At 68.1% G+C, this 54,254-nt stretch carries 61 protein-coding genes (2 of these 61 running past the window's edge); 36 read left to right on the top strand and 25 right to left on the bottom strand.

The features are described from left to right. Together GGR16_RS17465 and GGR16_RS17460 are read left to right on the top strand one after the other, a co-directional pair. Positions 1-466: the 3' portion of a hypothetical protein gene (locus GGR16_RS17465; RefSeq protein WP_183317432.1), read on the top strand. 152 nt of this gene lie to the left of the window's left edge; the window shows 466 of its 618 coding nt (coding positions 153-618); its start codon lies off the left edge, out of view; its stop codon occupies positions 464-466. Continuing rightward, positions 463-1,095, top strand: a complete 633-nt coding sequence (locus tag GGR16_RS17460) for a hypothetical protein (protein WP_183317431.1) — start codon at positions 463-465, stop codon at positions 1,093-1,095. The genes GGR16_RS17465 and GGR16_RS17460 overlap by 4 nt, the downstream gene beginning before the upstream one ends. Positions 1,096-1,103: 8 nt before the next feature. On the opposite strand, the gene GGR16_RS17455 is transcribed toward GGR16_RS17460, so the two are convergent. Both GGR16_RS17455 and pobA read right to left on the bottom strand, forming a co-directional pair. Next, positions 1,104-1,874, bottom strand: coding sequence for a pseudouridine synthase (locus GGR16_RS17455; protein WP_183317430.1), 771 nt, complete (start codon positions 1,872-1,874; stop codon positions 1,104-1,106). 191 nt (positions 1,875-2,065) lie between these two features. Next, on the bottom strand, positions 2,066-3,235 hold the full coding sequence (pobA, locus tag GGR16_RS17450) for a 4-hydroxybenzoate 3-monooxygenase (protein WP_183317429.1): 1,170 nt from the start codon (positions 3,233-3,235) through the stop codon (positions 2,066-2,068). Between the two features lie 108 nt (positions 3,236-3,343). Here pobA and GGR16_RS17445 point away from each other — a divergent pair, with 108 nt between their 5' ends. Continuing rightward, positions 3,344-4,234 (top strand): helix-turn-helix domain-containing protein, encoded by an 891-nt coding sequence (locus tag GGR16_RS17445; RefSeq protein ID WP_183317428.1) that lies wholly within the window; start codon positions 3,344-3,346, stop codon positions 4,232-4,234. On the opposite strand, the gene pcaQ is transcribed toward GGR16_RS17445, so the two are convergent. Continuing rightward, positions 4,224-5,141, bottom strand: a complete 918-nt coding sequence (gene pcaQ, locus GGR16_RS17440; RefSeq protein ID WP_019402048.1) for a pca operon transcription factor PcaQ — start codon at positions 5,139-5,141, stop codon at positions 4,224-4,226. The two genes, GGR16_RS17445 and pcaQ, sit on opposite strands and share 11 nt — an antisense overlap. Positions 5,142-5,298: 157 nt before the next feature. Between pcaQ and pcaC the strand changes: the two genes are divergently transcribed. The 13 genes from pcaC to cobF all read left to right on the top strand — a co-directional run bounded on the left by pcaC (position 5,299) and on the right by cobF (position 18,086). Continuing rightward, positions 5,299-5,733, top strand: coding sequence for a 4-carboxymuconolactone decarboxylase (pcaC, locus tag GGR16_RS17435; protein ID WP_183317427.1), 435 nt, complete (start codon positions 5,299-5,301; stop codon positions 5,731-5,733). After that, the gene (pcaH, locus tag GGR16_RS17430; RefSeq protein ID WP_019402046.1) at positions 5,714-6,466 is read left to right on the top strand and encodes a protocatechuate 3,4-dioxygenase subunit beta; all 753 of its coding nucleotides are present in this window, start codon (positions 5,714-5,716) and stop codon (positions 6,464-6,466) included. Before pcaC ends, pcaH begins: the two co-directional genes overlap by 20 nt. Further along, a complete protein-coding gene (pcaG, locus tag GGR16_RS17425; protein WP_019402045.1) occupies positions 6,466-7,074 on the top strand; it encodes a protocatechuate 3,4-dioxygenase subunit alpha in 609 nt (202 codons plus the stop codon). Before pcaH ends, pcaG begins: the two co-directional genes overlap by 1 nt. A gap of 12 nt (positions 7,075-7,086) precedes the next feature. Next, positions 7,087-7,944 (top strand): CoA transferase subunit A, encoded by an 858-nt coding sequence (locus GGR16_RS17420; RefSeq protein ID WP_019402044.1) that lies wholly within the window; start codon positions 7,087-7,089, stop codon positions 7,942-7,944. Further along, positions 7,941-8,720 (top strand): CoA-transferase subunit beta, encoded by a 780-nt coding sequence (locus GGR16_RS17415; protein WP_183317426.1) that lies wholly within the window; start codon positions 7,941-7,943, stop codon positions 8,718-8,720. The genes GGR16_RS17420 and GGR16_RS17415 overlap by 4 nt, the downstream gene beginning before the upstream one ends. Further along, complete coding sequence (pcaF, locus tag GGR16_RS17410) at positions 8,720-9,922, top strand: 3-oxoadipyl-CoA thiolase (protein WP_019402042.1); 1,203 nt, start codon at positions 8,720-8,722, stop codon at positions 9,920-9,922. Before GGR16_RS17415 ends, pcaF begins: the two co-directional genes overlap by 1 nt. Positions 9,923-9,926: 4 nt before the next feature. Continuing rightward, entirely contained in the window at positions 9,927-10,997 is a 1,071-nt protein-coding gene (locus GGR16_RS17405) for a 3-carboxy-cis,cis-muconate cycloisomerase (protein ID WP_183317425.1), read from the top strand. Positions 10,998-11,045: 48 nt separating this feature from the next. Continuing rightward, positions 11,046-12,491 (top strand): aldehyde dehydrogenase, encoded by a 1,446-nt coding sequence (locus tag GGR16_RS17400; protein WP_183317424.1) that lies wholly within the window; start codon positions 11,046-11,048, stop codon positions 12,489-12,491. Positions 12,492-12,594: 103 nt separating this feature from the next. Further along, positions 12,595-13,638: a TRAP transporter substrate-binding protein gene (locus tag GGR16_RS17395; RefSeq protein WP_019400282.1), complete on the top strand. Its 1,044-nt coding sequence runs from the start codon at positions 12,595-12,597 to the stop codon at positions 13,636-13,638. Further along, on the top strand, positions 13,638-14,144 hold the full coding sequence (locus tag GGR16_RS17390) for a TRAP transporter small permease (protein WP_019400281.1): 507 nt from the start codon (positions 13,638-13,640) through the stop codon (positions 14,142-14,144). Before GGR16_RS17395 ends, GGR16_RS17390 begins: the two co-directional genes overlap by 1 nt. A 4-nt stretch (positions 14,145-14,148) precedes the next feature. After that, on the top strand, positions 14,149-15,507 hold the full coding sequence (locus GGR16_RS17385; protein WP_183317423.1) for a TRAP transporter large permease: 1,359 nt from the start codon (positions 14,149-14,151) through the stop codon (positions 15,505-15,507). A gap of 3 nt (positions 15,508-15,510) precedes the next feature. After that, entirely contained in the window at positions 15,511-17,205 is a 1,695-nt protein-coding gene (locus tag GGR16_RS17380; protein ID WP_183317422.1) for a thiamine pyrophosphate-requiring protein, read from the top strand. Positions 17,206-17,330: 125 nt separating this feature from the next. Further along, positions 17,331-18,086 (top strand): precorrin-6A synthase (deacetylating), encoded by a 756-nt coding sequence (cobF, locus tag GGR16_RS17375; protein WP_183317421.1) that lies wholly within the window; start codon positions 17,331-17,333, stop codon positions 18,084-18,086. 24 nt (positions 18,087-18,110) lie between these two features. On the opposite strand, the gene GGR16_RS17370 is transcribed toward cobF, so the two are convergent. Beyond that, the gene (locus GGR16_RS17370; protein WP_183317420.1) at positions 18,111-18,542 is read right to left on the bottom strand and encodes an OsmC family protein; all 432 of its coding nucleotides are present in this window, start codon (positions 18,540-18,542) and stop codon (positions 18,111-18,113) included. A gap of 244 nt (positions 18,543-18,786) precedes the next feature. Here GGR16_RS17370 and GGR16_RS17365 point away from each other — a divergent pair, with 244 nt between their 5' ends. From GGR16_RS17365 to GGR16_RS17350, 4 genes are read left to right on the top strand one after another with little or no spacing between them, the layout of a single operon-like run. Next, positions 18,787-19,206, top strand: coding sequence for a VOC family protein (locus GGR16_RS17365; RefSeq protein ID WP_246373150.1), 420 nt, complete (start codon positions 18,787-18,789; stop codon positions 19,204-19,206). 40 nt (positions 19,207-19,246) lie between these two features. Next, positions 19,247-19,651: a VOC family protein gene (locus GGR16_RS17360; protein WP_019400275.1), complete on the top strand. Its 405-nt coding sequence runs from the start codon at positions 19,247-19,249 to the stop codon at positions 19,649-19,651. A gap of 10 nt (positions 19,652-19,661) precedes the next feature. After that, complete coding sequence (locus GGR16_RS17355) at positions 19,662-20,588, top strand: VOC family protein (RefSeq protein WP_019400274.1); 927 nt, start codon at positions 19,662-19,664, stop codon at positions 20,586-20,588. Between the two features lie 19 nt (positions 20,589-20,607). Next, positions 20,608-21,051, top strand: a complete 444-nt coding sequence (locus GGR16_RS17350; RefSeq protein WP_183317419.1) for a hypothetical protein — start codon at positions 20,608-20,610, stop codon at positions 21,049-21,051. An 81-nt stretch (positions 21,052-21,132) separates the two neighbouring features. Here GGR16_RS17350 and GGR16_RS17345 read toward each other — a convergent pair whose 3' ends face one another. Genes GGR16_RS17345 through GGR16_RS17320 form a run of 6 tightly spaced genes read right to left on the bottom strand, consistent with a single transcriptional unit; the run spans position 21,133 to position 26,397 of the window. Continuing rightward, on the bottom strand, positions 21,133-22,137 hold the full coding sequence (locus GGR16_RS17345) for a succinylglutamate desuccinylase/aspartoacylase family protein (protein ID WP_183317418.1): 1,005 nt from the start codon (positions 22,135-22,137) through the stop codon (positions 21,133-21,135). Positions 22,138-22,160: 23 nt separating this feature from the next. After that, positions 22,161-22,931 carry an amino acid ABC transporter ATP-binding protein gene (locus GGR16_RS17340; protein ID WP_281380637.1) on the bottom strand — a complete coding sequence of 257 codons (771 nt, stop codon included), beginning with the start codon at positions 22,929-22,931 and terminating at the stop codon, positions 22,161-22,163. Between the two features lie 9 nt (positions 22,932-22,940). Further along, on the bottom strand, positions 22,941-23,600 hold the full coding sequence (ehuD, locus tag GGR16_RS17335; protein WP_183317416.1) for an ectoine/hydroxyectoine ABC transporter permease subunit EhuD: 660 nt from the start codon (positions 23,598-23,600) through the stop codon (positions 22,941-22,943). Next, a complete protein-coding gene (locus GGR16_RS17330; protein ID WP_019400269.1) occupies positions 23,590-24,249 on the bottom strand; it encodes an amino acid ABC transporter permease in 660 nt (219 codons plus the stop codon). The genes ehuD and GGR16_RS17330 overlap by 11 nt, the downstream gene beginning before the upstream one ends. Positions 24,250-24,280: 31 nt before the next feature. Then, positions 24,281-25,162: an ectoine/hydroxyectoine ABC transporter substrate-binding protein EhuB gene (gene ehuB, locus GGR16_RS17325; RefSeq protein WP_183317415.1), complete on the bottom strand. Its 882-nt coding sequence runs from the start codon at positions 25,160-25,162 to the stop codon at positions 24,281-24,283. Positions 25,163-25,197: 35 nt separating this feature from the next. Beyond that, a complete protein-coding gene (locus tag GGR16_RS17320; RefSeq protein WP_183317414.1) occupies positions 25,198-26,397 on the bottom strand; it encodes a trans-sulfuration enzyme family protein in 1,200 nt (399 codons plus the stop codon). Between the two features lie 106 nt (positions 26,398-26,503). Here GGR16_RS17320 and GGR16_RS17315 point away from each other — a divergent pair, with 106 nt between their 5' ends. Genes GGR16_RS17315 through fghA form a run of 3 tightly spaced genes read left to right on the top strand, consistent with a single transcriptional unit; the run spans position 26,504 to position 29,488 of the window. Then, positions 26,504-27,460, top strand: coding sequence for a LysR substrate-binding domain-containing protein (locus GGR16_RS17315; protein WP_183317413.1), 957 nt, complete (start codon positions 26,504-26,506; stop codon positions 27,458-27,460). Between the two features lie 59 nt (positions 27,461-27,519). Beyond that, positions 27,520-28,632: an S-(hydroxymethyl)glutathione dehydrogenase/class III alcohol dehydrogenase gene (locus tag GGR16_RS17310; protein WP_183317532.1), complete on the top strand. Its 1,113-nt coding sequence runs from the start codon at positions 27,520-27,522 to the stop codon at positions 28,630-28,632. 10 nt (positions 28,633-28,642) lie between these two features. Further along, positions 28,643-29,488, top strand: coding sequence for an S-formylglutathione hydrolase (gene fghA, locus GGR16_RS17305; RefSeq protein ID WP_183317412.1), 846 nt, complete (start codon positions 28,643-28,645; stop codon positions 29,486-29,488). A 149-nt stretch (positions 29,489-29,637) separates the two neighbouring features. Here the strand turns inward: fghA and GGR16_RS17300 are convergent, their stop codons facing one another. The 7 genes from GGR16_RS17300 to GGR16_RS17270 all read right to left on the bottom strand — a co-directional run bounded on the left by GGR16_RS17300 (position 29,638) and on the right by GGR16_RS17270 (position 34,273). After that, positions 29,638-30,012, bottom strand: coding sequence for a hypothetical protein (locus GGR16_RS17300; RefSeq protein ID WP_183317411.1), 375 nt, complete (start codon positions 30,010-30,012; stop codon positions 29,638-29,640). Then, complete coding sequence (locus GGR16_RS17295; protein WP_019400870.1) at positions 30,009-30,821, bottom strand: IclR family transcriptional regulator; 813 nt, start codon at positions 30,819-30,821, stop codon at positions 30,009-30,011. The genes GGR16_RS17300 and GGR16_RS17295 overlap by 4 nt, the downstream gene beginning before the upstream one ends. A 35-nt stretch (positions 30,822-30,856) precedes the next feature. After that, positions 30,857-31,243 (bottom strand): RidA family protein, encoded by a 387-nt coding sequence (locus tag GGR16_RS17290; protein WP_019400871.1) that lies wholly within the window; start codon positions 31,241-31,243, stop codon positions 30,857-30,859. Between the two features lie 14 nt (positions 31,244-31,257). Continuing rightward, a complete protein-coding gene (locus GGR16_RS17285; RefSeq protein WP_183317410.1) occupies positions 31,258-32,025 on the bottom strand; it encodes an amino acid ABC transporter ATP-binding protein in 768 nt (255 codons plus the stop codon). An 11-nt stretch (positions 32,026-32,036) separates the two neighbouring features. Further along, a complete protein-coding gene (locus tag GGR16_RS17280; protein ID WP_019400873.1) occupies positions 32,037-32,699 on the bottom strand; it encodes an amino acid ABC transporter permease in 663 nt (220 codons plus the stop codon). 4 nt (positions 32,700-32,703) lie between these two features. Continuing rightward, positions 32,704-33,366, bottom strand: a complete 663-nt coding sequence (locus tag GGR16_RS17275) for an amino acid ABC transporter permease (RefSeq protein WP_183317409.1) — start codon at positions 33,364-33,366, stop codon at positions 32,704-32,706. A 61-nt stretch (positions 33,367-33,427) separates the two neighbouring features. After that, positions 33,428-34,273 (bottom strand): transporter substrate-binding protein, encoded by an 846-nt coding sequence (locus GGR16_RS17270; RefSeq protein ID WP_183317408.1) that lies wholly within the window; start codon positions 34,271-34,273, stop codon positions 33,428-33,430. A gap of 131 nt (positions 34,274-34,404) precedes the next feature. On the opposite strand from GGR16_RS17270, the gene GGR16_RS17265 reads away from it, so the two are divergent. Further along, entirely contained in the window at positions 34,405-35,463 is a 1,059-nt protein-coding gene (locus GGR16_RS17265; protein WP_019400876.1) for a D-TA family PLP-dependent enzyme, read from the top strand. Positions 35,464-35,893: 430 nt separating this feature from the next. Here the strand turns inward: GGR16_RS17265 and GGR16_RS17260 are convergent, their stop codons facing one another. Then, positions 35,894-36,805, bottom strand: a complete 912-nt coding sequence (locus GGR16_RS17260; protein ID WP_019400877.1) for a LysR family transcriptional regulator — start codon at positions 36,803-36,805, stop codon at positions 35,894-35,896. 155 nt (positions 36,806-36,960) lie between these two features. On the opposite strand from GGR16_RS17260, the gene GGR16_RS17255 reads away from it, so the two are divergent. From GGR16_RS17255 to GGR16_RS17210, 10 genes are all read left to right on the top strand, one after another. Next, complete coding sequence (locus GGR16_RS17255; protein ID WP_026014902.1) at positions 36,961-37,926, top strand: agmatinase; 966 nt, start codon at positions 36,961-36,963, stop codon at positions 37,924-37,926. A 54-nt stretch (positions 37,927-37,980) separates the two neighbouring features. Continuing rightward, positions 37,981-38,853, top strand: a complete 873-nt coding sequence (locus tag GGR16_RS17250) for a transporter substrate-binding domain-containing protein (protein WP_246373148.1) — start codon at positions 37,981-37,983, stop codon at positions 38,851-38,853. A 138-nt stretch (positions 38,854-38,991) separates the two neighbouring features. Continuing rightward, entirely contained in the window at positions 38,992-39,651 is a 660-nt protein-coding gene (locus GGR16_RS17245) for an amino acid ABC transporter permease (protein WP_019400880.1), read from the top strand. A 4-nt stretch (positions 39,652-39,655) separates the two neighbouring features. Next, positions 39,656-40,378, top strand: coding sequence for an amino acid ABC transporter permease (locus tag GGR16_RS17240; protein WP_183317407.1), 723 nt, complete (start codon positions 39,656-39,658; stop codon positions 40,376-40,378). Then, positions 40,375-41,196, top strand: coding sequence for an amino acid ABC transporter ATP-binding protein (locus GGR16_RS17235; protein ID WP_183317406.1), 822 nt, complete (start codon positions 40,375-40,377; stop codon positions 41,194-41,196). Before GGR16_RS17240 ends, GGR16_RS17235 begins: the two co-directional genes overlap by 4 nt. A gap of 3 nt (positions 41,197-41,199) precedes the next feature. After that, positions 41,200-42,162, top strand: coding sequence for an arginase family protein (locus GGR16_RS17230; protein ID WP_183317405.1), 963 nt, complete (start codon positions 41,200-41,202; stop codon positions 42,160-42,162). A 15-nt stretch (positions 42,163-42,177) separates the two neighbouring features. Then, positions 42,178-42,780, top strand: a complete 603-nt coding sequence (locus tag GGR16_RS17225) for a DUF1989 domain-containing protein (RefSeq protein WP_019400884.1) — start codon at positions 42,178-42,180, stop codon at positions 42,778-42,780. Between the two features lie 477 nt (positions 42,781-43,257). Then, positions 43,258-43,986 carry a DUF899 domain-containing protein gene (locus tag GGR16_RS17220; protein WP_183317404.1) on the top strand — a complete coding sequence of 243 codons (729 nt, stop codon included), beginning with the start codon at positions 43,258-43,260 and terminating at the stop codon, positions 43,984-43,986. Between the two features lie 36 nt (positions 43,987-44,022). Continuing rightward, complete coding sequence (locus GGR16_RS17215) at positions 44,023-44,508, top strand: DUF1579 domain-containing protein (protein WP_183317403.1); 486 nt, start codon at positions 44,023-44,025, stop codon at positions 44,506-44,508. A gap of 357 nt (positions 44,509-44,865) precedes the next feature. After that, positions 44,866-45,465, top strand: coding sequence for a biliverdin-producing heme oxygenase (locus tag GGR16_RS17210; protein WP_183317530.1), 600 nt, complete (start codon positions 44,866-44,868; stop codon positions 45,463-45,465). Positions 45,466-45,487: 22 nt separating this feature from the next. Here GGR16_RS17210 and GGR16_RS17205 read toward each other — a convergent pair whose 3' ends face one another. Then, positions 45,488-46,630 carry a D-alanine--D-alanine ligase family protein gene (locus GGR16_RS17205; RefSeq protein WP_183317402.1) on the bottom strand — a complete coding sequence of 381 codons (1,143 nt, stop codon included), beginning with the start codon at positions 46,628-46,630 and terminating at the stop codon, positions 45,488-45,490. A gap of 136 nt (positions 46,631-46,766) precedes the next feature. Here GGR16_RS17205 and GGR16_RS17200 point away from each other — a divergent pair, with 136 nt between their 5' ends. Both GGR16_RS17200 and fhuF read left to right on the top strand, forming a co-directional pair. Further along, a complete protein-coding gene (locus GGR16_RS17200; protein ID WP_183317401.1) occupies positions 46,767-46,991 on the top strand; it encodes a WGR domain-containing protein in 225 nt (74 codons plus the stop codon). A gap of 135 nt (positions 46,992-47,126) precedes the next feature. After that, on the top strand, positions 47,127-47,894 hold the full coding sequence (gene fhuF / locus GGR16_RS17195; RefSeq protein WP_183317400.1) for a siderophore-iron reductase FhuF: 768 nt from the start codon (positions 47,127-47,129) through the stop codon (positions 47,892-47,894). A 9-nt stretch (positions 47,895-47,903) separates the two neighbouring features. On the opposite strand, the gene GGR16_RS17190 is transcribed toward fhuF, so the two are convergent. The 6 genes from GGR16_RS17190 to GGR16_RS17165 form a co-directional block, all read right to left on the bottom strand. Next, on the bottom strand, positions 47,904-50,393 hold the full coding sequence (locus GGR16_RS17190) for a cation:proton antiporter (RefSeq protein WP_183317399.1): 2,490 nt from the start codon (positions 50,391-50,393) through the stop codon (positions 47,904-47,906). Between the two features lie 123 nt (positions 50,394-50,516). Continuing rightward, positions 50,517-51,194, bottom strand: a complete 678-nt coding sequence (locus GGR16_RS17185; protein ID WP_183317398.1) for a GntR family transcriptional regulator — start codon at positions 51,192-51,194, stop codon at positions 50,517-50,519. A 107-nt stretch (positions 51,195-51,301) separates the two neighbouring features. Next, positions 51,302-52,321, bottom strand: a complete 1,020-nt coding sequence (locus tag GGR16_RS17180; protein ID WP_183317397.1) for a TRAP transporter substrate-binding protein — start codon at positions 52,319-52,321, stop codon at positions 51,302-51,304. 21 nt (positions 52,322-52,342) lie between these two features. Continuing rightward, complete coding sequence (locus GGR16_RS17175; protein WP_183317396.1) at positions 52,343-53,620, bottom strand: TRAP transporter large permease; 1,278 nt, start codon at positions 53,618-53,620, stop codon at positions 52,343-52,345. After that, the gene (locus GGR16_RS17170) at positions 53,617-54,138 is read right to left on the bottom strand and encodes a TRAP transporter small permease (protein WP_183317395.1); all 522 of its coding nucleotides are present in this window, start codon (positions 54,136-54,138) and stop codon (positions 53,617-53,619) included. The genes GGR16_RS17175 and GGR16_RS17170 overlap by 4 nt, the downstream gene beginning before the upstream one ends. Beyond that, positions 54,138-54,254, bottom strand: the 3' portion of a protein-coding gene (locus GGR16_RS17165) for an FAD-binding oxidoreductase (protein ID WP_019402653.1). Its footprint extends 1,296 nt past the window's final position; 117 of the gene's 1,413 nt are visible here — the last part of the coding sequence; the start codon falls outside the window, past its right edge; its stop codon occupies positions 54,138-54,140. The genes GGR16_RS17170 and GGR16_RS17165 overlap by 1 nt, the downstream gene beginning before the upstream one ends.

Genomic DNA, 54,254 nt, shown 5'->3' with positions numbered 1-54,254 from the left:
CCTCCACGCCGATCAGCGCTACCTGCTCGCCCGTAAGGCGCAGCTCGAGGCCTTCCTGAAGGGGGGCGGCACCATCGTCTTCTGCGGGCATGTCGCCTATCCGTTCCTTGACGAGCTGGCGCCCTACCGGGCCATTCCCGACTATACGGTCGCGGATCTCGAAGTGGTGCGGATCGCCGACCACCCCGTCTGGGAGGGGGTCGATCCGGCGCATCTCACCTTCCGGCGGGGCGTCGCCGGCTTCTATGGACGCGGCGCCAATCCGCCGCCGCCCGGCGCGCGTGTCATCCACGCGCTCGGCCCGGGCCGCCATCCGGTCGATTTCGAGGCTAGGCCCGCCGCCGGCGGGCGCCTGCTGGTCCACGCCGGGGCGGACCTGTGGGGCTATGTGGATTCGGATACGAGCGCCGCACGCATGGCCCCGCAGCTTCTCGACTGGATCGCCGCTGAGGAGGGCATGCGATGAGCCTTGCGGTTGTCGAAGGCGGTTCCTACTACCATCACGAGACGATCAACGCGCCGCGGTTCCGCGACCGTTTCGACCATGCCTTCTATGCGCCGGATCTCGCGGAGGGCGATCTTGACGGCTTTTCCGCCGTGATGGTGGCGGACCGAGTCAGCCCCACGGTCCTGCGCGCCAAGCGGCGCCTCTTCCTGCGCTACCTCAGTGAGGGCGGCACGCTGATCGTCCTCGGCGAGAACCAGGCGCACACCTGGGCGCCGGGCGTCGAGTGGACGTTCAGGCCGACGAATTTCTGGTGGTGGCTCGACAAGGGGACGGATCCCGGACACCGGATCGCCAATCCCGACCACGAGATCTTCCGCCACGTGTCGCAGCGCTCGGTGGTGTGGCATTTCCACGGGCTGCTGCATCCGCCGCCGGGCGCCATCCCGCTCGTCACCATCGCGCCCGAGATGGGCGGCGGGCCCGACGGCACCCTGCTCTACGACCATCCCGGCATCGCCGGCGGCAAGGGGCGGCTGGTGGTGACGACGCTCGACCCCTTCTACCACAATGGCAGCCACTTCATGCCCATGGCGACCGCCTTCCTCGGCGGGCTGCTCGACTGGACTGACGCGGCCTTCCGGCGCTGACGACGCCGTCAGCGCGGCGCCTGGTCGAGCCGGGCCTTTTCCGCCGGCGTCAGGTGCCGTACGGCGCCCTTGGGCAGGTCGCCCAGCGCGAGGCCGCCGATCGCGACGCGCACGAGGCGCAGGACCTCGATGCCGAGGGCTTCGAGCATCCGCCGGATGTGGCGGTTCCGACCGTCGTTGAGCACGATCGCGAGCCAGGCGTTGCGCTGTCCGGCCCGCAGCACGGCGGCCGATCTGGCGCACAGGTGCTCGCCGTCGACCGTCAGGCCGGCGGTGAGGCGGGCGAGCACCGCCTCGTCCGGCACGCGGTCGATCTGCACGTGATAGGTCTTCTCGACATCGGAGGCCGGGTCGAGGAGGCGCTGGGCCCAGCGCGTGTCGTTGGTCATGAGGAGAAGGCCCTCGCTCGCCTTGTCGAGGCGGCCGACCGGCGCGACGAAGGGCAGTGTGAGCCCGTCAAGGCAATCGTAGACCGTTGCCCGCTCCGCGGGGTCGTCGCGGGTGGTGACGAGCCCCCGCGGCTTGTTGAGCATCAGGTAGACCTTGCGCTCGGCGACGACCGGCTTGTCGTCGACCGTGATGCGCGCCCGGCCTGGATCGACCCGGATCGTCGCATCACGGACCGTGCGTCCGTCGAGCTTGACGCGACCCTCGGCGATCAGGGCCTCGGCCTGCGTGCGCGAGCAGAAGCCGAGCTTCGACAAGGCGCGCGGCAGGCTGACGACGGCGCCTGCGGTGTGCCGGGGCCCGCCTCGGCCCCTCGGAAGAGGTCGGTTCACGGCCGGCCACCGGGGGCGCGGGCCGCTGCGTCACGGGACGCGCGGGGCGGGCAGGAGATGGGACCTGCGTGCAATTGATCCTGCTCCTGCCGGATGGGTTGCCGGCAGGCGCTTTAGGGTCTTCCATGCCGCAATGCAATATCGCCGGTGCAATGCAGCGCTGCCTTCGCCGCCGGCCGCGGCCCGGCCGGTCAGTCCGGCAATCCGGTGTAGTTCTCGGCGAGGCTCGTCGCGGCGGCGCGCGAGGACGTCAGATAGTCGAACTCCGCCCGCTGGATGCGGCGGCCGAAGGCGCCGGTCGTCGGGAAGACGTGGAGCAGCGACGTCATCCACCAGGAGAAGCGTTCCGTCTTCCAGGTGCGGGCGAGGACCTTGGCCGAATAGCCCTCGATGCCGGCGCCGGACTTGTCGCCATAGTGCTCGATGAAGGCATCCGCGAGCAGCCGCACGTCGTGCATCGCCATGTTGAGACCCTTGGCGCCGGTCGGCGGCACGATGTGGGCGGCATCGCCCGCAAGGAACAGGCGGCCGAAGCGCACCGGCTCGGCGACGAAGCTGCGCAGCGGGGCGATGGATTTCTCGATGCTCGGTCCAGTCGCGAGCCGCTCGGCCACCTCCGGGTTGAGGCGGCGCCGCAACTCGTCCCAGAAGCGCTCGTCCGACCAGGCCTCGACCTTCTCGTCGGCGTCCACCTGCACGTAATAGCGGCTGCGGCTCGGCGAGCGCATGGAGCAGAGCGCGAAGCCGCGCTCGTGGTGGGCGTAGATCAGCTCCTCCGCCACGGGCGGCTTGTCGACGAGCACGCCGAGCCAGCCGAAGTGGTAGACACGCTCGAAGATCTGGATCGCCTTCTTCGGCACGCTGGCGCGCGTGACGCCGTGGAAGCCGTCGCAGCCGGCGATGAAGTCGCAGGCGATCTCGTGCGTGACGCCGTCCTTGCGGTAGCGCACGCGGGGGCGCGTGCCGTCGAAATCGTGGATCGAGACGTCCTCGGCCTCGTAGATGGACAGGGCGCCGGACCCTGCCCGCGCCTCCATCAGGTCGCGCGTCACCTCGGTTTGGCCGTAGACGGTGACGTGGCGGCCGATGAGACCCGAGAAGTCGATGCGGTGCATGTCGCCGTCGAAGGAGATCTCGACGCCGTCGTGCACGAGGCCTTCCGCCTTCAGGCGCTCGTCGACGCCGGCACGGGCGAGGAGTTCGACCGTGCTCTGCTCGAGGACGCCGGCCCGGATGCGGCCGAGGACGTAGTCGGCGCTGCGCCGCTCGATGATGACGGCCTCGATGCCGGCCCGCTCCAGCAGCCGGCCGAGCATGAGCCCGGCGGGTCCTGCTCCGATGATCGCAACCTGGGTACGCATATCGTCCTCCCCGCGGCCTTCGCGGCCGCTCGTCATTGGCGACAAGTCTGTGGAGCGCAGGTGCGATTGCCAATGGACGGAGCGGACAAAGAGTTGGACGATACGAACATGACCGACATCCCCGTCTACGCCCTCTACGGCGAGAACACCTACTCCGAGGAGCAGAACTGGCTGCACTGGGAGACGATCACGTCGCGCAGCCGGCTCTACGGCTTCCACATCGCCCCGCACCGGCACGAGCAGTTCTTCCAGGTGCTGTTCCTCGCCCGCGGCGCGGCGCGGGTGACGCTCGACGGCCTGGAGACGGCGCTTGCGGCGCCGGCGCTCGTCACGGTGCCGGCGCTCACCGTGCACGGCTATGCCTTCTCGCCCGACGTGGAAGGCTTCGTGCTGACGCTCTTCGAGCGCGACCTTGCCGGGCTCCTCGCCGAGGTGCCGGACATCCTGGCCGGCTTCGCGCGGCCGTGCATCCTCAGGCCCGAGACGGAGGGGCTGTCGCCGCTCGCGGCCGACATCGCCCGCCTCGCGCAGGAGGCGGACCGGGCGGCACCCGGCCAGGCGCTCGCCGTCAGGGCGCGGCTGGTGCTGCTGTTCCTCGCCATTCATCGCATCGGCCTTGCCGGCCCGGCCGCGGCGGACGGTGCGGCCGCCGTCACGGCCCGGCACCTGCGCGCCTTCCAGGCGCTGGTCGACCGGCATTACCGGGACAACCGCGCGCTGTCCTTCTATGCCGGGGCGCTCGGCATGAGCACGACGCATCTCAACCGCATCTGCCGGCGCGAGCTCGGCATCACGGCGCTCTCCGCCATCGAGGGCCGCGTCCTTGTCGAGGCCAAGCGCTACCTCAAATTCAGCGCCCTCAGCGTCAAGGAGATCGGCATCGTCCTCGGCTATGCGGACCCGGCCTATTTCACCCGCTTCTTCACGCGGGCGGCGGGCGTGACGCCGAGCCGCTTCCGTGCCCTCTCGCGGAGTGAGGAGGCGGCGCTCACAGCCTGAGCACCTCCACCGTGTCGCGGATGGCGCGCGAGAGGATGTCCATCGCGGCATTTCCGGTCTCGCCCTGCCGCGTCGTCAGGCCCACGGCGCCGCGCGTCTCGGAGGTGTCGATCGGCAGGAGCCGCAGCAGGCCGTCGGCCACGTCGGCGGCGACGACGCCCTCGGAGATGATCCACACGGCATCCGAGCTGCGCACGAAGGCGCGGCCGAACGCGTCCGACACCGTCTCGATCTCGCCGGGCAGCTCGGCGATCCCGTGGGCGAGCAGGAAGCGCTCAACGAAGGGGCGGATGACGGAGCCGCGCGTCGGCATGAGGATCGGGAATTCCCGGATGCGCGCGAAGTCGAGCCGGCCCGACAGGAGGGGGTGGCCGGCGCGCACCACGAAGCGGACCTGCTCGGCATAGAGATGCTCGAAGGCGAGGCCCGCCATCTGCTCCGGCGCGGCGAGGCGGCCGACGACGATGTCGAGCTGGCCGAGGCGCAACTGGTCGAGCAGCACGATGTTCTCGCCGGTGACGATCTTGGTCTGGCTGCCGGTCTCAGCCGCCAGGAACTGCGCCATGGCGCGCGGCATGATGCGCGTCGAGACCGTCGGCAGAGCGCCAATGCGGATGGGCGGGCCGCCGCCCGCCCGGGCGCGGGCGACGCTGTCGATGCCCTGCTGCACGGCGGCGAGGCTCGCCCCCGCATGGCGCAGGAACAGTTCGCCGTAATGCGACAGGCGGATGCCGCGGCCCTCGCGGTCGAACAGAGGGGCGCCGAGGATAGCCTCGAGCTCGCGGATCGTCTTCGTCACCGCCGGCTGGCTGACGTTGAGCACCTCCGCGGCCTTGCCGATGGAGCGCTGGCGGGAGACTTCGAGAAAGGTCCTCAAGTGGCGCAGGCGCACGCGACCGTCAGCCATCCAAGCCTCCACAACAGATAACGTACAGGTTATCATAAGCGGCGCTTTTATCATTTTACAGAAAGATTTTCGCGCAGCACTATGACGCCAACGAATGACGGCACCGTCCACCGCAACGAGCGCGGGGCGACAAGCCGGACGTGGGAGGAAGGGCTCAATGCCGACCGAGGACGAACCGTCCGAGCGCTATCTCCAGGGCCTCGCCACGCGGCGCACGGTTCTCGGCGAGGCGCATGTCGAACGGGCGCTCGCCAACCAGAGCGGTTTCGACGGCCCGTTCCAGTCCCTCATCACCGAAGCCGCCTGGGGCCACGTGTGGTCGCGCGAGACGTGGACGAAGCGCGAGCGCTCCATGGTCACCATCGCCCTCCTGGCCGCCCTCGGCCATTACGAGGAGATGGCCATGCACGTGCGCGCCACGGCCCGCACCGGTGCGACAATGGACGACATTCGCGAAGCCCTGCTGCATGTTGCCATCTATGCCGGCGTGCCGGCCGCCAACCAGGCGATCAAGGTGGCGCGCGAGGCGCTCGCCGGCATGAAGGAGGGCGAGGGGCATGGAGACGAGGGGCATGGACAAGCGGCTCTCTAATCTCGCGTCCGAGGCGGCGCCCTTCATGGCGCGCGACCGCGGCCGGCATCCGCCGGCCTATGCGCCCGGCTACAAGTCCAGCATCCTGCGTGCGCCGGGCGAGGCGCTCGTCTCCTTCGAGAGCACCTTGTCGGAGAAGACCGGGCCGGCCTTCGGCCACAACGTCATCGGCGCGCTCGACAACGACCTCATCCACAATTTCGCCAAGCCGGGCGAATCCGCCATCGGCGAGCGCATCATCGTGCACGGCCGCGTGCTCGACGAGAACGGCCGGCCGGTGCCGGACGTATTGGTGGAATACTGGCAGGCCAATGCCGGCGGTCGCTATCGCCACAAGCGGGAAGGCTATCTCGCCCCGCTCGATCCCAATTTCGGCGGCTTCGGCCGCTCGCTGACCGACAGCGAAGGGCGTTACTGGTTCCGCACCATCCGCCCCGGCGCCTATCCCTGGCCGAACGGCGTCAACGACTGGCGCCCGGCCCACATCCACTTCTCGGTCTTCGGCTCCGGCTTCGCCCAGCGGCTCATCACGCAGATGTATTTCGAAGGCGACCCGATGATCGCGCAATGCCCGATCGTGCGCACGATCGCCGACCCGGCGGCCATCGCCCAGCTCGTCGCGGCGCTCGACATGGCCAATGCGGTGCCGATGGACAGCCGCGCCTACAAGTTCGACATCGTGCTGCGCGGGCGCCGCTCCACCTTCTTCGAGAACCGGCCGGAGGGGAACTGATGGTCCAGCACCTCGACCGCCTCAGGGAAACGCCGTCGCAGACCGCGGGCCCCTATGTCCACATCGGCCTGACGCCGAATGTCTGCGGCATCACCGGCGTCACGCCGGAGGACCTCGGCGCCCGCATGGTGGCCGACGGGGTCCGCGGCGAGCGCATCACTATCCGCGGCCGGGTGCTCGACGGGGCGGGGCGGCCGGTGAACGACTGCGTCGTCGAGATCTGGCAGGCGGATGCCGCCGGGCTCTACAACAGCCCGATGGAGCATCGCGGGGCCGCCGACCCGAACTTCACCGGCTTCGGCCGCTGCGCCGCCGACGAGGAGGGCGTCTTCTCCTTCGACACCGTGAAGCCCGGCCCCGTGCCCGGGCCGCGGGGGGCGACCATGGCGCCGCACGTGAGCTTCTGGATCGTCGCGCGCGGCATCAACATCGGCCTCCACACGCGCATGTATTTCTCCGACGAGGAGGCGGCGAACCGGGACGATCCCGTGCTGCGCCGCGTCGTGCCCGCCCGCGTGCCGACGCTGATCGGCCGGCGGGAGGGCGACACCGTCCATTTCGACATCCGCCTGCAGGGCGAAGACGAGACCGTTTTCTTCGACGTTTGAGGGCAAAGCCTGATGGCGACTTTCATGAGCCTCGCCGAGGCCGTCAGCAGCAACCTCTTCGACGGCGACACCGCCGCCTTCGAGGGCTTCACGCATCTCATCCCCCACGCGGCGGCGCACGAGGCCATCCGCCAGGGGCGGCGCGACCTGACGCTGGTGCGCATGACGCCCGACATCGTCTACGACCAGATGATCGGCATGGGCATGGCGAGAAAGCTCGTCTTCTCCTACGCCGGCAATCCGGGCGTCGGCCTGCTGCGGCGACTGCGCGACGCGGTGGAGAACGGCTGGCCGCATCCGGTCGAGATCGAGGAGCATTCCCACGCCGCCATGGCCAACGCCTACGAGGCGGGCGCGGCGGGCCTGCCGTGCGCCGTCTTCCGCGGCTACAAGGGCGCGAGCCTCGCCAGGGTCAATCCCAACATCCGCTCCGTCACCTGCCCCTTCACCGGCGAGGAACTGGCGGCGGTGCCGTCGATCCGCCCGGACGTGACCTTCATCCACGCCCAGAAGGCGAACCGCCGCGGTGATGTGCTCATCGAGGGCATCATCGGCATCCAGAAGGAGGCGGTGCTCGCGGCAAGGCGCGCCGTCGTGACCGTGGAGGAGGTGGTGGAGGATTTCGCGGGCGTCCACCCCAACGCCTGCGTGCTGCCGCACTGGACCGTGAAGGCCATCGCCGTCGTGCCCGGCGGCGCCCATCCCTCCTATGCCCACGGCTATTACGCCCGCGACAACCGCAGCTACCTCGAATGGGATGCGATCGCCGCCGACCGGGAGGCTTTCACGGCGTGGATGAAGCAGAACGTTCTCGACAAGGACGCGGACGTCTTCGCGGGCCGCGTTGCAGCGCTGAGGGCCGCACGATGACGGGCTTTACCTCCGACGAGATGATGACCATCGCCGCGGCGCGGGCGCTGAAGAACGACGATGTGTGCTTCGTCGGCATCGGCGCCCCCTCGGCAGCCTGCAACGTGGCGCGCCTCACCCACGCGCCGGACATCACCCTCATCTACGAAAGCGGCACCATCGGCACGGCGCCGGAGGTGCTGCCTTTGTCCATCGGTGACGGGGAATTGTGCGAGACGGCGGTGACCACCGTCTCGGTGCCCGAGATGTTCCGCTACTGGCTGCAGGGCGGGCGCATCAGCGTCGGCTTCCTCGGCGCGGCGCAGCTCGACCGCTTCGGCAACATCAACACCACGGTGATCGGCGACTACCACCAGCCGAAGGTGCGCTTGCCCGGCGGTGGCGGCGCGCCCGAGATCGCCTCCTCCTGCGGCGAGATCTTCATCACCATGAAGCAGTCGAAGCGCGGGCTCGTGGACAAGATCGACTTCTTCACCTCCTTCGGCCATGGCGAGGGCGGCCATGCGCGCGAGAGGCTCGGCCTCAGGACCAAGGGCCCGACGCTGCTCATCACCGACCTCGCCATCTGGAAGCCGGACCCGGAGACGAAGGAATTCACCGTCACCTCGCTTCATCCGGGCGTGACGCGCGAGGCGGTGCAGGAGACCTGCGGCTGGCAGGTGCGCTTTGCGGCGGGCCTTACCGAGACGCCGGCCCCGACGGCGCTCGAGCTCGACACCCTGCGCGCCCTGAAGGCCCGCACGGCCGCCGCGCACGGCGGGCAGGAGGTGGCCTGATGGCGGAAGCCTTCATCTGCGACTACGTGCGCACCCCCATCGGCCGCTTCGGCGGGGCGCTGGCCGGCGTGCGGGCGGACGATCTCGCCGCCGTGCCGCTGCGGGCGCTCCTCGCCCGCAACGCCGCGCTTGATGCGGCGGCGATCGACGACGTCATCTTCGGCTGCGCCAACCAGGCGGGCGAGGACAACCGCAACGTCGCCCGCATGGCGCTCCTGCTCGCAGGCCTGCCGGACAGCGTGCCGGGCACCACCATCAACCGCCTGTGCGGCTCCGGGATGGACGCGGTGCTCACAGCCGCGCGCGCCATCCGGGCGGGCGAGGCCGAGCTCATGATCGCCGGCGGCGTCGAGAGCATGAGCCGCGCCCCCTTCGTCATGCCGAAGGCGGAGAGCGCCTTCTCGCGCCATGCCGAGATCCACGACACGACCATCGGCTGGCGTTTCGTCAATCCGCTGATGAAGGCGCAGTACGGCGTCGATTCCATGCCCGAGACGGGTGAGAACGTGGCGGCCGAGTTCGGCGTCTCGCGCGCCGACCAGGACGCTTTCGCCCTGCGTTCGCAGCAGCGCGCCGCCGCTGCCATCGCCTCCGGCCGCCTCGCCCGCGAGATCGTGCCGGTCGCGATCCCGCAGCGGAAGGGTCCGGATGTCGTCGTCGAACGCGACGAGCATCCGCGCGAGACGACGCTCGAGGCGCTCGCGCGCCTGCCGACGCCCTTCCGCCAGGGCGGCACGGTGACGGCGGGCAACGCCTCCGGCGTCAACGACGGCGCGGCCGCGCTCGTCATCGCCTCCGAGGCCGGGGCGAAACGGCACGGGCTCACGCCGATCGCGCGCATTCTCGGCGGCGCCGCGGCCGGGGTTGCGCCGCGCATCATGGGCTACGGCCCGGTGCCGGCGACGCGCAAGCTGTGCCTCAGGCTCGGCATGGCGCCGGAGAACTTCGAGGTCGTCGAGCTCAACGAGGCCTTCGCCTCGCAGGGGCTCGCGGTGCTGCGCGGGCTCGGCATCGCGGACGACGCGCCGCACGTCAATCCGAACGGCGGTGCCATCGCCCTCGGCCATCCGCTCGGCATGTCAGGGGCCCGCATCACCGGCACGGCGGCGCTGGAGCTCGCCGCCCGCAAGGCCCGTCACGCCCTCGCCACCATGTGCATCGGCGTCGGTCAGGGCATCGCCATCGCGCTCGAGGGTGTGTGACGGCATGAGCGCTTCGCCCTTCGACCATCCGTTTCTCTCCGGCCTCCTCGGCGATGAGGAGACGAGGGGGCTCATGGGGCTGGAGGCGGAGCTTGCGGCGATGCTGCGCTTCGAGGCTGCGCTGGCGCGGGCCGAGGCCGAGGAGGGCGTCGTTCCCGCAGCCGCCGCGGCGGCGATCGAGGATTTGTGTGGCGCCTTCCGCCCCGACATGGCGGCGCTCAACCTGGGGGCGGCGCGCGACGGCGTCGTCGTGCCGGATCTCGTGCGCCAGCTACGCGCCGGCCTCGCGGAGCCGCACAGGGCGCATCTGCATTTCGGCGCCACCAGCCAGGATGTCGTCGACACCGCTCTCGTGCTGCGCCTGAAGGAGCTCGCAGCCAGGTTCGACGCACGGCTGACAGAGCTCGACACGGCGCTCGCCTGGCTGGAGCGGGATTTCGGCGGCAAGGCGCTGATGGGCCGCACGCGCATGCAGGACGCCCTGCCGATCACGGCGGGCGACCGCATCGCCGCATGGCGGCAGCCGCTCGCGCGCCACCGCGCCCGGCTCGCCGAACTGGCGCCGCGGCTGTTCGTCCTGCAGTTCGGCGGCGCCGTCGGCACCCTCGACAAGCTGGGTGATCAAGGGCCGGCTGTCGCGCGGCGCCTTGCCGGGCTGCTCGATCTCGCCGCGCCCCAGCGCCCCTGGCACACCGCGCGCGACGGCATCGTCGAGTTCGGCGGCTGGCTCGCCCTCGTCACCGGCAGCCTCGGCAAGATGGGGCAGGACATCGCGCTCATGGCGCAGAATGCCCTCGGCGACATTCGCCTCGCGGGCGGCGGCGGCTCGTCCGCCATGCCGCACAAGGAAAATCCCGTCGGCGCCGAGGTTCTCGTCGCGCTCGCGCGCTACAACGCCGCCCTCGCGGGGGCTCTCTCGGGCGCGATGGTGCACGAGCAGGAGCGCTCCGGCGCCGCCTGGACGCTCGAATGGCTCGTGCTGCCGCAGATGCTCGCGGCAACCGGGGCCGCGCTCGCGACAGCGGGGCGGCTCGTCGGGCAGATCCGCTCCATCGGGGCGCAAGAAGGCGGCTAGCCCGGCCGCGCATGGCGGCCGGCGGGAAGGAACGAACGAGGATTTGCGATGGACATCTCTTTGCTGATCGACGGCGAGGCCTGCGGGGCGACGGGCGGGGCGACCTTCGAGCGCCGCGATCCCGTCACCGGCGAGGTGGCGACGCGCGCGCCCGCTGCCCGCAAGGACGATGCCGTGGCCGCCGTCGCTGCCGCGGAACGTGCCTTTCCTGCCTGGTCGCAGACGGGCCCTGCCGAGCGGCGGGCGCTGCTCGCCAGGGCGGCCGATGCCATGGAGGCGCGCGCCGCGGACTTCACGCGCGCCATGATGGAGGAGACGGGCGCGACGGCCGGCTGGTCCGGCTTCAACGTGCATCTCGCCGCCGGCATGCTGCGCGAGGCGGCGGCGATGACGACGCAGGTCGCCGGCGAGGTGATCCCCGCCAACAAGCCCGGCACGCTCGCCATGGCGGTACGCCAGCCGCGCGGCGTCTGCCTCGGCATCGCGCCGTGGAATGCGCCGGTTATCCTCGGCACGCGCGCCGTCGCCATGGCGCTCGCCTGCGGCAACACGGTGGTCCTCAAAGCCTCCGAGATGTGCCCGGCGACGCACCGGCTCATCGGCGAGGTCTTCGCCGACGCCGGCTTCCCCAAGGGCGTCGTCAATGTCGTCACCAATGCGCCGGACGATGCGGCCGAGGTGGTGGCGGCGCTCATCGCCCATCCGGCGGTGCGGCACGTCAACTTCACCGGCTCGACCAAGATCGGCAAGGTCATCGCACGGCTCGCGGCCGAGGAGCTGAAGCCCGTCCTGCTCGAGCTGGGCGGTAAGGCGCCGCTCATCGTCTTGGACGATGCTGACATCGACGCCGCCGTCAACGCGGCGATCTTCGGCGCCTTCATGCACCAGGGCCAGATCTGCATGTCGACCGAGCGCATCATCGTCGACAAGAGCATTGCGGATGTCTTCGCCGAGAAGTTCGCGGCCCGGGCCGCGGCGCTGCCGGCGGGCGATCCGCGTGGTCAGGTGGTCATCGGCTCGCTCGTCAGCCGCGAGGCGGCGGAGAAGATGGACGCGCTCATCGCCGACGCCGTCGCCAAAGGCGCCAAAGTCGTCGCCGGCGGCAAGCGCGAGGGCACCATCGTCGCAGCGACCGTGCTCGACAACGTGACGCGCGAGATGCGCGTCTACGGCGAAGAATCCTTCGGCCCCGTCAAGCCGGTCATCCGGGTCGACGGCGAGGAGGAGGCCGTGCGGGTGGCGAACGACACGGAATACGGCCTGTCCTCGGCCGTCTTCAGCCGCGACATCCGCCGCGCGCTCAAGGTGGCCGGGCGCATCCAGTCCGGCATCTGCCACATCAACGGGCCGACGGTGGCGGACGAGCCGCAGATGCCCTTCGGCGGCGTCAAGGCGAGCGGCTACGGCCGCTTCGGCGGCCATGCGGCGATCGCGGAGTTCACGGACCTGCGGTGGGTGACCATCGAAGATCCCGGTCAGCACTATCCCTTCTGAACGGGGAGAGCTTTCACGAGAATTGGGGCGGCGAGAACAACAACAACCGGCCGCCCCGCCCGGTTTCCCACGAGGGTGGGCGACCAGCTCAGGGAGGAGAACGATGAAACGGAACTGGATCGGTCAGGCAGTCCTCGGCCTTGCACTCGCCGGCCTTGCGGCGACGGGCGCGGCCGCGCAGGAATTCACCTTCAAGCTGCATCATTTCCTCGGCCAGCAGGCGCCGGCGCAGACGGACATGCTGGAGCCGTGGGCGCGGCAGGTGGAGCAGAACTCCGGCGGCCGGGTGAAGATCGAGATCTTCCCCAACATGACGCTGGGCGGGCGCCCGCCCGAGCTCATCCAGCAGGCGCGTGACGGCGTCGTCGACCTCGTCTGGACGTTGAACGGCTACACGCCGGGTCTCTTCCCGCGCACCGAGGTGTTCGAGCTGCCCTTCGTTTTCGTCAACGATCCGAAGGCGGCGAACCTCGCCATGCGCGAGATGTTCGAGAGCGACCTCAAGGAGGAGTACAAGGGCGTCGAGGTGATGTTCCTGCATGCCCATGCGGGTCAGGCCATCCAGACGCGCGACAAGCTGGTGCGCCAGCCGTCGGACCTCAAGGGCCTCAAGATGCGCATCCCGACGCGCACCGGCGCCTGGGTCATCGAGGCGCTCGGCGCCGCCCCGGCGGCGATGCCGGTGCCGGAGCTGCCGCAGGCGCTGCAGAAGGGCGTCGTCGACGGCGCCTTCATTCCGTGGGAGATCATCCCGGCGCTGAAGATCCAGGACCAGACCAAGTACCAGATCGAGGGCCATGACCAGACGCGCTTCGGCACCAGCATCTTCCAGGTGTCGATGAACAAGGCGCGCTGGGACGCCTTGCCGCCGGAGATCCAGAAGGCCTTCCGTGACGCCTCGGACGAGGCCTGGCTCGCCAAGGCCGGGGACACGTGGCGTGCGATCGACGAGCGCGGCATCAAGGTCGCCGTCGCCGCCGGCAACGAGCACATCACGCTGACGCCCGAGGAGACCAACGCCTTCCAGGCCGCGCTCGAGCCCGTGGTCTACCGCTGGATCGGCGAGGTGAAGGGCCAGGGCATCGATGGCGAGGCGCTCGTCAAGAAGGCACGCGAGCTCATCGCCAAGCACGGCGGCAGCAACTGATGTCCATGCAGGTCAAGGAGGAGGGGGGCGGCCGCTTCGGCCCCCTCCACACCCTCATCACCGTCTGGGCGCTCGCCGGCGGCGCCCTCATCGCCCTCGTCGTGGTGGTCAACGTGCTGTCGGTCGCCGGCAGCGCCCTCTGGCGCCCCTTCCCGGGCGATTTCGAGATCACGGAGATGGGGGTCGCGGTTGCGGCCTCGATGTTCCTGCCCTATTGCCAGCTCAACCACTGCAACGTGACGGCCGACATCTTCACCGCCGGCCTGCCGCCGCGCTGGGTGGCGGCGCTCTCGGCGCTCGCTTCGCTCGTCGCGCTCGGCTTCAGCCTGCTGCTGCTGACCCGCATGTATGCCGGCATGCTGGACCAGAAGGCCTACAGCTACACCACCGCGATCCTGCAGCTGCCGCACTGGATGGCCTATGCGGTCTTCCTCGTCTCGCTGTTCCTCCTCGCCATTGCCGCGGTCATGACGTTCCTCGGGAACGTCCGGGACGCCAGGGCCTGACCGCATGACGCAACCGCTCCTCATCGGCCTTGCCGGCCTCGGCGTCCTCGTCTTCCTCATCGCGATCAGGATGCCCATCGCCTATGCCATGATCCTCGTCGGCGGCGTGGGCGTGACGCTCCTCAACGGCCCGGCGATCTTCATGAGCCAGCTGAAGACGCTCGCCTACGGCCAGTTCTCCGTCTACGACCTTTCGGTCGTGCCCATGTTCGTGCTGATGGGCGCGCTCGCGACGCGAGCGGGCCTCAGCCAGGACCTCTTCCGGGCGGCGAACGCATGGCTCGGCTGGCTGCGCGGCGGCACGGCCATGGCGGCGATCGCGGCCTGCGCCGGCTTCGGCTCCGTCTGCGGCTCCTCGCTCGCCACCGCCTCGACCATGGGGCGCGTCGCGCTGCCGGAGCTGGCGCGCTACCGCTATTCGGGGGCGCTCGCCACCGGCACGCTCGCCGCCGGCGGCGTGCTCGGCATCCTCATCCCGCCCTCCGTCGTCCTCGTCATCTATGCCGTCATCGTCGAGGCCAACATCGTCACGATGTTCATGGCCGCCCTGCTGCCGGGCCTCATCGCCGTCGTCTTCTTCATCCTGACGATCGCGATCTACGTCCTCGTGCGGCCGGACGCCGGCCCCCGCGGCAGCGCCGGAGAGCGGGCCGAGTTCATCGCGGCGACGAAGGGCATCGTGCCCGTCCTCGTCATCTTCGGCCTCGTCATCGGCGGCATCTATGCCGGGCTCTACAATCCGACCCCGGCGGCTGCCGTGGGCGTCTTCCTCGTCGCCGTCTTCGGGATCTTCCGCGGCAAGCTCGACCGGGCGGGCGTGAAGGGATCGCTCCTCGAGACAGCCGGCACCACGGGCATGATCTACCTCATCCTGCTCGGCGCGGAGATGCTCAAGATCTTCATGTCCCGGGCCGGCGTGCCGCAGGCGACGGCGGAGTGGATGGCTCATTCCGGCCTCGCGCCGATGACCGTCCTCCTGCTCCTGCTGCTCGCGCTCGTCGTCCTCGGCTGCTTGATGGACAGCCTGTCGATGATCCTGCTCGTCATCCCGTTCTTCTGGCCGGTCCTCGTCGAGGTGAACGGCGGCCTCTACCAGACGGCGGACGCGGCCGGCTTCGGCATGAGCACCGAGGATCTCAAGATCTGGTTCGGCATCCTCGCCCTCATCGTCGTCGAACTCGGGCTCATCACGCCGCCCGTGGGCATGAACGTCTTCGTCATCTCCTCGATGGCGAAGGACACGCCGATGAGCGAGACCTTCAAGGGCGTCATGCCCTTCTTCGCGGCGGAGCTGGTGCGCGTCGCCCTGCTCGTCGCCTTCCCCATGATAACGCTCTGGCTGCCGAAAGTGCTGGGAGGCTAGACCATGGACACGATGACCGCCGGCGGCGCCATCTTCACGCGTCTCAAGGCGCTCGGCGTCGACTATGTCTTCGCCAATTCCGGCACCGATTTCCCGCCCGTGATCGAGGGGCTGGCCGAGGCGGCGGCGAAGGAGATCCCGCTGCCGCGCGCGCTCGTCATCCCGCACGAGCACGCGGCCATGGGCATGGCGCACGGCTATTACCTCATGAGCGGGCGCAGCCAGGCCGTGATGCTGCACACCAACGTCGGCCTGTCGAACGGCGCGACCGGCGCCATCAACGCGGCCTGCGAGCACGTGCCGATGCTGCTGATGTCCGGCCGCACGCCGGTGACGGAGGAGAAGCGCTTCGGCGCCCGCACGGTGCCCATCGCCTGGGGGCAGGAGATGCGCGACCAGACGGCCCTGGTGCGCGAGGCCTGCAAGTGGGACTACGAGCTCAAGTTTCCGGAGCAGGTCGGCGGCCTCCTCGACCGGGCCTGGGCCATCGCCAATTCGACGCCGAAGGGACCCGTCTATCTGTCGCTGCCGCGCGAGACCCTGTGCGAGGCGACGCCGCGCGAGGGGCTGGAGGGCCTGCCGAGCCTGAGCCCCGTTGCCGTCGCGCCCGATGCCGCGGCCCTGGCCGAGGCCGCGCGCCTCCTCGCCGGGGCCGAGCGGCCGCTCGTCATCGCCCAGCGCGGGGCGGGCGATGCGGCGAGCTTTACCGCCTTCGGCCGCTGGGCCGAGGCATGGGGCATCGCCGTCTGCTCCTGGTGGGCGACGCATCTCGCCATCTCCACGGACCATCCCTGCCACGTCGGCGCCGATCCCGGTCCGTGGCTCGCGGAGGCCGACGTCGTCCTCGTGCTCGACTGCCTCGCCCCGTGGTGGCCGGACAGGCACGCGCTGCGCCCCGACGCGCGGGTCATCCACATGGGGCCAGACCCGCTGTTCAGTCGCTTCCCGGTGCGCAACTTCCGCTGCGATGTCGCCGTCGCCGGCGAGAGCGCCGTGACGGTGCCGGCGCTCATCGATGCGATGGCCGGTCTTGCCCGCGACGAGGCGGCCATCGCCGCAAGGCGGGCCCGGCTCGCCGAGGCTTCGGAGGCAACGCGCCGGGCGGCGCGCGAGAAGGCGGCGGACGTGCGCCGCGGCATCACCAAGGCCTATGTCAGCCTGTGTCTCGGCGAGGCGCTCGATGGGCTGGAGGCGAGCGTCTTCTCCGAGCTCGGCACCCAGCTCGGCACCCTCAAGCGGAGCGAATATCGCTCGTGGTTCCAGGAGCCGCATTCCGGCGGGCTCGGCTGGAGCTTTCCCTGCGCCCTCGGCGCCCAGCTGGCGGAGCCCGACCGGATTTGCGTCGCGACCATGGGCGACGGCTCCTACATGTTCGCCAACCCGACGGTCTGCCACCAGATCGCGGAGGCGCTCGCCCTGCCGGTGCTGGTGATCGTGCTCAACAACGAGGAATGGGGCGCCGTGCGCGCCTCCGTCGCCGGGCTCTATCCGGGCGGCCATGCGGCCCGGGCAAACGAGATGCCGCTGACGGCGCTGAAGCCGTCGCCCGACTTCACCCAGACCGCCGCCGCGAGCCGTGCCTGGAGCCGGCGCGTCACCGACCCGGCAGAGGTGCCCGCGGCCATTGCCGCGGCGCTCACCGCGGTGCGCGAGGAACGGCGCCAGGCGCTCCTCGACATCCGGGTGCTGCCGGATTGAGCGGGTTCCTCCTTTCCGGTATCCCTCCCGGAAAGGAACGCTGATGCGGAACGGGACCACATCGTCGGTTGCGGTGCCCGCATCCTCGACCCGTTCAACCCGTTCATCGGTGACGAAAGCCATTCATGCAGCGCAACATCCTCGTCATCGGCATCGGCGCCGGCAACCCGGAGCATATGACCGTTGAGGCCATCAAGGCGCTCAATCGGGCGGACGTGGTCTTCATTCCCGAGAAGGGCGCGGAGAAGGAGGAGCTCGCGGCTTTGCGGCGCGGGATCTGCGACCGCTTCATCGAGCGGGCGGGCGTGCGCCGCGTTTCCTTTGCTGTACCGCAGCGCGATGCCTCCGGCGGCTACCGCAGCGGCGTCGAGGACTGGCACGAGGCCATCGCCGGGATCTACGAGGCGCTCATCCGTGATGCGCTCAACGAGGCCCGCACCGGCGCCTTCCTCGTCTGGGGCGACCCGTCGCTCTACGACAGCACCCTGCGCATCCTCGAGCGGGTCGAAGCGCGCGGGGCGTTGACGCTCGCCATCGAGGTGATCCCCGGCATCACCAGCATCCAGGCTCTCGCCGCGAGCCACCGCGTCGTCCTCAACGACATCGGCAAGCCGGTGACCGTCACCACGGGCCGGCGCCTCGGCGAGGATTTCGACGGGGAGGGCACGACCGTCGTGATGCTCGACGGCGGCACTGCCTTCGCCGGGCTCGATCCCGACACGCACATCTGGTGGGGCGCCTATCTCGGCACGCCGGACGAGATCGTCATCGCCGGCCGTCTCGGCGACGTCGGTGAGGAGATCGCCCGCACCAAGCAGGCGGCGCGGGCGAGGAAGGGGTGGATCATGGACACCTACCTCCTGAAGAAGGAGGAGAGGTGAGGGGCCTAGCCTCCTGATCCCGGATCAGCCCTCGAGGGTTGCGTCGAGGGTGATCTCGGCCTTCAACAGCTTGGAGACCGGGCAGTTGGCCTTGGCCTTGGCGGCGAGCTCCTGGAACTTCGCGTCGTCCGCGCCCGGGATGCGGGCTTTCAGCGTCAGGTGCACGGCCGGAATGGAGAAGCCGCCGTCTGCCTGCTCCAGCGTGACCTTCGCCGTCGTCTCCATGCGCTCGGCCGTGAGGCCCGCCTCGCCCAGGATGAGGGACAGCGCCATCGTGAAGCAGCCCGCATGGGCCGCGCCGATGAGCTCCTCCGGATTCGAGCCCGCCACGCCCTCGAAGCGGCTCGAGAAGCCGTAGGGGTAATCCTTCAGGGCGCCGCTCTGCGTGGAGAGGGCGCCGCGGCCGTCCTTGAGGCCTCCCGACCAGACAGCCGATCCCGTACGATTGATCTTCATGCCTCGCTCCTGTGCTGGATCCGAGCCGGATGGCCCAGGCCTCATGTTAGGCGCTCATTTCGGACAATTATCTGACGGGCACCCGCGCTCCGGCTCTCGCGTTGACAATCTCGAGAAGCGTTGATATCAACCTTTTTTATGCGAGGTTGCTCGGATGCGCCGGCAGGCGGCTGGCGAGGAGGCCCTGTCGCCGAAGCAGCGGCGCGGCCGCGGGCGGCTCTCTTCTCCCTTCCGGAGGCCAATCATGAGTGGAATGTGTCCCGTCGTCCATTTCGAGATGCCCTACGATGACCGCGAGCGCATGGCGGCGTTCTACCGCTCGGCCTTCGACTGGCAGACCGAGATGCTAGGCCCGGAGATGGGCCATTATGTCCTTGCATCGACGACCGAAACGGATCCCGAAACATGCGCTCCGGTCAAGCCGGGCATGATCAATGGCGGCTTCTACGGGCGTAATCCCGAGTGGCCGGCGCAATATCCGTCCGTCGTCGTCGCGGTCGAGGATATCCGGGCGGCGATGCGCAAGGTGACGGAGGCGGGCGGGGAGGTGCTCGGCGAGCCGATGGCGATCCCCGGCGTCGGCGAATACGTCTCCTTCTACGATACGGAAGGAAACCGCGTCAGCATGCTCCAGCCCGAGCCGCGTGCCGGCCAGCCGGCCTGAGCCGGCTCGAAACGCCCTTCAATCCCGATCGGAGCCACCCATGGCCAACGCGATCTTCGTCAATATGGCGGTCTCGGACCTGAAGCGCTCGATGCGCTTCTTCGAGGCGCTCGGCTATTCCTTCAACCAGCGCTTCACCAATGACGAGGCGGCGGCGCTCGTCATCTCCGACACCATCTTCGCCATGCTGCACACGCCGGGCAGCCTGCGCCGCTTCACCAAGAAGGACATCGCGGATGCGACCCGCACGACCGAGGTGCTGCTGGCGTTGCAGCTCGACAGCAAGGAGGCCGTCAACGCCATGATGGACAAGGTGCTCGCGGCCGGCGGCAAGGAAGCGCGCGAGCCGGGCGATCACGGCTTCATGTTCGAGCGCAGCTTCGAGGATCCGGACGGCCACATCTGGGAGCTGTTCTGGATGGATCCGTCGGCGATGCCCGCCTGAGGAGGAGACGATGACCCACCATCCGCCCATCATTCCCTGCCTGTGGTTCGACCATCAGGGCGAGGAGGCGGCGGCGCTCTATGCGTCGCTCCTGCCCGATTCCGCCACGGGCACGGTCACGCGCTACGGCAAGGCCGGCCAGGAGGTGCACGGCCGCGAGGTAGGCTCGGTGATGACGGTGGAGTTCCGCCTTGCCGGGCGCGACTTCCTCGCTCTCAACGGCGGCCCGCTTTTCAAGTTCACGCCGGCCGTGTCGCTCTTCGTGCACTGCGGCTCAGAAGCCGATGTCGACAGGCTCTGGAACCGGCTTGCCGAGGGCGGCAACGTGCTGATGCCGCTCGATCGCTACGACTGGAGCGACAGATTTGGCTGGCTGAGCGACCGCTTCGGCCTGTCCTGGCAGATCATGCTCGACCGTTCGCCGCGCACCGCCATCGAGATCACGCCGTCGCTCCTGTTCACCGGGAATGTGGCCGGGAAGGCCGAGGAGGCGATGCGCGCCTATACGAGCCTCTTCCCCGCGGCCGAGATCGCGGATCTGCACCGCTACGGACCGGGCGAGAACGATCGCGAGGGCAACGTGAAATACGCGCGCTTCGCGCTGGCCGGCCAGAGCTTCAGCGCCATGGACAGCAGCATGCCGCACGGCTTCGGCTTCACCGAGGCCTTCTCCTTCCAGGTGCTGTGCGACAGCCAGCGCGAGGTCGACCATTACTGGGAGGGGCTCGGTGCGGGCGGCGACGCCACGGCGCAGGAATGCGGCTGGCTGAAGGACCGGTTCGGCCTTTCCTGGCAGATCGTGCCGGCCGTGTTGCCGAAGATGCTCTCCGGCCCCGACCGGGAAGGCGCCGAGAGGGTCATGGACGCCCTCTTGAAGATGAAGAAGCTCGACATCGCAGCGCTCGAAGCCGCTCACGCGGGCCGGGCCTCATCCTGACAGACGAAAGGGAAAAGAGATGGTTTCGATATCTGCGACCGACCGGCCGCCGCACTGGTACTGGCTGGTTGCCGGCCTTGCCCTCCTGTGGATGCTCTTCGGCGCCATGGCCTGGACCGTCGACCTGATGACCGATGAGGCCACCGTCGCCGGGATGAGCGAGGCGCAGCGCCAGCTCTACGCCGCGCGGCCGCAGTGGCTCTTCGCCGTCTACGGCCTCGCCATCCTCAGCGGGCTTGCCGGCGCGCTCGGGCTCGTCCTGCGCAAAGGCTGGGCGGTGCCGGCTTTCGCCGTGTCGCTCGCCGCCATCGTCCTGCAGTTCGGCTACACCTTCCTCGTCATGGACGCGATCGGCCTTCTCGGCTTCGTGGCCTTGCCGTTTCCCCTGCTCATCTTCGCCATCGGCGTCTTCCTCCTATGGTTCGCCGCCGAGGCGAGGAAGCGCGGCTGGATCGCGCGGTGATGCAGCCGCACGAGAGGTCGGGCGGCTGAACGATGCCCGGCCTCGTCGAGGCTGTCCAATGAGCGTCGAGACGGTCCTCGCTCAGCAGTCGTCCATCAGATTGAACAGGCAATCGCCGCGCGCCGTCAGGGTGGGGAAGCGCCGGCAGCTCACCATGCCGCTCGCGGGGAAGGTGAGCGTCACCGGTTCGCGCATGGGGCTGTCGGGGAAGAAGATGCGGCCCGCCTCCTGCCCGGCGGTGACGCGCGCGCCGACCGCAACGGAGGGCTGGAACAGCCCGCTCTCCGGGGCATAGACCGCGGCGGCGCGGCCGAGGGAACGCATGAGGCGGGTGCCGCTCGGGCCGGTCTCGGCCATGCCGGGCACGATGCCGTAATGGGCGAGGACGCGGCGCAGCCCGGTCTCGGCGACGGCCAGGCCGTCGGGCGACAATGTCGCGCCGCCGCCGAGCTCGGTCGTCAGGGCCGGGATGCCCCGCTCGGCCGCGCGCGCATAGAGCGTCGTCGCGCCGCCACCGCCGCTGCCGTCGGTCAGCACGCTGACTGGTGCGCCGAAGGCCTCGATCAGTTCCCTGACGTGCGCGGCATGCTCCGGCGTGCGGCCCGGATGGGCGAGGGCGAGCGGCAGATAGTCCAGCGAGCGCCCGCCGGAATGCAGGTCGATGACGGCATCGGCCATCGGGAAGAGGACGCTGTCGACGTAATGCGCGAGCATCTGCGTCGGCGAGCCGGCCGCCCGACCGGGGAAGAGGCGGTTGAGATTGCCGTCGTCGAGCGGCGACACCCGCCGTCCGGCCATGACGGCCGGGAAATTGAGCGCTGGCGCCACGATGACCCGGCCGTTGACGCGTTCCGCCGCCAGTTCCTGCACGAGGCGGATCAGCGCGATCTGGCCTTCGTATTCGTCGCCGTGGGTGCCGGCGGTCAGGAGCAGGGTGGGGCCCGTGCCGTTCCTGATCACGATGAGCGGGATCGGGATCCAGCCGTAGGCGGAAAGGTCCGAGGAGTGGGGCAGGCGCAGGTAGTCCACCTGCTTGCCGTCACGCTCGAAATCGACGGCGGACCAGATCATGCTCGGCTGCGACATGCCATGCTTCCAGTTTGGCCAGGCTAGAGGATCTGGCTGAGAAAGAGGCGGGCCCGGTCTGTCTTCGGCGCGTCGAAGAACGTGGCCGGCGGCGCTTCCTCGACGATGCAACCGCCGTCCATGAAGACGATGCGATCGGCCACCTTGCGGGCGAAGCCCATCTCGTGCGTGACGCAGAGCATGGTCATGCCGTCCTCGGCGAGCCGCGTCATGACCTCGAGCACCTCCTTGATCATCTCCGGGTCGAGCGCGGAGGTCGGCTCGTCGAACAGCATCACCTTCGGGTTCATACACAAGGCGCGGGCGATGGCCACCCGCTGCTGCTGGCCGCCGGAAAGCTGGCTCGGGTACTTGTCCGCCTTCTCCGGGATGCGCACGCGCTCGAGATAATGCCGGGCGACCGCCTCGGCTTCGCGGCGCGCCATGCCGCGGGCACGGGTCAGCGCAAGGGTGCAGTTGCGCAGCACGGTGAGGTGCGGAAAGAGGTTGAAGTGCTGGAACACCATGCCGACGTCGCGGCGGATCTCGTGCATGTCCCGCACCTTCGGCCCGACCTCGCGGCTGTTGACCATGATGCGGCCGCGCTCGTGCTGCTCCAATTGGTTGATGCAGCGGATGAGCGTCGACTTGCCGGAGCCGGAGGGGCCGCAGATGACGACCTGCTCGCCGGCCCGCACGCTGAGGCCGATATCCTTGAGTACGTGGAAGGAGCCGTACCACTTGTCGAGACCGGTGATCTCGACCGCGATGTCCGTCTGTGCGGCGCCGGCCGCCTGGGGTGAGGTCATGTCCATTGGATCGATCTAGCGCTTCGCCGAGGCGAGAAGCCGCTGCTCCAGCAGGCGCACGAACTGGGCGATCGTGACGGCGAGGATGAGGAAGAGGATGCCGACGATCACCATCGGCTCGGCATAGCGGAAGGTGTCGGAGGCAACCTCCATCGCTGCCCCCAGCATCTCCGGCACCGCGATGACGGCGAGATAGGGCGTCGCCTTCAGCAGGGAGACGAAATAGTTGCCCATGGGCGCCGCAACGTTGCGCAGCATCTGCGGCGCCACCACGAAGACGATGGCGTCAATCCGGGTGAGGCCGAGCGCCTTGGCGGCCTCGAATTGCCCCGAGGGGATGGAATCGATCCCGGCCTTGAACACCTCGGCGAGGTAGCCGCTGTAGTAGACGCTGAGCGCGAGCACCCCGACGACGAGGGCGGGCATCGTCACGCCGTAGAACGGCAGGACGAAATAGAGGAAATAGATCTGCACCAGCACCGGCGTCGAGCGGATGAAGTCGATGACGAAGCGCATCAGGTAGCCCATCGGCTTGCCCGTGCGGCGCAGGATCTCCAGGAGGAAGCCGAGCAGGGCGGCGCCGAAGCAGCTGACGATCGCGACCGCGATGGTCATGCCCATCGCCGCGAGGATCGTCGGCACGATGGAGAGCGCGAAGGAGAAGTCAAAGGTCACGCTGTCCCCTCCCTTCGATGCTGACGCGCTTCTCGACCCAGCGCCCGAAGATGGTCGCCGGGTAGCAGACGAGGAAATAGGCGACGAGGAGCGCCGTATAGGTGCCGACCGGGTTGTACTGGAGCTGCGAGATCTCCTTCGCGCGGAAGGTCATGTCCGTCAGCGTGATCAGCGAGACGAGGGCGGTGCCCTTGATGAGCTGGATGAACTGGTTGATGAAGGTCGGCGTCATGGCCTTGAAGGCCTGCGGCAGCTCGATCAGCGCGAGGATCTGCAGCCGCCGCAGCCCGAGCGCCCGCCCGGCCTCAACCTGGCCCGGATCGAGCGCCTGCAGCGCGGCACGGACCGACTGGCTGCCGTAGCCGCCGATGTTGAGGCCGAGCGCCATCGCCCCGACCGTGATGCCGGACAGCGTGATGCCGAAGCTTGGCAGCGAATAGTAGAAGACGAAGAGGAGGATGATGACCGGCGACGAGCGCCAGAACTCGATGATCGAGGTGACGACGACACGCGCCGGCCCTGCCGTGAAATGCTGCAGGATGCCGAAGACGAGCGCGAAGGGCACGGCATAGAGCATGCCGTAGAAGGTGATCGTCGCCGTGACGCCGAACCCTTCGAAGATGCCTGCCAGAATGGCGAGAAAGCTCACGGCCGGGACCCCCGCGATCGTCGCTCGCCGCTCATTCGGCGGCGCAGATGGCGGCCGTCGTCAGATCGGGCGCGTTCTCGGCATCGGAGAAGCCGTAGCGTTCCATGATCGTCTTCACCGTCCCGTCCGCCATCAGCTTCTTGAGCTCGGCGTTGTAGGCGTCGCGCAGGGCCGTATCGTTCGGGCGGAAGGCGATGGCCGTGTACATGGCGGCCGGGCGTCCGTCCTTGACGAGGCCGGTGAAGGGCGTCGCGCGCTCGAGGCCCTTCACATTGGGGTCCTGGAGAAGCGACACGACCGTCGGCGCCGAGATGGTCGCCGCATCCGCACGCCCCGCGAGCACGGCCGAGACGAGCGCCTGCGTCTCCTGCAGCTGCAGGATCTGGCCTTCCGGCACGCCCGCGTCGATGGCGTTGCGCGTGTTGAGGGTGCCGCGCCCGCCCGCGAGCTTGATGTCGGGATTGGCGGCGATATCCGCATAGCTGTGGATCTTGCGCGGGTTGCCTTCCTTCACCAGCAGCCCGTCGCCGACGGACAGGTCCGGCTCGCTGAAGATGACCTGCTCGCAGCGCTTCGGCGTGATGGCGATGCCGGAGGCGATCATGTCGAAGCGGTTGGCGTTGAGGCCCGGGATCAGGGCGCCGAATTCCGCGATGACGAATTCGATGTCCTTGACGCCCAGGCGCTCGAAGGCGGCGCGCACGATGTCGGGATGGTAGCCGGTCGCCTTGCCGTCCTCGCCGCGGAAGCCCCAGGGCGAGCGGTTGTGGATGCCGATGGTGAGCTTGCCGGAGGAGAGGCGCTCGGCGAGCGCCTCGTCGGCCGCCGCCGCAGGCGGCGTGCCGAGGGTCGCGGCCGCGAGGCCGGCAAGAAGCCCGGCGGCAAGTGCAAGGCGTCGGGAAATCGTCGTCATGTCCTGTCCCCTCTTTGTTGTGACGCGCGGCCGCGTCAGATCGTGCCGGTCGCGCGGCTCGTCGTATCGAGACCGGCGCCGAGATGGTTCAGAAAGCGGTCGATGTCGGCGGCAAGATCCGCCGGGTCTTCGAGGCCGATGCTGACGCGCAGCACGAGGTCGTCGCCCGCCCAGGGCCGCGCCGTGCGGAAGCGGCGCACGGGCATGGGCGCCATCAGGCTGCGGGTGCCGCCCCAGGACGCGCCGATGGCGAAGGTCTCCAGCGTGTCGAGCGCCCCGGCGACATGCGGCACGGCCTGCGGTTGGAAGACGACGCTGAACACACTGCTCGCGCCGGTGAAATCCCGCCGCCAGAGCGCATGGCCGGGACTGTCCGGCCGCGGCGGATAGAGAACCTGCGCGACGGCGGGGTCGGCGGCGAAGCGCTCCACAATGTCGGCCGCGACGCGGCTCGCATGGGCGAGGCGTACGGGCATGGTCTCCATGCCGCGCAGCACGAGCGAGCAATCGTCGGGCGAGACGCCGATGCCGTAGCGGCCGAGCGTGGCGCGGACGGCGCGCGCGTGCTCCGCGTCCGCCAGGGTGATCGAGCCCATGAGCACGTCCGAGTGGCCGGAGAAGAACTTGGTCAGCGCCTCGACGGCGATATCGGCGCCATGGGTCAGCGGCTTGAAATTGAGCGGGCTCGCCCAGGTGTTGTCGCAGCCGACGAGGGCGCCCGCGCGGTGGGCGGCGGCGGCGATCGCCGGCAGGTCCTGCACCTCCATGGTGGTGGAGCCGGGCGATTCCACCCACACGAGGCGCGTGCGCTCGTCGAGCAGGCGCTCGACCTCGGCGAGCGAGGTGGGATCGTAGAAGACGGCCTCGATGCCGAGCTTCGCGAGGTCCCGCCCGGCGAAGTCGCGCACCGGTGGATAGGCGGTGTCGGCGATCAGGACGCGATCGCCCGCGGCAAGGAAGGTCAGCATGGCGAGCGTGATCGCCGCCTGCCCGGAAGGCACGAGGAGCGTGCGTGCGCCGCCGTGCAGGGCTGTGATGCGGCGCTCCAGCGCCCGTGTCGTCGGCGTGCCGGCGAGGCCGTAGGTGTAGCCCTCGTCGCCGCGTTGCTGGCGCGTGGCATAGGCCTCGGCGTCAGGGAAGACGATGGTGGACGCGCGATAGACCGGCATGGCGAAGCTCGCGAAGCCGTCGGTGCTCACCGCGGGCGTCGTCACACATTGCGTCCAGTCGTTCATGGGATGCGTCCTCTCCATGAGGAGGGTTGCACCACAGCGGGCGTTATGCTGTCCAATATTAATATCGAGCTATTCTATTCCTGTAGGTTATAAGGATGCCGGACCCATGAACCAGCGGCAGGTCGAGGTCTTCCATGCCGTCATGACCAACGGCACTACCTCACGCGCCGCGGAGGTGCTGCGCATCTCGCAGCCGGCGGTGAGCAAGGCGGTGCAGGAGCTGGAGCGCTCGGTCGGCTTCCAGCTCTTCGACCGCGCGAGCGGGCGCATGGTGCCGACGGCGGAGGCGCAGCTGCTGCACCGGGAGGTCGAGGCCTCCTTCATCTCCATGCAGAACCTGCGCAGCGCGGCTGCCCGCATCCGCGACTTCGGCTCGGGCAAGATCCGCATCGCGTCCCTGTCCGCGCTCAGCACCAATATCGTCCCGAGGGCACTCTTCGCCTTCCAGCAGAAGCATCCGAACGTCGCCATCACCTTCCAGGCGCGCATGTCCTCGATCGTGAAGGACCTCGTGGCCTCGGGCCAGTTCGACGTCGGGCTCGCCGCCGACGAGATCGACGTGACCGGCGTGGTGGCGACGCCCTTCGCCACCCACAGGGCGGCGATTGCGGTCGCCGCCGGCCACCCGCTGGCGGAGCTGCCGGTGGTGCGGCCGGCCGATCTCGACGGCCTTCCCTTCATCGCCCTTGCGCCGGAGGACACGACGCGGCGGGAGGCGGACATCATCTTCGCCCGCGAGGGCGTCAAGCCGCGCACGGTGATCGAGACGCCGTACTCGACCACCGTCTGCGCCATGGTGGAGGCGGGGCTCGGCTGCGGCCTGGTCAACCCGCTCACGGCCGCGCCCTACCTCGGCAGCCGACTGATCCTCAAGCCGTTCGAGCCGGCCATCCACTTCCGCACCTTGCTCCTGCTGCCGCCCGGTCGCCCGCCCTCGCGCATCGTCGACGACTTCATCGCCGCGCTCAGGACCGTGATCGCGGCGCGGGAGGACAGCCCGCCCGATGCCGGTGGGAGGGGAGGCCGTTCCGGGGTGTCCCCGGCACGCCATCATCGTGCATAGTGTCGGCGATTCCCCGGCGGCCCGGCTGCCGGCTTGGCGAGACTGGAGGACAGGGCATGATCGAGACGCGCGCCGCGGTGGCCTGGGGGGCGGGCAAGCCGCTCACCATCGAGACGGTCAGGATCGAGGGGCCGAAGGCGGGCGAGGTGCTGGTCGAGGTGATGGCGACGGGGGTCTGCCACACCGATGCCTATACGCTGTCGGGGCTCGATTCCGAGGGCAAGTTCCCGGCGATCCTCGGCCACGAGGGGGCGGGCATCGTGCGCGAGGTCGGCGCCGGCGTCACGACGCTCAAGCCCGGCGATCACGTCATCCCGCTCTACACGCCCGAGTGCCGCAACTGCAAATCCTGCCTCTCGCGGCGCACGAACCTGTGCACGGCGATCCGCGCCACCCAGGGCCAGGGCGTGATGCCGGACGGCACCAGCCGCTTCCGCTGCGACGGCGAGACCGTCTTCCACTACATGGGCTGCTCGACCTTCGCGAATTTCACGGTGCTGCCGGAGATCGCGCTCGCCAAGGTGCGCGAGGACGCGCCCTTCGACAAGATCTGCTACATCGGCTGCGGCGTCACCACCGGCATCGGCGCGGTCATCTACACCGCCAAGGTGTGGCCGGGGGCCAATGTCGTCGTCTTCGGCCTCGGCGGCATCGGTCTCAACGTCATCCAGGGCGCGCGGATGGTGGGTGCCGACAGGATCATCGGCGTCGACATCAACCCCGCCAAGGAGGCGATGGCGCGGAAGTTCGGCATGACCGACTTCGTCAACCCCAAGGAGATCGGCAACGACAAGGTGGTGCAGGCGATCGTCGACCTCACCGGCGGCGGGGCGGACTTCTCCTTCGACGCCACCGGCAATGTCGACGTGATGCGTCAGGCGCTGGAGTGCTGCCACCGCGGCTGGGGCGAGTCGATCATCATCGGCGTCGCCGAAGCCGGCCGGGAGATCGCGACGCGGCCCTTCCAGCTCGTCACGGGGCGGGTGTGGAAGGGCACGGCCTTCGGCGGCGCGCGTGGGCGCACGGACGTGCCGAAGATCGTCGACTGGTACATGGAGGGCAAGATCAACATCGACGATCTCATCACCCACACCATGCCGCTCGACGAGATCAACACGGCCTTCGACCTGATGCACGAGGGCAAGTCGATCCGCTCCGTCGTCATCTACTGACGAGGCGCCGATGTCCTTCGAGATCCTCAGCCGCTCCCGCGCCTTCGGCGGCACCCAGCTCGTCTGCCGGCACGCCTCGCGCGAGACCGGCACCGCGATGCGCTTTGCCGCCTTCGTGCCGCCGCAGGCCGAGGGCGGGCGCAAGGTGCCTGTCGTGTGGTTCCTCTCCGGCCTCACCTGCACGGAGGAGAACTTCACGGTGAAGGCCGGCGCCCAGCGCATTGCCGCCGAGCTCGGCCTCATGCTGGTCGCGCCGGACACGAGCCCGCGCGGGGAGGGTGTGCCGGACGATGCCGAAGGCGCCTATGACTTCGGCCTCGGGGCCGGCTTCTATGTCGATGCGACGGAGGCGCCGTGGGCGCGCCATTACCGGATGAAGAGCTATGTCGAGGCGGAGCTGCCCGCGCTCGTCGCGCAGGAACTGCCGGCTGACATGGACCGGCAGGGCATCACCGGCCATTCGATGGGCGGGCACGGGGCGCTCACCATCGCCCTGCGCGCGCCGGAGCGCTTCCGGGCCGTCTCGGCCTTCGCGCCCATCGTCTCGCCCATGACCTGCCCATGGGGCGAGAAGGCGCTTGCGGGCTATCTCGGGCCGGACCGCGCGGCGTGGCGCGCCTATGACGCCTGCGCGCTCATCGAGGACGGAGCACGGCTGCCGGAACTCCTCGTCGATCAGGGCACCGCCGACACCTTCCTCACGCGCGAGCTGAAGCCGGAGCTGCTGGAAGAGGCATGCCGCAAGGCCGGCATCGCGCTGACCCTGCGCCGCCAGGAAGGCTACGACCACTCCTATTTCTTCATCGCCACCTTCATCGAGGACCACCTGCGCTGGCACGCGGCGCGGCTCGGCTGAGGCAGTCGTCGCGGCGACGGCGCGCGTGTTGCAGTCCGAATGCAAAGGTCACACGTGCGAATCGTGTCGGGCGCGTCCTGGCACGGCGCTGCCGGCCGGCTAAATTGGCGACGCAGGAGCGCCTCCGGCGACGTCGACGCTTCGCAAAATTAGCGCGCTGCCACCAAGGCCTCGCTGCATGCTTCCCTCTGAAACGCTATGTCCGCCTGCGCATCTTGCTGCGGGCCAGGAGGCGCGCCGCCGAGGGGCTCAAGCCGCTGGAGCTGGCGCGCATCGGCGAGCGTGACGGGTATCGCGTCGACACCGATGCCTAGCACAATCACAAGTCCGGCTTCATGCCGAACGTGGTGAACGGCCTCCATGTCGGCGCGATCTGCAGGACCTGCGAGACGGGCAAGATCCGCCGTCGGGACGGCCAGGCGATGCTCATGAGCCGGGAACCGGCCGCCGTGCACGCCCCGCCACTTCACAGCGAACGCGCCTCCCGCCTTCTTCAGGTGAAGGATACCGAGCGCCGCATTCAATACGTGCCACCTGCCGACTGGCGCGCGCTCGAGGCCGGATGACCGAGCGATGCGGACAGTTCCTGAGCGCAGGCCTTGAGCACGCCAAGATAGGCAGCGTGGTTCCTCAGGCCATCCTCCTTCGGCGCGACGAGGCAGAGCGTGGCGATGCAAGTCGCGTCACTGCGGTAAACCGGCACCGCGAAGCAATGGGTAAAGGTCTCGACCGCACTGTTGAAGGTGAAGTGGCCGGCTTCGCTCGCGCTGCGCACCTGGGCGATGAACTCGGCCGGGGCGAGCCATTCCCCGTTCGGCAGGCGGAAGTCCTCTTCCGGGATGAAGGCCAGGATCTCGTCGTCGCTCATGTGGGTGACGAAAAGGCGCCCGGAGGCGGTCCACGGGATCGGCACCCGCTCGCCGATGCTGGAGGAGATGCGGAAGGGCCGCTTGCCCTCGCGCATCTGGACAACGACATATTTGTTGCCGTCGAGCAGGCACATCTGCGCCGTCTCGCGCGTCTCTTCCGTGATGCGCGTCAGGAGCCGGTCGCCTTCCCGCATCAGGTCGAACTGCTCGGCATAGGCCGTTCCGAGGAAGTAGAGCTTGCGGCCGAGGAAGACCCGGCCGTCGTCGTCCTGGTATTCGAGCACGCCCTGGCGCAGCAGCAGGTTGACGAGCTCGTAGACGGACGAGCGCGGCACGCCCATGCGCTGGGCGATCTCATTCGGTCGCATCGGCTTGCGGGCAAGGCGCAGGAAGTCGAGGATCTCGAACGCGCGGTCGAGCCCGCGCGCCCTGCGGCCGGTCATCTCCGCCGAAATCTCGTCCATGCACCTCTCCCGTGGCGGCCGCATCGTGCCGCCGGTTACCCCTTGGCCTTATAGGCCACGCAGTCGATCTCGACCTTGCAATCGACCATCATGCTCGAGCGCACGCAAGCGCGGGCCGGCGGATGGGCGCCGAAATATTCCGCGTAGATCCCGTTGAAGGTCCAGAAATCGCGCGGATCGTCCAGCCAGACGCCGATGCGCACCACGTCCTCGACGCCGTAGCCGGCCTCATGGAGGATGGCGATGAGGTTCTCGATCGCCTTGCGGGTCTCGGCGACGATGCCGCCGGGGACGATCTCGCCGCCCGCCATGGCGACCTGACCGGAGACGTAGAGCCAGCCGTCCGCCTCCACGGCGCGGGCGAAGGGCAGGGGCTGCTTGCCTGCGCCGGTCTCGCCGGCGCCGTAACGTTTGATGGACACGTCGGTCTCCTTGTTCAGCGGAAGGTCGAAGTCTTGAGGAACTCCGCCAGACGTTCGGTCTTGGGCGTGACGAACATCTCGCGCGGATCGCCCTCTTCCCCGATGCGTCCCTGGTTCATGAAGATGACCCGGTTCGCCACCTCGTAAGCGAAGCGCATCTCGTGGGTGACGATGAGCATGCTCATGCCGTCCCTGGCGAGATCCTTGATGACCTGCAGGACCTCGTTGACGAGCTCGGGGTCGAGCGCCGAGGTCACCTCGTCGAAGAGCATCAGCAGGGGGTTCATGGCGATGGCGCGGGCGATGGCGACACGCTGCTGCTGCCCGCCCGAGAGCTGGCCGGGATAATGATCCTTGCGCGCGAGGAGGCCGACCCGCTCCAGCCAGCGCTCGGCGATCGTGCGTGCCTCCGCGCGCGACAGCTTCTTCACCTTGATGAGGCCGAGGGTGACGTTGTCGAGCGCCGTCAGGTGCGGGAAGAGGTTGAACTGCTGGAAGGCCATGCCGGTCAGCAGCCGCTGGCGGGCGATCTCCCGCTCCCTCTTGCGCCGGCGCATGCCGCCAACCGTCTCGTAGCCGATCTCCTCGTCGTTGATGCGGATGGTCCCACCCTGGAACTCCTCGAGCATGTTGATGCAGCGCAGCATGGTCGTCTTGCCCGAGCCGCTTGAGCCGATGACACAGACGACGTCGCCCTTCGCCATGTCGCAGTCGACGCCCTTGAGCACCTCCGTCGCGCCGTAGCGCTTGTGCAGGTCGCGGATTTCGAGAAGCTTGGTCATGACGGCGGCTTTCACGAGGGAATGGTGGTACGGCGCTCGACATATTTGCCGAAGCGCTCGATGCCGTAGTTGACGACGAAATAGAGCGCGCCGGCGAAGAAATAGAACGGCAGGCTCATGAAGGTGCGGGAGATGATCTCCTGCGTCGTCAGCAGCAGTTCGCCGACGCCGATGATGGAGAGCAGGGTCGAGGCCTTGACCATCTCGGCGGCGGTGTTGACCCAGGTCGGCAGGACGTGGCGGATGGCCTGCGGCGCGAGCACGTAAATGAAGGCCTGGTGGAAGGTGAGGCCGATCACCTTGGCCGCCTCGGTCTGGCCGCGGGGGATCGCCTGGAGCGCCCCGCGCAGCATCTCGCCGACATGCGAGCTGCAGAAGACGGCGAGCGCCAGCACGCCCGCCTCGAACGGGTTGAGCTGCAGGCCGATGGTGCTGAGCATGTAGTAGCTCGCCAGCACCAGCACGAGCACCGGCGTGCCGCGGATGAAATCGGTGTAGCCTCGCATCAGCCAACGCAGCGGCAGCGCGCCATAGGTCAGCGCAAGGCCGACGAGGACGCCGAGGAGCGAGCCGGCGACGATGGCGAGGAGCGAGATGGATACCGTGCGCCACAGCCCTTCGAGGAGGATGTAGCGGACGATCCAGAGCTCGTTGAGGAAGGGGCCGAGTTCCATGGCCTCACCGCAGGATGGCGAGCCGGCGCTCGATGCGGCGCATGAGCGCGGCAAGCACCGTACAGGTGGCGACATAAAGGCAGCTCGCCACGATCCACGTCTCGACCACGCGGAAGGTCTCGACGTTGATCTTGCGTGCCTCGAAGGTGAGCTCGGGTACGGCGATGGCCGCGGCGAGCGACGTATCCTTGAATAGCGAGATGAAGGTGCTGGACAACGCCGGCAGTACATTGCGCAGCATCACCGGCAGGGTGATGGAGGTGCGGATCTGCATCTCGGTGAGACCGATGGCGAGCCCTGCCTCGCGCAGGCCCGGCGGCACGGCGATCAGCCCGGCGCGGAAGACCTCGGCGAGATAGGCGCCGGAATAGATGGCCAAGGTCGCGATGAAGGAATTGATCTTGTCGAGCCTGACGCCGAGCTGCGGCAGCGCGAAATAGGTGAAGAGCACCAGCACCAGGATCGGCGTGTTGCGGATCACGGTCACGTAGAGCCCTGCCGGCCGGCGCAGGAGGCCCGACGGCGAGCGCAGCGCGAAGGCGACGACGAGGCCTATAACGCAGCCGATGGCGATGGCGACGATCGCCAGCATCAGGCTGAGCCCGAGGCCGGCGAGGAGCCGGTCGAAGCTGCGCCAGACGGCGTCGAAATTGAGAGTGTAGCCCATGACGGGGAGGGTTCTCCGCCGGTCGCGGGAGGCGGCGCGGGCGCCGCCTCGGCGCTGCCGCTTACTTGAACTCGACGGGGATTCCGATCTGCGGCGGGGCGAGATCGACGCCGAACCATTTCTTGAAGGAGGCCGCGTAGAAATCGAACTCGACGCCGGTCATGGCCTCGTGCAGGGCCGTATTGACGAAGTTCAGCCAGTCCTGGTCACCGCGGGCAACGGCACAGGAATAGCTCTGCGGATTCCAGCCATAGCCGGCATCCTTATAGCGGCCGGGGTTCTGCGTCATGAACCAGGCGATCGACGACTGGTCGGTGGCCGCGGCGTCGGCGCGGCCGGATTCGAGCGCCTGGTAGATCAGGTCGACGGATTCGTACTGATCGACCTTCGCCTGCGGCAGGGCCGCGTGCACCATGGACTCGGCATAGACGTTCTGCAGCACCGAGATGGTGACCGAGGAGCCGGCGGCCTTGAGCGCAGCATAATCGGCATAGCTGCCGTTCGCCTTCAGCATCAGGCCGACGCCCTCGCGGTAGTAGGGAATGGTGAAGGCGACCTGCTGGGCACGCTCGCCGGTCACCGTCATGAACTGGCAGGTGATGTCGACCTTGCCCGTGGTGATGTTGGGGATGCGGGCGTCCGACGACTGGGTGACGAACTCGATCTTTTCCGGGTCGCCGAACAGGGCCTTGGCGATCACGCGGCCCATGTCGATGTCGAAGCCCTGCAGCTTGCCGTCAGCGCCCTTGAAGTGCCACGGCGCGTTGGTGCTGCCGGTGCCGAGGACGAGGCGGCCGCGGGAGAGCACGTCATCGAGCTTGCTCTTGGCCGGCTGGGCCTCTGCGGCGGTGGTCGAGAGAATGGCGGCGGCCGCGAGCACGGCCGCGAAACGGCACTGGCTGAACATGGTGGTTCCCCTGGTTATATTGTCCAATATAGAAGACATGTGTCTTCAATACTGGATTGACGCATTCTTCGTCCTGCCGCATAGCTTGTCAAGCGATGCGATCGCCGCCCGGACGCAAGGAGAGGGAGTGGATGGACGCAGCAATCGAAACGCCCGCCGTGGTCGTCGACCTCGACGTGACGCGGTGCAATATCGACCGCTTCCAGCACTATGCGGATGCGCACGGGCTCAAGGTGCGGCCGCACATCAAGACCCATAAGCTGCCGGCGGTCGCCGCCCTGCAGCTCGCCGCGGGCGCGGTCGGCATCACCTGCCAGAAGGTATCGGAGGCCGAGGCGATGGCGGCAGCCGAGCCGGCCATTACCGATATCCTCATCACCTACAACATCCTCGGCGAGGCAAAGCTGGCGCGGCTGCGCGCCTTGGCGGAGCGGGTGCGACTTTCGGTGGTCGCCGATAGCACGGTGGTCGTCGAGGGGCTGTCACGCACCTTCGCCGGGGCCGGGGTGCCGCTCAGGGTGCTCGTCGAGTGCGACACCGGCGCCCGGCGGTGCGGCGTCGCGACCCCGCAGGATGCCGCCCGGCTCGCGTCAAGGATCGCCGCTTCGCCGGGCCTGAGTTTCCACGGCCTCATGACTTACCCGCCGGTCGGTGGCACGGCGGCCGTCCAGGCCTTCATGAGCGAGGCACGGGGACTGATCGAGGCGGCGGGCCTGCCGGTCGCGGTCATCTCCTCCGGCGGCACGCCGGACATGATGGCGGCGCATCAAGCGCCGATCGTCACCGAATACCGGCCCGGCACCTATGTCTACAACGACCGCTCGCTGGTGAGCCGTGGCGTCTGCGGCTGGGACGACTGCGCGCTGACGGTGCTCGCCACCGTCGTCTCCGTCCCGGCGCCGGGACGCGCCATCATTGATGCCGGCAGCAAGGTGCTGACTTCGGATCTTCTCGGGTTGACCGGCTACGGCCACGTTCTCGGCCGACCGGACATCGTCATCGATCAATTATCGGAGGAGCATGGGCGGCTCGTCAGCGAAGGCCCGATCGACCTGACCGTCGGCGAGAGGGTGCGCATCGTGCCGAACCATGCCTGTGTGGTAACCAATATGGTCGACAGCCTGCACATCGTCTCTACAGACGCCGCGGATGTGATCTGGCCCGTAGTCGCCCGCGGCAAAGTCATCTAGCCCAAACGGGGCACCGATGCCCGACCCGTTCGCCCCGAATGATGTTCAGCGTGTGACGATCGCTGGTGGGACCACTGTCCGAAGGGGCGAGTAATTGCGAGTTCTCGCCAAGCGAGACCAACGAAATCCGAGGACCTGTGGGAGAGACACAGGCGCCGCCGCGAGGCTTGCGCGACCGGCCGTTCGGTGCAGCCGACCCGGGGGGACCGCGCGACTGATGGCGGCGACAACGCGAGCCCGGGCAGGCTGTGCCCACGTCTTTCCTGCTGCGACACGCGGCATCACGGGAGGACTTTGAGACGTTCCGGCGCTCGCCTTCAGCCTGCAGAGAGGTTGGTCCCGGAGCAGAATGAGCCGTGCCGGGCGTGATCCCTCGCAGGATCATCTGTTTTTGATTGCACCGTCCGCGGTGTCGGGGGCGGAACCCTCGTCATGTTTCTCTCCCGATGTCGGTGAACAGGCGAACGAACAGCTGTCCACTCGGCGGCAACGGCCGCTCAACCAGGGAAATCAGGGAGAACTGCGTCGTATAGCGCAACGCCTCGGCATTGCCGACTTCCACGAGAGGGTAGCGAGGCGCGAGCATCCCGGCATAGTGGGTCGGCAGGAAGCCGACGAAGCCGCCGCTTGCGATCATGGTCGCCACCGCTTCCAGGCCGAAGGCGACGGCGCGCCGTCCGACCTCCAGCTGCTCGGCGAGGGTTTGTGTGCGCCGGTCGTTGGTGCGCGTCACGAGCACGGAGCGGCCCTCGCGAAGGGCGGCAAGATCGCACCCGGGCGCGGCCGCATAGAGGCGGAACTCCTCTGAGAAAAGCGGCCGGTACGCGAGCTTTGTGTTGCCCGTCGGCTGACCGCTGATCGCGAGATGGGCGCGCCGCTCGACGACGTCGCGCACAAGGTCGTTGGGCAGGCCGACCGACAGATTGACGGTCACGTCCGGTGCGCATCGGCGGAAGCGCTCCAGTGCCTCGGCCATTCTGCACTGCGGATTGGACAGGCAGTTGTCGGCGATGCCGATGCATAATTCACCCGTCAGGATGTCGCGGGCGAGATTGAGCTCATGACGCACCGCCTCCAGGGCGTCGCAGGCGGCGATGCTTGCGCGCAGGGCACGCTCGCCGAAATCCGTCAGTTCGAAGCCCGCCGGCCCGCGGAAGCAAAGGCGTGCCCCGAGCCGGGTTTCAAGCGCCTGCAGATGGCGGCTGATGGTCGAGCGCTCCATCCCGAGCTTTTCTTCAGCCGCCGAAAGCCCGCCTGCCTCCGCGACACCGCGGAAGATGCGCAGGAGCCTGAGGTCAGCCTCCGTGACAGGCGGCACAGGTGTGCGCGCGTGCTGGTTCATGTTGCATCCTCTACAACCATGGTTTTGCACATCGCTATTCTCGCTACGGTGCCGCAGGACCTAAGCTATCCCTGTGCAGTACTTCTGCAGAAGAAGCCTTGTTAGGAAGCATCTGCCGAAATATTCGGCAGGAGAGAGGATTGCTTGGAGGAGCCATGGCACTGCCATTGACCGTCCCGCCCACTACGAAGCACCAGAGCTTTCTTTGGTCTCCCATCTCGACGGATCTCGACGCGCTCGATGCACACGTCGCCATCCTGGGCATTCCCTTCGGCAGCGCCTACGAGGCCACCGCCATCACCAACGACCAGACAAGGGCACCGGACGCCGTGCGGGCAGCGACGGACCGCGTCTGTCGCGGGCTCGAGCGCTATGACTTCGACGTCGGGGGCCCGATTTACGGTGGGCGGGCGCTCAAGGTCGTCGATGTCGGCAATGTACCGGCCGACATGACGGACCTTGCGAGCCATTACCGCCGGGCTGAAGAGGCTGTACGCAAGATTCTTGCCGCGGGCGCCATGCCAGTCACCATCGGCGGCGACCACGGCATTCCCATCCCGATCCTGCGGGCTTTCGAGGGCAGGGGGCCGATCACCCTCGTGCAGGTCGATGCGCATATCGACTGGCGCGATCATGTCAACGGCGTGCGAGACGGCCTCTCCAGTCCCATACGCCGCGCGTCCGAGATGTCGCATATCGGCGAAATCTTCCAGATCGGCATCCGCTCCCAGGGCAGCGCCCGTCCGGAGGAGGTCGAGGCTGCTGCGGCCTACGGCGCCAACATCATTTCCGCATACGAGGTGCACGACGGTGGCATGGAGGCCGTGCTCGCCCGTATTCCCGATGGTGGGCAGTACTACATCACCATCGACGCAGACGGCCTCGATCCGAGCATCATGCCCGCAGTTGAAGGGCCGGCCCCGGGCGGACTCACCTTCCATCAGGTGCGCAAGCTCATCCACGGGCTGGTCGCCAAGGGCCGGGTGCTCGGCATGGACATCGTCGAAATCACCCCTTCGAGCGACGTCAACATGATCTCCGCCATCACTGCGGGGCGCCTCATCGTCAATCTCATCGGCGCGGCGGTGAGGGCGAACTACTTCGACGCGCCGCCCGCCTGAGGCGGCACATCGATCGAAAACGGCCGTTCCAACAACGAAAAGAGGGGTAGTGCCATGTCGATCATCAATCCATCACCTGTCGGTCGCAGAACCTGCAGCTTGCTCACGGGGGCCGTTTGCGTCGGCTTGGTTTTCGCCTGGCCGGCGCAGGCCGAGACGACTTTGGAGAAGATCAGGCGTACGGGTGAACTGACAGTCGGCACGGAGGCGGCCTTTCCGCCCTTCGAGTTCGTCAAGGACGGCAAGATCGTCGGTTACGGCTCGGATATCCTGGCAGAGGTGGTGAAGGAGCTCGGAGTCAAGAAGCTCAACCAGCTGGATCTGCCTTGGCAGGGCATCCTGCCCGGCGTGCTCGCCGGCAAGTTCGATTTCGTGGCGACGACTGTCGGCATCAACGAGGAACGTGCCAAGCGCTATGCCTATACGATGCCCATTGCCGATGGCATGCCCTATGCCATGAAGCGCAAAGGCGACGCGATCACGAAGATCGAAGACCTCAACGGCAAGGTTGTCGGAACTCAGCTCGCCTCCTCGACCGAGCCTGTGGCACGTGCACTCGATGCCAAGCTGAAGGCGGCCGGCGGCCCCGGTTTCAAGGAGCTCAAACTCTTTACGGCCTTCCCGGAAAGTTACGTGGCGCTCGCCAATGGCGAGATCGACGCCGTCATTCAATCTCTGCCGAGCCTTGCCGTGCTGGTGAAGGAAAAGCCCGACATCTTCGAGCTTGCCATGCCGACGTCGAAGGACGGTGGCTTCACCTATCTTGCCTGGGTCACGCGCCCTGACGACAAGGAGTTGCGCGACGCGATCTCCGGTGTCATCCGCAAGATGCGCGACGACGGACGTCTCGCCGCCCTGCAGGAGAAGTGGTTCGGCTTCGCGATGACGATTCCGGACGAGGGTTACCTGCCGCCCGGCGCCATGTAGCGCCGCCCCCGCCCACCACGCCGCCCACAGGCCGGCGGCGTGGTTCTTGCTCCGCATTGTCGAGGCTTTTCCGGCGGCGTCGCGCCGCGGCCGCGTGCCGCAAAGCCTTTCATCCAACGCAGGGGGAAAGATCCGGCAATGGGCTTCAAATTCGAATATCTGCTGTCGATCCTGCCGGATCTCGCCTTGGCGGCGCTGGTCAATGTGCGGCTTGCCGCCGTCATCATCGCGATAGCGCTGATGCTCGGCACCATGCTGACCGTGCTGCGCTCGCTCAAGCTCCGCCCTGTCAATGCGGTGGTCGCCATCGTCATCAGCTTCGTGCGTGGCACGCCGCTGCTGATCCAGATCTTCATTGCCTATTACGTCCTGCCAGCGGTCGGGCTCGACCTGACGCCGGAGGTTGCGGGAATTGCAGCGATCTCGTTCAACAGCATGGTTTTCGTCAGCGAGAGCATGCGTGGTGGCCTTGCCTCCATCGATCCAGGGCCTCTGGAGGCCGCGACGGCGCTTGGCCTCAGGCCGCCCGTCATCTGGTGGAAGGTGGTTCTGCCCCAGCTGTTCCGCCGCATCGCTCCAGTGCTCATCAACGAGGCGACCATCGTCGTCAAGGGGACGGCTCTGCTCTCGGTCATCACCGTGGTCGACGTGCTGCGAACGGCCCAGCAGATGGCGAGCTCAAGCTATCGGCCCTTTGAAACCCTCGTCGGCGCAGCCCTCGTCTTCCTGGTCGTCAATCTTGCCATCAGCCTCGCCGGCAAGACCGCCGAGGCCCGGTTCGCAGCGACGCGGATGTAACGCCATGCGTTTCGATGCCTCCATCCTTGTCGACTACTGGCCGCTCCTGGCCGAGGGCGCCTGGCTGACGCTGCGCATCACCATTGCGGCCTTTGCACTGGGCTATTTGGCGGGCATAGCGGTCGCGCTGCTCGCCATCCTGCCCGGCCGGCTGCCAAGGCTGATGGCAAGCGTCTATATCGAGACGCTCCGCAACATCCCCTTCATCATCATTCTCTTCGTCGTCTACTACGGGCTGCCCTTCTCCGGCGTTAGACTGCCGGCGACGCTGGTCGGCACGGCGGCGCTGGCACTCTTTGCCTCCGCCTACTACGCCGAGATCGTGCGCGCGGCGATCCTTGCCCTGCCGCGCGGTCAGTTCGAGAGCGCACGCGTCGTCGGCATGTCGCCGGCCCAGGCGATGTGGCACGTCGTGGCGCCCCAGGTGCTGCGAACGCTGGTGCCGCCGTCGACCAACATGACCCTGACGATGATGAAGGAATCGGCGGTGCTCTCCTCGGTCACCGTGCCCGAGCTCACCTACCAGAGCCTCATCGTGCAGGGGAACACCTTCGCACCCTTCGAGGTCTTCGCCGCTGTCGCAGCCATCTACTGGCTCATTGCCATCGGCATCGCCGAAGCGTCACGGCGGCTCGAGCGGCGCGTCGGCGCCGCCCAAGCCGCGAGCGTGTCGGCAAATCCGATCGCCGCGCGCTACCTTTCTCTGGATGCGCGGAGGCCGTCATGACAGCACAGCCGATCCTGCGCGTTTCGGCGCTTTCCAAGGAATTCCGCGGCACGAGAGCGCTCAATGAGTTCTACCTCGATGTCGCCGAAGGCGAGATCGTCGCCTTGATTGGCCCGAGTGGCTGCGGCAAGAGCACGCTTCTGCGCTGTCTGACGTGGCTGGAGCAGCCCGACGACGGCTTCATCGAGGTGGCGGGCCGGCCCTTTGGCCGCGCCCTCATGCCGCGTGGTGTCGTGCGCCGCCAGTCGCGGCGCGAGATTGATGCGCTCCGGCCGAAGATCGGCCTCGTGTTCCAGCAGCTCAACCTGTGGCCGCACTTGACCGCCCTCGAAAATGTGGTCCGGCCCCAGACGGTGGTGCTCGGCCGGGCGCGTGCCGAAGCAACGCGCCGGGCGGACGAACTGCTCGGGCGCCTCGGCCTCGCCGATCGGGCAGGACGCTATCCCCATGCCCTGTCCGGCGGCCAGAAGCAGCGTGTCGCGATCGCCCGGGCACTCGCCATGGAACCCGCCCTGATGCTCTTCGACGAGCCGACATCGGCGCTCGATCCCGAACTTGTCGGCGAGGTGCTCACGGTGCTGAAGTCGCTCGCCGCGACGGGGATGACCATGCTCGTCGTGACGCACGAGATCGGTTTTGCCGTCAACGTCGCCGATCGCATTGCCTTCATGGACGCCGGCGCGGTCATCGAGGAGGGGCCGGCGCGCGAGGTTGTCGCCAACCCGCGCACGCCGCGCCTGCGCAGTTTCCTCGACCTCGTGCTGGACAGGGCGCAGGTGCCCTCCGGCGAGACCCTCGCTTTACCGCAGACGGAGTAAGCCATGCCGCGTGTCAATCGCCCCTATGTGGGGATACCGTCCTTCCTGCGCTCGCGCATCGTCGAGGATATCGCGGGCCTTGATGCCGCGATCGCCGTCCTTGGCGTGCCCTTCGACGAGGGCTCCCCCTTCCTGCCCGGCAGCCGGCTTGGGCCGCGTGCCCTGCGCGAGCATTCGCTGCGGTTCGCCAGCGGCCGAGGTTATTACGATCCGGAGACGCGGCGCGAATATCTTGTCGAGGAGATGACACGAGGTCTCATCGCCGATGCCGGCGACGTCGATGTTCACCCTGCCAACGCCGAGCGCACCTTTGCCAACATCACCGAGGCGGTGCGCGGCATCATCGCGCGCGGCGCCATGCCCGTCGTCCTCGGCGGCGACCATTCCATCACCTATCCGATCTTTCGCGCCTTCGACGAAAAGCTGCACGTCATCCATTTCGACGCGCATACCGACTATGCGCCCTTCGAGAACGATCTCAGGCACACCAACAGCCACGCCTTCCGCCACATCGCCGGCATGGGCAACACGCTCTCCCTGACGCAGGTCGGCATCCGCAGCCTGCGCCATTCGCCGGACCAGGTGGAGGAGGTCATCGCGTCCGGCAACCGCATCATTCCGATGGGCGAGTTTCGCCGCCTGGGGCCGGCAGGCATCGCGGCGCTCCTGCCGGAAGGCTCGCGCGTCTATGTCTCCATCGACGTCGATGCGCTCGACATGTCGCTGGTACCGGGTTGCGTCTCGGCCGAGCCGAACGGCATGAGCTATCCGGAGCTGCGCGACAGCCTGAAGGCGATCGCCGAGCGCCACGACATCGCGGGCTTCGACTTCGTCGAGGTCAATCCGCCGCTCGATGTCGGTACGGGCGTTACCGCCTATCTCGGTGCGCTGACCGTCATCGAGTTCCTCGGCCACATCTGCGCCCAACCACGTTGGGCGGCGCGCCGTCTTGCTCGGGCGGCTTGAGAAGGAGAAGGTCCCATGGCGATCACGCGCGACATCATCCCGGCCACCCGCGGCAAGGCCCTGCGCTTATCCGCAGGCGAGGCCGTCAAGGTCATCAACACGCATGGGGCGCAGGTGGTCGACACTTGGGCCTTCTGCGTCGAGGACCTCTCGCACCACATGTCGATGGAGCACACGCGCGTCGAGAACGGCCGGCTTATGCCGGCCGTCGGGCAGACGCTGTTCACCAACAGGCGTGAGCCAATCCTTGTCCTGGAGGAGGATACCTCGCCGGGCATCCACGACACGCTGATGGCAGCCTGTGACCGGTGGCGCTATGAGCACCTTGGCTGCACCGAATATCACCGCAACTGCGCCGACAACATGGTCGAGGCAATGGCCGGGATCGGCCTCGAGGCCGCATATGTGCCGCAGCCGCTCAACCTTTTCATGCACATCCCCATCAATGGCGACTTCACCCTCACGCAGGGAGAGCCGCTGACCAAGCCGGGCGACTACGTCACGTTGCGGGCGGCGCGGGACTGCTACGTCGTCTTCTCTGCCTGTCCGCAGGACATCACGCCGATCAATGGTGCCGGCCGCAAGCCGACGGAGGCGCATATCGAGGTCGCAGGCTAACGACCTCGAACCTCTCGCATCGGCTGCTGGCGCCGCAACGGCGCGAGCGGCTTACGCAGCGAGCCCTTGAGGCGCATGAAATCGGCCTTCTGTGGCGGGTGCCATTCTTCGAGGTCGCAGCCGAGGCACCATGCACCACGCCGGCATGGCCGCGGTTGACGACAGGTGCTCGGCGCTCCACGCGCCGGTGAATGTCATGGCATTGATGCGCGCAATGAGGTCGCATGACTGAAACATGAACCAAGCTTCAGTAGCGGATCCTGGAATCTATATATTTCAGTGGCTTACCGTTCGCTAGCGTGCCCCGTCGCGCAATTCGGATAGGCAATGAACCAGCTCCGAAGGGGCAGAACCGTGAATTGCGCGAGGCGCAAGGGCGCGCGCTTTGACTTCGACCAGTAATGTTGATATCAACCTAATTGAGCGGAGGGGGCATCCAAGCGGTGATCGGTTCGCCGCACACCAGCGGAGGATATCATGCAGCACCCGGTTGTCTCGCGGGAGGAGTGGCTCGAGGCACGCCGCGCGCTCCTCGCCAAGGAGAAGGAATTCACGCATCTGCGCGATAAGGTGAACGCCGCCCGTCTCGCGCTGCCGTGGGTGCGGGTCGACAAGCCCTATGTCTTCGACACGCCTCAGGGACGCAAGACGCTGGCGGAGCTGTTCGCCGGCCGCAGCCAGCTCGTCGTCTATCATTTCATGCTCGGACCGGACTGGGAGGCGGGATGCACCGGCTGCTCCTTCCTCGCCGACCATCTCGACGGCGCGCTGCCGCATCTCGAGAACCATGACGTGACCATGCTTGCCGTCTCGCGCGCGCCGCTCGACAGGATCGAGGCCTACAAGCGCAGGATGGGCTGGCGCTTCCCGTGGGTGTCGTCCCACGGCAGCGACTTCAACTATGATTTCCACGTCTCCTTCACGCCCGAGGCCCTGGGCAAGGGCAGCGTCTACTACAATTACGAGATGATCCCGCGCGAGCAGGCCCATGATGAACTGCCGGGGCTCAGCGCCTTCTACAGGGATGAGAATGGGGAGGTGTTCCACACCTATTCCAGCTATGCTCGCGGCGGCGAGGAACTCATCGGCACCCTCATGATCCTCGACCGGGCGCCGCTCGGCCGCAACGAGCACACGATCATGGACTGGGTGCGCCGTCACGACGAATACGAGGCGGCGCCGGCGGGGCGCGCCTGCTGCGCCTGAAGCCCCGTTGCCCCAACCACCACGAAAAGCCTGGAGATGACGATGCAGAAAGCAGAACCGACGCAGGAGCACCGCTGGCTCGAACAGCTCGTCGGCGAGTGGGCCGTGCGGAACGACGCCCCCGCGCCCGGCCAGGAGGAGACCGCGGAATGGTCGGAGACCGTGCGCTCGCTCGACGGCATCTGGTTCGTCAGCGAAGGCAGCGGCGACATGCCCGGCTGCGGTCCCATCCAGACCCTGCTGACGCTCGGCTACGATCCGCAGAAGAAGCGCTACGTCGGCACCTGGATCGGCTCGATGATGACCTACCTGTGGGTCTATGAGGGCACGCTCGACGAGACCGGCAAGGTGTTGACCCTCGACTGCATCGGCCCTGACTTCGAGCGGCCGGGCGAAACGGCGCGCTATCAGGACATCGTGACGATCATCGACAGGGACAATCGCAAGTTCACGGCCCGTGTGCAGAAACCGGACGGATCGTGGAGCGAAATGATGAGCGCCCATTATCGCCGCAAGGCCTGAGCCTGCACGTCCGGCCGACCGTGTCCTTCGAGGCGCCCCGCCATGCGGGGCGCCTTTTCGTTATGGTACGGGGCGGCCGCCAATATGCTCTTTGCGGTATTGTTTATTTCCAGCAATTGCTGCAATAAAAAAGAGCGTTGGCAGCCGAAAATCGCCTCCATCCACAGTTTAAAAACATTATAAACTGAAGCCGCCGGCTGTTTTCCGATCTGTCGGGATCATCAATATTGAGATATTGCGGTAAAAAATGCGCGGACATGATGCGCGGTGGAGCTCGCCGACCACATGACCGCCATCGTTAGCAAGGCGGACAACATGACGGAACCGGACAGCAACGGGGATTTGACCTTGAACATGATGGAACGGCCGGCCGCGGAGGCCATGGCGATGAGCGGACGGGCCAAGCAGCTCAAGGCCCAAACGCATGAGACGCATGAGGCGCTGGACAAGCGCATCATGGCCGGTGCGCCCTTCGCCGATCGCGGCAATTACGGCCGCTTCCTCGCGGTGCAGCATGCCTTCCACCGCGACATCGACGCGCTCTATTCGAACCCGGCGCTCGATGTGCTCCTGCCCGATCTCGCAGGCCGGCGACGCCTGGCACAGATCGAGCAGGACATCGTCGATCTCGGCGGGTCAGTGCCGGAGATCGCGGCGGCGCCGGTCTTCGGGACGAGCGCCGACCTGCCGACGGCGCTCGGCTGGCTCTATGTCGCCGAGGGCTCCAACCTCGGCGCCGCCTTCCTCCTCAAGGCGGCGGCGGTGCTCGGCCTGTCGGAGACGTTCGGCGCACGCCATCTCGCCGGCCATCCCGACGGCCGCGGCCTGCACTGGCGCACCTTCACCGCCGCCCTCGACGGCATCGCGCTGACGGAAGCCGAGGAAGGCCGGGTGATCGCAGGGGCGGAAGCCGCCTTCAGGCGCGTGCACGGCCTCGTCGAGGTGCATTTCGGCTGAACGCGCCGCGGCGCAGGGCGGCTCAGCAGCCGCCCTCAGCTCCGAGACGCTCGACGAAGCCGCCCCTCTCGCGCCAGGCACCGGCGAGCATCGCACCGAGAAGGTCGGCATAGGTCCAGCCGGCCGCCTGCGCGGCGATGGTGCACAGGCTGTCCTGGTCCTCGCGTCCGGGCCTGCCGGCGCCGGTGAGGTTCGGTTTCATGTTGAGGTCGAAGAGGCGGTAGCGGCCGTCGGCTCCCGCCCGACAGTCGATGCGGATGATGGTGCGCGCCTCGACCACAGCGGCTGCGGCGGCGCAGGCGGTCATGACGGCCGCAACGGCGGGCTCTGTGGCCTCGCGCGCCGTCAGCGCGACGCTGTTGCGCGTGACGGCGACGAGGCCGTTGTACGGGGCCACGTCATCGTGGTGGTCGAACCGGCGCACCGGCGGCAGGCACCAGGCCTTCTCCGCGATGCGGCCGCCGGGGCCGGGCAGGCCGGCGGGCAGGACGGCGACGGTCAGCTCCTCGCCCGGCAGGAATTCCTCGATCATGACGATGTCGCCGAAGGTTGCCGCGGCGAGGAGGTCGCGGGCGGCGGCCTGCAGCGCGGCAAGGCTGCGCACCACCGTCACGCCCTGGCTGCCGCGCCCGCGCACCGGCTTGACGACGAGCGGCAGGTCGAGCCCCGCACTTTTGAGAAGGGCCGCATCGATCTCCGCGATCGCCGCAACGCCATGACGGGCCTCGCGCGCCGCCAAGATCGACCCTGCGACCGGCAGGCCGGCTTCGCGCAGCCGCGCGTTGGTAAGGAATTTGTCATCGACCCGCTGCACGGCGTCGGGGCGATGGCCAACGATGAAACGCTCGCCCATCACCTGCTCCAGCGGATGCCCCTCGAACAGCACCGTATTGGCCCACAGCACGGCCAGCCCGCGGTCGGTCGCCTCGACGATGCCCTGCGGCGTGTCGGGAAAGACCCAGTCGAGGTTCCGCGCCGGATCGGGATCGCGCACCGGCGTCAGGACCGGCACCCCGGCTCCGGCAAGGGCGAAGCCGATATCGGCGCCGCTGTCGGAATAGCCGCCGGGCTTGGCGTCCTTGCGCAGGCCGCCGATGACGGGTGGCGGCAGGGCCTGGTAGAGAATGGCGACCTGCGCTCCGGCGCGGGCGGCTTGATCGATCATCGGGCAGGAACCTCCGGCTGGGGCCTCATCAGCGGCATGAATCGCTCGCGCCGGATCGATTCATAACTCTCGTTAGACGCCGGATTCCAGGCGTGTTTCCTCGGAAAGGGTCGCCAAAACCCGTCCGGGAGCCGTGATGATCGTTCTCCACCGCATCGATCCCCGCCGTAACATGGCGCGTTTCTATGCTTTGTCCATCGAGCGAAACCTTCTCGGCGAATGGTCGCTCGTCCGCAACTACGGACGTATCGGCCGCCGCGGGGTTTTCAGGCTCGACATCTGCGCAAGCCGTGCCGATGCCTGCGCCGCCGCCCGGCGTCTTGCGCAGCTGAAGGCGCTGAAGGGCTATGTGCCGGCCTGACGCGCCTAAAGACCCGCCGGATGTCCCGTGCGACGGGATCACAAAACCGGTGATTGTCCTTGCCGGCTTGATCCTCAGGCTTCGGAACGCTATCCGGGCCGCACCTCGGTCTTCCTGCCGCTGAAAAGGTGAAGGATGAGCACAGCGCAGGCCATCCTCGCGCATCCCGCCCCGCACGACTGGCATGGCGCCCTCGACGGCGATCTCGCCCTCCTGCACGAGCGCGTCGCGAGGCCGGACGACGAACGGGACTTCCTGCCGGCGGCCGAACTTGTTGTGCCGGACCGCCTCGGACCGCTGCTCGACCGCTATGCCGCCCGCTTCGACCCGGGGCTGCGCGCCTCCGCCATCTCCTTCTGGAGCCTCTATCATCTCTCCGGCGCCATCCTGCCAATCGCCGCCTTGGCGATGCTCTCGGACCGGATGCCGGCCGCGGCCTTGTCGCAGGTCTCCTTCGCTTTCTCGGAGGAGGGGGAAAGCCGGGCCGCCCGCATCGCGCCGGACGAGACCCTCGGCCCTTGCGACGCGGTCGCCGTGCTGGAGACGCTGATCACGGACCACCTGGAGCCGACCGTCGCGGCGCTGGTCGCGATCAGCGGGCTCGCGCCGCGGCTCTTCTGGAACAATGCGGCGAGCTATTTCGACTGGGTGGTGCGCGCTGCCGCCGACCATCCGCGCGTACCGCGGGAGCGTGCCGAGGCGGCTCTTCGTCTCGTCGATGCGGCTGTGCTGCCGTGCGGGGCGCCCAATCCCATGCACGGGGCGATCAGGCCGGTCCTCGAGGACGGGGCCGAGACGCGCCGTCGCAAGGTCTGCTGCCTGCGCTACAAGCTGCCCGGCGTTCCGGGCTGCGGCGGCCTGTGCCCCCTGCCGGCGGTGCGGCAGGCCGGGCGGGAACAGTAGGTTCCGAACCTATGCGACCGCTTCCGCGTTCGCGGCCGCACGTTCGGCCGCCACCTGCTCGATGCTCTGCCGGATGCCGGGGTGCTTGGCGAGGAACCCCTGGAAGGCCCGCACGTCGAGGCGCAGGAGAAAGCAGTAGCTGATGGCATGCACGTCCGACTGGCGCGGCCTGCCGTGCAGCAGGGCCATCTCGCCCACGACGTCGCCGCGCCCGAGGCGGACCTTGCGGCCCGGCAGGCTCACCTCGAGGGCGCCCGAGGCGACGAAATAGACGGCATCGCCCGGCGCGCCGCGGCGGATGACCTGTTCTCCCGGGATGACGAACAGGGGCTGCAGCAGCTTCGTCACTTCCGTGAGCTGCTCGCCCGTGAGATCCGCGAACAGCGGCAGCTCGCCGACGAGCTCGCGCGCGTTGAGGGCAAGGTCGAGCCGGCGCTGGCGGTCCGCCTCCTTGCGGTCGGCATCGACCGAGCGGCGCAGGTTGTCGTAGAGCTCCGGGCCGATGAGGCCGTCCTCGAAGAGGACGATGTACTCGAGCTCCTCCTGCCTCAGCGCGATCTTGCGCAGCAGCCGGCGCTCCAGCGATTCCGCATAGAGCGGGTATTGCAGCCGGAGCGCGTCGAGGCCGGCGGCGACGGCCTCCTGCCGCCGCTCGACGATCTCGTGCAGCACCTCGCCGACGCGCAGCCCGAGGATGGGCACGATCTTGCTGTCGATGAAGGGGCTCAGCTCCTCGAGCACCGTGCGTGCGACGAAGAGCATTTCGAAGCGCCGCGCAAGCAGGCGCTCCAGCGGCCCGCTCGCATGGAGGCGGCGATGGAGGAACTGGGCGAAGCCGAACTTCCAGTCGAAGGCAAGCGTCTGCTTGGCGGCACGCTGGTATTCCGACCAGCCTCCCGCCCGCGCGCGGTCGAGCAGCGTCTCGGCCTGGGCGAGCAGCGAGGGCAGCAGCGCGGCCGAGACGGTGCGCGCCCGCATGCGCTCGATGATGATGTCGCGCTCGCGTCCGGCGAGCGTCAGAAGCCCGAGCGACAGGCGCTCCTTGTCCGTCAGCTCCCGGCCCTGCCCGGCGCTCGCCGCCTCGTCGATCCGTTCGGCGTAGCGGCGGGCCTCGGAAAGGGCCGTCGCGGAGGCGACCCGGTAGGCCTCGGCCGCGCGGGCGACCGCCTCGCGCACGTTCTCGAGCGCGACGGCGAGCACCTGGCCGCGCATGGCGGCGTCGCGGGGTGACAGGAGGTTGAGGCCGAGCGAGGAGATGACCCAGCGCATCGTCGTGCCCTGTATGAGCAGGGTGAAGAGCACGAAGCCGGTGGCGAGGATGGCGACGAAACGCTGGATGTCGTCGGGGACGATGTCGTTCTCCGTCACGGCGAGCGCCAGCGCCAGCGTGACGGCGCCGCGCAGCCCGCCCCACAGGATGACGACCCGGTAGGGGATGCTGACCGGCGGAGAGAGCTTGAGCAGGCTCAAGAGCGGCAGCAGGGCGAAGAGGATGACGGCACGGGCGGCGAGTGCCGCGGCCGCGACGACGAGGATCAGGAAGAGATCGAACAGCGACAGGCTGGCGAGCAGGCGCGGCACCAGGATGGCGGCGAGCACGAAGACGAGCGAGCTCGCCCAGAAGGCGATCTGGTCCCAGATGCCGGTCAGGTAGCTCCATCCGTCCGGCGAGGCGCGCGACGGGCCGATCAGGCTCAGCGTCATGCCCGCGACGACGACGGCGATGACGCCCGAGACGCCGAGCAACTGCTCGCAGGCGATGAAGACGAGGTAGGCGAGGGCGAAGCTGATCGAGACGGCGGCCGAGCGCTGCTCGGGCATCCTGCCGATGAGCCAGGCCGCCGCGCGCGCGGCGAGATGGCCGACGAGCGCGCCGCCGCACAGCGTCCAGAGGAAGGAGAGGGCCGCATCCCCGAACCCCGGCGTCTCGCCCGCGACGAGGATGGCGAGGAACACCGAGAACAGGGTGATCGCGGCCGCGTCGTTGAGCAGGCTCTCGCCTTCCACGAGCCGCCCGAGGCGCGCCGGGGCGCCGATGTCGCGGAAGATGCCGACGACGGCGACGGGGTCCGTCGTCGCCACGATGGCGCCGAGGAGGAGGCAGACGAGCAGCGGCTGGCCGGCGAGTGGCAGGAGGGCAAGGCCGATGACGGCGGTGGCCACGACGACGGCGAGGACGGCGAGGACGAAGATCGGCACCCAGTCGGGCATCATCTGGCGCACGTCGAGCGTCAGGGCCGTCTGGAAGATGAGGGTCGGCAGGAAGACGTAGAGGAAGACCGTCGAGCCGATGGGAAAATCGAGAATGGCCCGGGCCGGCTCGTTGAAGGCGTCGGTCAGCTCCGTATGCAGCAGGAAGGAGGCCGCGGCCCCGATGAGCATGCCGATGGCGGCCAGCACCACGCTGAACGGCATCCTGAGCGCCCCCGCCAGGGGCTGGGCAAGGCTGATGACGAGGAGCAGGACGCCGATGACCGCCAGGATGACCGGTAATGCCAAGATCGCTCCAGCCCCCATGCTGCTTGCTGCGTCAGGTCTTTCTTAAGCAGACGCAACGATGCGGTCGAGGCCCGGCGCGGCGGAAAGTGCATTTCGCGAAGACGACCGGCAGCGTGCGCCACGTCAGAGCCGCCCGGCGCGCTCCTCGAGCACCTTGACATAGGTGCGGCCGGAGGCGGTGACATGCGCCACCATCAGGCGCTCGAAGGCCGCGAAGTCCCCCGCCTCGAAGAACCGCAGGAAGCTGCGGTGCTCCTCGTAGGAGGTCGGGTTCTGAACATCGATGGGCGAGCTGAGATTGGTGCGCAGCGCCGCGATCTTGCCCGCCGCGAGGCGATAGGATTCCTCGATGTAGGAATTGCCGCAATGGGCGAACAGCGCCTCGTGCAGCGCGGTGTCGGCGCGGCCATAGGCGACGTTGTCCCGCTTCTCGAGGGCCTTCTCCATGTCGGCGATGGCGGCGGCCATGGCCGCGATCGTGCCGTCCCTGTCGTGGCGGAAGGCGAGTTCGGCGGCGCGCGGCTCGATGACGGAGCGGAACTCGCACAGCTCAGAGATATCCTCCGGGCTCGGCCGGAAGACGAAGCTGCCGACCTGCGGCCGGATGGTGACGAGGCCCTGCAGCTGAAGCTGGTTCAACGCCTCGCGCACCGGCGTACGGCTTACGCCGAAGGATTGCGCCAGCGTCTCCTCGGCGATGATGGCGCCGAGCGCCAGCTCCCCCTCGATGATGGCCTGGCGCAGGCGCAGCATGACCTTGGCGGAGAGCGACTTGGGAGGATCGAGCCTGAACGATTTCATCAGGGGGATGTCTGATTCCGGAGACGGACATTCATTCCGGAAAGGCTCCGGCCGTCAATGACGCCGGCCGGCACGGGCCGCCTGGGCCCGCGCCGGCCGACCGCCGCTCAGTTGCCGCGGACGCGCTTCAACTCGTCGAAGACGAGGGTCAGCGCCTCGTCGCCGATGGCCTTGCCGTGGCGCTCGTAGATGACCTGCGCCTTCTCGCGGATGCGCGCCATTTCCTCCGGCGTGATCTCGTTCACCTCCATGCCCCGGGCCTTGAGGTTGGCGAGGCTGACCTCGGACTTCTCGCGGTTGACCTTGCGCTGCTCCTTCTGGCCCACGGCCGCGCAGTTCTTCAGCACCGCCTGCTCCTCGGGCGACAGCGTGTCCCAGGTCTTCTTCGAGAAGAGCACGAGCGTCGGGCTGTAGGCGTGCTTGGTCAGGGTGAGATACTTCTGCACCTCGTAGAACTTCATGTTCTCGATGTTGTTGAAGGGGTTCTCCTGCCCGTCGACGGTCTTCGTCTCCAGCGCCGAATAGACTTCGGAGAAGGCGAGCGGCACGGCATTGCTGCCGAGCTCCTTGAAGGTGTCGATGAAGATGTTGTTCTGCATCACGCGCATCTTCACGCCCTCGAAATCCTCGGCCTTGGTGATCGGGCGGCGCGAATTGGTGGTGTGGCGGAAGCCGTTCTCCCACCAGGCGAGGTTGATGACGCCGGCAGCGGGCAGCTTGGCGGCGAACCACTCGCCGGCCTTGCCGTCGAGCACCTGGTCGGCCTCCTGCTCGTTATTGAACAGGAACGGCAGGTCGAAGACGCCGAGCTCGGGGACGATGGAGGTGAGCGGCGCGGTCGAGGTCAGCACCATCTCGAGCGAGCCGGTGCGCACGCTCTGGGTGGCGGTGAGGTCGTTGCCGAGCGCGCCGTCCCAATAGGCCTGGATCTTCATCTTGCCGCCGGTCTTCTCCAGCGTGCAGGCGCCCATGGCGGCAAGGCCGTTGCCCATGGGATGCTCCTTGCTGACGCCGTTGGAGACGCGGAAGGTGCGCTCCTTGAACTCGGCCTGCGCCGATGCCCCGGTGAACAGCACGGCGGCGGCGAGGCCGGCGCCGGCGAGCTTGTAGCAGAACCTGGTCTTCATCTTCGTTTCCTCCTCCGGTTGTTATGAGAGCCATTTCAGCGGGATGAGCACGAGGTCCGGGAACAGGACGAGCAGGAACAAGACGGCGATCTCCGCCCACAGGAAGGGCCACAGGCCCTTCATCAGGTCGCTCATGGGGATCTTGGCGACGCCGCAGATGACGTTGAGCACGATGCCGACCGGCGGCGTGATGAGGCCGATGGCGTTGTTCATGATGAACAGCACGCCGAAATAGACCGGATCGATGCCGGCCTGCTTGATCACCGGCATCAGCACCGGCGTCAGGATCATCAGCGTCGGCGCGAAATCGAGCGCGGTGCCGACGATGACGACGATCGCCATGATGACGAACATCAGGAGGATCTTGTTGCCCATGAAGGGCTCGAGCATCGCCGAGACCTGGCCCGGCACGTCGGAGAGCGTGATCAGCCAGGCGGAGACGAGCGCCGCCGCAATCAGGAAGACGACCACCGCCGTGCTGCGCGCTGCGGCTACGAGCAGCGGATAGAGCTGTCTGAGCGGCAGTTCGCGATAGACGAAGGCGCCGACGACGAAGGCATAGACGCAGGCGGCGACGCCGGCCTCGGTCGGGGTGAAGATGCCGAACTTGAGCCCGCCGATGATGCCGAGCGGCATGACGAGCGCCCAGATGCCGTCGACGCCCGCCTTGAGGCGCAGGCCCCAGCCCTGCTTCGGCAGGATCGCGACCTTGTCCTTGCGCGCCACCCACAGCCAGGTGAGCACAAGCGCGGCGCCCATCATCAGGCCGGGGAAGATGCCGGCGAGGAAGAGCTTGCCGATGGAGACATTGGCGATGACGCCGAAGACGATGAGGCCGATCGACGGCGGGATGACCGGGGCGATGACGCCGCCGGCGGCGATGAGCCCGGCCGAGCGCGGCACGTTGTAGCCGGCCTGGCGCATCATGGGGATGAGCAATGTGCCGATGGCCGCGGCATCGGCCGCGGCGCTGCCCGAGATCGCCGCCATGACCACCGCGGCGAAGATCGCGACGAGCCCGAGCCCGCCGCGGACATGGCCGACCCAGGTGAGGGCGAAGGTGACGATGCGCTTGGAGATGCCACCGGCGTTCATCAGTTCGCCGGCCAGCATGAAGAAGGGGATGGCGAGCAGGGGGAAGCTGTCGGCGCCCTCGATGAGCTTCTGCGACAGGATGGTGGCGTCGATCTGGCCCTGCATCACCATCAGCGCGACAGCGCAGACGAGGAGCGCGAAGGCGATCGGCATGCCGAGCGCCATGGCGCCGAGAAGCGAGACGGTGAAGACGGCGACGGTCATGGCCGCACCTCGCCGGGCACGGCCTCTTCGCTCTCGTGCACCTCGATCAGCTCGTCGTCGCGGATACGGCCGGTGGCGATGCGCCAGAGCTTGTGCACCGCATGGGCGCCGATACCGACCGCCGTGACATAGGCGATGCCGAAGATCCAGATCATGGAGAGCCCGGTGACCGGCGCGCCCGTCGTTGCGTTGACCTCGTGCTGCTGCCACGCGCCCCAGAACAGCATGGCGCAGCAGGCGAGGATGAGGACCTGGCTGAGCGCGAGGCAGACGATGCGGCCGCGGCGCGGCAGCATCAGGAGGACCGTCTCCATGCCGAGGTGCGAGCCGTCGCGCATGGCGACGACGGCGCCGATGAAGGTCAGCCAGACGAAGAAGAAGCGGGAGAGCTCCTCGGAGACGACGATGCCGGAGTTGAAGACGTAGCGCAGCACGACATTGCCGAAGACCATCACCACCATGCCGAGCAGCAGCACCGCGAGCAGGGCGTCGACCAGCTTGAAGGCGCGCTCGATCATCACACCACCTTGCCGGGATTGAGCAGGCCGGAGGGGTCGAGCGCCGCCTTCAGCGTGCGCATCAGCGCGATCTCTGCCTCGCTGCGGGCATGGCCGAGCCACTGCTTCTTCAGGGT

The sequence above is a fragment of the Chelatococcus caeni genome, from assembly GCF_014196925.1.
GTDB lineage: Bacteria > Pseudomonadota > Alphaproteobacteria > Rhizobiales > Beijerinckiaceae > Chelatococcus_A > Chelatococcus_A caeni.
Note: the sequence above shows the minus strand (reverse complement) of the source record. Positions and strands in the feature narration are given on the sequence as shown.

Coding starts and splice junctions, on each gene's coding strand:
- GGR16_RS17185 (WP_183317398.1), bottom strand. CDS start 51,194: ATGAAATCGTTCAGGCTCGATCCTCCCAAGTCGCTCTCCGCCAAGGTC.
- pobA (WP_183317429.1), bottom strand. CDS start 3,235: ATGCGTACCCAGGTTGCGATCATCGGAGCAGGACCCGCCGGGCTCATG.
- GGR16_RS17240 (WP_183317407.1), top strand. CDS start 39,656: ATGCGTTTCGATGCCTCCATCCTTGTCGACTACTGGCCGCTCCTGGCC.
- pcaG (WP_019402045.1), top strand. CDS start 6,466: ATGGTCCAGCACCTCGACCGCCTCAGGGAAACGCCGTCGCAGACCGCG.
- GGR16_RS17385 (WP_183317423.1), top strand. CDS start 14,149: ATGACGCAACCGCTCCTCATCGGCCTTGCCGGCCTCGGCGTCCTCGTC.
- GGR16_RS17445 (WP_183317428.1), top strand. CDS start 3,344: ATGACCGACATCCCCGTCTACGCCCTCTACGGCGAGAACACCTACTCC.
- GGR16_RS17320 (WP_183317414.1), bottom strand. CDS start 26,397: ATGAACGACTGGACGCAATGTGTGACGACGCCCGCGGTGAGCACCGAC.
- pcaQ (WP_019402048.1), bottom strand. CDS start 5,141: ATGGCTGACGGTCGCGTGCGCCTGCGCCACTTGAGGACCTTTCTCGAA.
- GGR16_RS17180 (WP_183317397.1), bottom strand. CDS start 52,321: ATGAAGACCAGGTTCTGCTACAAGCTCGCCGGCGCCGGCCTCGCCGCC.
- GGR16_RS17230 (WP_183317405.1), top strand. CDS start 41,200: ATGCCGCGTGTCAATCGCCCCTATGTGGGGATACCGTCCTTCCTGCGC.
- GGR16_RS17245 (WP_019400880.1), top strand. CDS start 38,992: ATGGGCTTCAAATTCGAATATCTGCTGTCGATCCTGCCGGATCTCGCC.
- pcaH (WP_019402046.1), top strand. CDS start 5,714: ATGGACAAGCGGCTCTCTAATCTCGCGTCCGAGGCGGCGCCCTTCATG.
- GGR16_RS17215 (WP_183317403.1), top strand. CDS start 44,023: ATGACGATGCAGAAAGCAGAACCGACGCAGGAGCACCGCTGGCTCGAA.
- GGR16_RS17285 (WP_183317410.1), bottom strand. CDS start 32,025: ATGACCAAGCTTCTCGAAATCCGCGACCTGCACAAGCGCTACGGCGCG.
- GGR16_RS17265 (WP_019400876.1), top strand. CDS start 34,405: ATGGACGCAGCAATCGAAACGCCCGCCGTGGTCGTCGACCTCGACGTG.
- GGR16_RS17275 (WP_183317409.1), bottom strand. CDS start 33,366: ATGGGCTACACTCTCAATTTCGACGCCGTCTGGCGCAGCTTCGACCGG.
- fhuF (WP_183317400.1), top strand. CDS start 47,127: ATGAGCACAGCGCAGGCCATCCTCGCGCATCCCGCCCCGCACGACTGG.
- GGR16_RS17395 (WP_019400282.1), top strand. CDS start 12,595: ATGAAACGGAACTGGATCGGTCAGGCAGTCCTCGGCCTTGCACTCGCC.
- GGR16_RS17345 (WP_183317418.1), bottom strand. CDS start 22,137: ATGTCGCAGCCGAGCATGATCTGGTCCGCCGTCGATTTCGAGCGTGAC.
- GGR16_RS17365 (WP_246373150.1), top strand. CDS start 18,787: ATGAGTGGAATGTGTCCCGTCGTCCATTTCGAGATGCCCTACGATGAC.
- GGR16_RS17400 (WP_183317424.1), top strand. CDS start 11,046: ATGGACATCTCTTTGCTGATCGACGGCGAGGCCTGCGGGGCGACGGGC.
- GGR16_RS17255 (WP_026014902.1), top strand. CDS start 36,961: ATGGCACTGCCATTGACCGTCCCGCCCACTACGAAGCACCAGAGCTTT.
- fghA (WP_183317412.1), top strand. CDS start 28,643: ATGTCCTTCGAGATCCTCAGCCGCTCCCGCGCCTTCGGCGGCACCCAG.
- GGR16_RS17390 (WP_019400281.1), top strand. CDS start 13,638: ATGTCCATGCAGGTCAAGGAGGAGGGGGGCGGCCGCTTCGGCCCCCTC.
- GGR16_RS17250 (WP_246373148.1), top strand. CDS start 37,981: ATGTCGATCATCAATCCATCACCTGTCGGTCGCAGAACCTGCAGCTTG.
- GGR16_RS17260 (WP_019400877.1), bottom strand. CDS start 36,805: ATGAACCAGCACGCGCGCACACCTGTGCCGCCTGTCACGGAGGCTGAC.
- GGR16_RS17225 (WP_019400884.1), top strand. CDS start 42,178: ATGGCGATCACGCGCGACATCATCCCGGCCACCCGCGGCAAGGCCCTG.
- GGR16_RS17370 (WP_183317420.1), bottom strand. CDS start 18,542: ATGAAGATCAATCGTACGGGATCGGCTGTCTGGTCGGGAGGCCTCAAG.
- GGR16_RS17280 (WP_019400873.1), bottom strand. CDS start 32,699: ATGGAACTCGGCCCCTTCCTCAACGAGCTCTGGATCGTCCGCTACATC.
- GGR16_RS17405 (WP_183317425.1), top strand. CDS start 9,927: ATGAGCGCTTCGCCCTTCGACCATCCGTTTCTCTCCGGCCTCCTCGGC.
- GGR16_RS17420 (WP_019402044.1), top strand. CDS start 7,087: ATGGCGACTTTCATGAGCCTCGCCGAGGCCGTCAGCAGCAACCTCTTC.
- GGR16_RS17220 (WP_183317404.1), top strand. CDS start 43,258: ATGCAGCACCCGGTTGTCTCGCGGGAGGAGTGGCTCGAGGCACGCCGC.
- GGR16_RS17170 (WP_183317395.1), bottom strand. CDS start 54,138: ATGATCGAGCGCGCCTTCAAGCTGGTCGACGCCCTGCTCGCGGTGCTG.
- GGR16_RS17380 (WP_183317422.1), top strand. CDS start 15,511: ATGGACACGATGACCGCCGGCGGCGCCATCTTCACGCGTCTCAAGGCG.
- GGR16_RS17205 (WP_183317402.1), bottom strand. CDS start 46,630: ATGATCGATCAAGCCGCCCGCGCCGGAGCGCAGGTCGCCATTCTCTAC.
- GGR16_RS17175 (WP_183317396.1), bottom strand. CDS start 53,620: ATGACCGTCGCCGTCTTCACCGTCTCGCTTCTCGGCGCCATGGCGCTC.
- GGR16_RS17210 (WP_183317530.1), top strand. CDS start 44,866: ATGGAACGGCCGGCCGCGGAGGCCATGGCGATGAGCGGACGGGCCAAG.
- GGR16_RS17460 (WP_183317431.1), top strand. CDS start 463: ATGAGCCTTGCGGTTGTCGAAGGCGGTTCCTACTACCATCACGAGACG.
- cobF (WP_183317421.1), top strand. CDS start 17,331: ATGCAGCGCAACATCCTCGTCATCGGCATCGGCGCCGGCAACCCGGAG.
- GGR16_RS17350 (WP_183317419.1), top strand. CDS start 20,608: ATGGTTTCGATATCTGCGACCGACCGGCCGCCGCACTGGTACTGGCTG.
- GGR16_RS17295 (WP_019400870.1), bottom strand. CDS start 30,821: ATGGACGAGATTTCGGCGGAGATGACCGGCCGCAGGGCGCGCGGGCTC.
- GGR16_RS17315 (WP_183317413.1), top strand. CDS start 26,504: ATGAACCAGCGGCAGGTCGAGGTCTTCCATGCCGTCATGACCAACGGC.
- GGR16_RS17235 (WP_183317406.1), top strand. CDS start 40,375: ATGACAGCACAGCCGATCCTGCGCGTTTCGGCGCTTTCCAAGGAATTC.
- pcaC (WP_183317427.1), top strand. CDS start 5,299: ATGCCGACCGAGGACGAACCGTCCGAGCGCTATCTCCAGGGCCTCGCC.
- pcaF (WP_019402042.1), top strand. CDS start 8,720: ATGGCGGAAGCCTTCATCTGCGACTACGTGCGCACCCCCATCGGCCGC.
- ehuB (WP_183317415.1), bottom strand. CDS start 25,162: ATGACGACGATTTCCCGACGCCTTGCACTTGCCGCCGGGCTTCTTGCC.
- GGR16_RS17200 (WP_183317401.1), top strand. CDS start 46,767: ATGATCGTTCTCCACCGCATCGATCCCCGCCGTAACATGGCGCGTTTC.
- GGR16_RS17270 (WP_183317408.1), bottom strand. CDS start 34,273: ATGTTCAGCCAGTGCCGTTTCGCGGCCGTGCTCGCGGCCGCCGCCATT.
- GGR16_RS17415 (WP_183317426.1), top strand. CDS start 7,941: ATGACGGGCTTTACCTCCGACGAGATGATGACCATCGCCGCGGCGCGG.
- GGR16_RS17340 (WP_281380637.1), bottom strand. CDS start 22,931: ATGGACATGACCTCACCCCAGGCGGCCGGCGCCGCACAGACGGACATC.
- GGR16_RS17360 (WP_019400275.1), top strand. CDS start 19,247: ATGGCCAACGCGATCTTCGTCAATATGGCGGTCTCGGACCTGAAGCGC.
- GGR16_RS17355 (WP_019400274.1), top strand. CDS start 19,662: ATGACCCACCATCCGCCCATCATTCCCTGCCTGTGGTTCGACCATCAG.